Source organism: Marinoscillum pacificum, from assembly GCF_024714495.1.
Lineage (GTDB): Bacteria > Bacteroidota > Bacteroidia > Cytophagales > Cyclobacteriaceae > Marinoscillum > Marinoscillum pacificum.
This window is the reverse complement of sequence record NZ_JAMZMJ010000016.1, coordinates 57,672-115,342: the sequence shown is the minus strand read 5'-3', so window position 1 is coordinate 115,342 and position 57,671 is coordinate 57,672. Positions and strand designations below refer to the sequence as shown.

Here is a 57,671-nt window from a genome sequence, read left to right as displayed (position 1 = left end):
AGAGAAATAAACGGCTAAGCCTAATAAATCGTTCGCTGTTGTAATAAACGGACCTGACGCTAAAGCTGGATTTATCCCAAATTTATCCAGCACTAAAGGCGTGATGGTTCCCATAAAAGAAGCAAGCAACACAACGCTAAAAAGTGCTATGGAAACAGTTGCTGCTAAAGATTGATTCTGATTAATAAGCATGATGACTCCAAAGACCATCAAAGCAAGGATTACACCGTTTACTACCGCTACAAAGAGTACTTTGAGCAATCGTTGAAACAGTGATCCTGCAAATACATTTGGATTGGCTAAACTCTGCACGACCAAGGAAGAGGATTGTATCCCAACATTTCCTCCTGTTGCAGTAATTAATGGAATAAACAGCGCTAGCGCTGGCACGATGGCTATATCCCCTTCAAACAAGCCCATAAACTGAGCACCAAGAAGACCTCCTACCATACCAATAACTAGCCAAGGCAAACGTGCTTTAGATAAAGCCCACACTGTATCTGCTTCTTCCACATCTGCAGAGATACCCGCCATCATTTGACGTTCTTCTTCTGCCATCTCAGTGATCACATCTACGATATCATCAATGGTAATACGCCCAACTAGTTTTCCTCTGGCGTTGACAACAGGCACAGCCTCCAGGTCATACTTCTGCATGATTTGGGCTACTTCCTCTTCGTCCATATAGGTTTCTACCGATACGACTGTATCGTCATAGATATCCGCAATTTTTGCCTTATCACCAGCAAGGATTAGACGCTTCAAGGATACTTTTCCAACAAGCTTTCCCAGGTCATCCACCACATATACAGAGTACATCTTCTGCACATTTTCAGCCTGCTTTCTTATCTCTTCTATACACTGAATAATCGACCAATTGATATTGGCCTTGATCAATTCTTTTGCCATGAGTCCACCTGCCACATCTTCATCATACCGAAGAAGATCCATGATGTGGGCCGCCTTTTCTTCATTATCAATGAACTTGATAACTTCTTCACGCTTCTTGATAGACATCTGATACAGAATATCCGCACAGTCATCAGAATCAAGAAACTCTAAAAACTCAGCTAATTCTTCAGGAGAAAATTCAGATATAAAATCTGCACGAACATCATCCTCCAGGTCATTAAGAATGGCCGCATCAATGTCTTTGGGTAGTACAGTGAATACATATCGGCACTCTTCCGAGTCAAACTCATACAGTAATGCAGTGATATCAGCAGGATTGATTCCTTCCAGGGAAGATGTGATAAACGCATCATCCTGTTCATCAAGCGCTTGTTGAAACCGCTCGAGATATTCCTTACTTAATTCAAACTCCATTACCGCCTCACTCATGAAGAAATATGATTGGTCAATTCGACAAAATCTGCCACTGTTAGCTGTTCAGCACGCTGATTGAATACATCTGATTCTGTAGCAAATTCCAAATTTAGATCTTTTAGTGCGTTGCGCAATGTCTTTCTACGTTTTCCAAATCCTGCTTTTACCACTCGCTTAAACAACTGCTCATCGCATCCTAATGTTTGCACATCATTGCGCGTAAGACGAATCACGGCAGACTGCACTTTAGGCGGAGGATTGAAAACTTGTGGAGGGACTGTAAACAAATACTCTATCTTATAGAATGCCTGAAGCAATACACTTAATATGCCATAAGTTTTGTTTCCTTCTTTAGCCGCAATTCGATCTGCCACTTCTTTTTGAATCATGCAAACGACTTCCGTCACATCATTTCTATGATCCCAAATTCTAAAAAACAATTGGCTAGATATGTTATATGGAAAATTCCCAATAACAGAAATTGGCTTTGCCAATGAGTCCAGATCATACTTCAGAAAATCCTGTAATCGAAATTGCTCCGCGTGATCCGGATATACTTCTTTAAGATAGTCTACAGACTCACCATCTACATCAAAGGCCACAAAACCTTCTCGTTCAAGTAAATATTTGGTCAATACACCTGTACCTGGCCCTATCTCGAGCATGGTGGCTACATCTTTTTGTTGCAAACCTTCCACAATCTTTCTGGCAATGTTCTCATCTTTGAGAAAGTGCTGACCTAAATGCTTTTTCGGGGAAACCTGTTTCAAACTATCCGGTTACGTTAAAATGAATTAAATTTCGGCGCTGTAAAGTAGATAAATATGGAGGATTCTTCTCAAAAGAAAGAACACAAACCTGTAATTGGCATCTCTATTGGAGATATTAATGGTATTGGACCTGAAGTGGTCATCAAGGCGCTGAATGATAACCGCGTTCTCAGACACCTCACACCAGTAATTTATGCTGATGGTCGCGTCATTTCTTTTTATAGAAAACATCTGAATCTCCAAAACTTCAACTACAACCAAATCAAATCAGTTGATAAGATTCAAGACCGCAAAGTAAACGTGGTTAATCTTAACGAGCAGAATGTAGAGGTAACTCCAGGAAAAGGCACCAAAGAAGGAGGCGATTATGCACTTCTTTCATTGCGTAAGTGCATGGAAGACCTAAAAGCTGGAAAAATTCAGGCGATGGTTACCGCACCTTTGAGTAAAGAACTGGTACAATCAGAGGATTTTAAATTTCCTGGACACACAGAGTATCTTACTCAGGAAGATGGAGCCAAAGACAGTTTAATGTTTTTAGTGGCAGAAGAACTTCGAGTGGGAGTAGTAACTGGACATATTCCATTAAAGGAAGTTTCTAATAAAGTAACAGATAAGTTATTGACTGAAAAACTTCAGTTGATGATCAAGTCTCTGAAAAAAGATTTCGGCATCAAAAAACCAAGAGTGGCGGTGATGGGACTTAACCCGCACGCCGGAGAAAATGGTTTATTGGGTGATGAAGAGGAAAAGGTCATCAATCCTGTATTGAATGAATTCAGAAATAAAGGCAATTTGGTTTTTGGACCTTTCCCATCAGACGGGTTCTTTGGAAGCAACCAATACCGAAGTTATGACGGCATTCTAGCCATGTATCACGATCAGGGACTTATCCCGTTCAAAAACATTGCTTTCTCTAATGGCGTAAACTTCACCGCAGGGCTGTCATTTATCAGAACTTCTCCGGATCACGGAACGGCATTTAGTATTGCTGGAAAAAACGAAGCAGATGAGACTTCTATGCGGAGTGCAATCTACTGTGCAGCCGATATAATTAGTCATCGAGAAGAATTTCAGTAAATCAAGCAGTTAAATATGTTTTTTTATATCTGGTTTATTCCTAAATTTGCGGTTCTTTAAGCGGGTAGAAGAAATTAACGCATGAAAGGATTGAGGGAATTTCAGATAGATATCTTCAGTTTAAACCACAAACAACACGAGTTTGAGTTTGAAATAGGAGATCGACTGTTCTCTCAGTTTGAGTACAGTATTATAGAGCATGGCCGAGGCAAATGCCATTTAATACTAGAAAAATCGGAAACGATGATGACTCTGAACTTTCAAATTGACGCCTCTGTAGAGCTCATTTGCGACAGAAGTTTAGACAATTTCGATTACCCGGTAAAGGTTGATGAAAAAGTCATCATCAAATTTGGTGAAGATAACTACTCTCTAAGCGAAGATGTCATTGTGATCAAGCAAGACACATCAAGCATCAACGTTGCAGAGTTTGTTTATGAATTCATTACTCTGGCAGTACCTTTGAAAAAATTACACCCTCGTTATGAGGACGAATTTGAAGAAGATGACGAGCCGGAGATGATTTATACTTCTCAAGAAGACGAGGAAGAAGACAATAGTCAGGAGCCAGATCCGAGATGGGAAGCATTAAAAAAGTTGAAAGGAAAATAATAGATTAGAATAAAATGGCGCATCCTAAGAGAAAAATTTCGAGGACTAGAAGGGACAAGAGAAGAACTCACGTAAAGGCAAACCCTAAAAATTACGTGATTTGCCAAACAACAGGTGAAGCTCACCTTCCACACAGAGCCTTCTGGCACGAAGGAAAACTTTACTATAAAGGTAAAGTTGTGATGGAAAAAGAAGTTTTGGCTTAAGTTAGCCGAACAAAACAAACATTATGGCAAAAATCCGAGCGGCAATCACAGGAGTTCAAGGTTACGTTCCCGATTATGTATTAACCAATCAGGAACTTGAAACCATGGTCGACACAAACGACGAATGGATTCAATCAAGAACCGGAATCGTAGAGAGAAGAATTCTAAAAGGAGAAAACCAGGGCACTTCAGTAATAGGTGCCGAGGCAGTAAAAGGTCTTCTAGAAAAGACAGGTACTGATCCACTAGAAATTGACATGATCATCTGCGCTACTGTGACGCCAGACATGCCATTCCCTGCAACAGCTAACATTGTTGCGGATATGGTAGGTGCAAAAAACTCATTCGGTTACGATTTGAGTGCGGCTTGCTCAGGATTCCTATATGGTCTTGCTACCGGAGCTTCATTTATTGAGTCTGGTGCAGCGAAGAAAGTAATTGTAATCGGTGCGGACAAGATGTCCTCAATTATCGATTATACGGACAGAACCACCTGTATCATCTTTGGTGATGGAGGTGGTGCTGTTTTATTGGAGCCTACCGAAGAAGAAGTAGGTATCATGGACTCTATCCTCAAGTCTGATGGATCTGGAGCTCCATACCTTCATATGAAAGCTGGTGGTAGCCGCAAGCCTGCTACTCCAGAAACTGTAGCCGCTCGTGAGCACTATGCTTATCAGGAAGGTTCTACAGTATTCAAGTTTGCTGTTACGAATATGGCAGATGTAGCTGCCGAAGTAATGGACAGAAACAATCTCACTGGAGATGATATCGCCTGGTTAGTACCACATCAAGCGAACAAAAGAATTATCGACGCGACGGCTCGTCGCATGGATGTAGGAGATGACAAAGTCATGTTAAACATCCAACGATATGGCAACACTACCGCAGGAACACTTCCTTTATGTCTTTGGGACTATGAGTCACAACTTAAAAAAGGAGACAATATCATTCTTGCAGCATTTGGTGGTGGCTTCACCTGGGGAGCAACCTGGCTGAAGTGGGCATACGATCCTAAATAAACCTCTTTATAAATCATGGCAACAACTGCAGATTTTAGAAACGGTCTTGTGATTGAGTTCAACCATGACCTTTTCACAATTGTGGAGTTTCAACATGTGAAACCAGGAAAAGGTCCTGCTTTCGTAAGAACCAAACTCAAAAGTCTTACTACAGGTAGAGTAATCGACAATACTTTCTCAGCTGGTCACAAAGTGAACACTGCAAGAGTAGAAAGAAGAGCTTACCAATTCCTCTATAAAGACGATTTGGGCTATCACTTTATGGATAGCAACACATTCGAACAATTCCCTGTACAAGAGCACTTAATCAATGCACCTGAATTCTTAAAAGATGGACAGGATGTAGAAGTAATTGTTCACGCAGAAGAAGAAAAAATCTTAGGAGTTGAACTTCCTCAGCATGTAGTAATGCAAGTGGTGTACACTGAGCCTGGGCTTAAAGGAGATACTGCTACAAACGCTACTAAACCGGCTGAATTAGAAACTGGCGCTACCATTCAGGTTCCTTTGTTTATCGATCAGGACGAGATCATCAAGGTAAATACTGAGACCAAATCTTACGTAGAGCGAGTAAAATAAAAATAATTACCTTTATTTTGAATATGTAAGGCCGCTCACTGCCTTATAATAGACAACAAAAAAGCTAAAGCATGAAAGCAAAAGAAATTCGTGATTTAATAGATTTCATTTCAGGTTCTGGACTTGATGAAGTTAACATTGAAACTGAAGAGTTTAAAATCAGTGTAAAAAGAGCATCTCAGCAGGTAACTGTTAGTGCTCCGGCACCTGTAGCAGCGGCTCCGGCTCCAGCTCCTACCCCAGCTGCGGCAGCTCCGGTTCCAGCAGCAGAAGCTCCGGCGGCTCCAGCTCCAGCAGCATCAAACGATGCTAATTTGATCACTATTAAATCTCCAATGATTGGTACGTTCTATAGATCATCCAATCCTGAGTCAGCTCCATTCGCTAGCGTAGGTGATTCTATCAGCAAAGGAGATGCGGTATGTATTATTGAGGCAATGAAACTTTTCAACGAAATCGAATCTGAAGTTTCAGGAAAAATCGTAAAAGTATTGGTAGAAAATGCTCAGCCTGTTGAGTACGACCAACCTCTATTTTTAGTTGATCCATCTTAAATAACCATACATCGTGTTCAAAAAAATACTCATAGCAAACAGAGGTGAGATTGCTTTACGAGTAATTCGTACGTGTAAAGAAATGGGCATCAAAACTGTAGCGGTTTACTCTACAGCAGATGCGGATAGTCTTCACGTGAGATTTGCCGATGAAGCAGTTTGTATAGGACCTCCAGCAAGTAAAGATTCTTATTTAAAGATCCCTCAGATCATTTCTGCAGCAGAAATCACCAATGCAGATGCTATTCACCCAGGATATGGTTTCCTGGCTGAGAACGCTGAGTTCTCAAAAGTGTGTGAGGAGTATGGCATCAAGTTCATTGGAGCAAGTGCAGACATGATTAACTCTATGGGAGACAAGGCAACAGCTAAAGCAACTATGCAAGCGGCTGGCGTACCAACCATCCCTGGTTCTGATGGACTTTTAGAATCTGTAGAGCAAGGAATGAAGATAGCTAAAGAAGCTGGCTATCCAATCATGCTTAAAGCTACTGCCGGTGGTGGTGGTAAAGGTATGCGCCTTGTAAATGATGAAAGTGGTTTCAAGAAAGCTTGGGATGATGCTCGTCAGGAATCAGCAGCTTCATTCGGTAACGATGGTCTATACCTAGAGAAATTTGTTGAGGAGCCTCGTCACATTGAAATCCAGGTAGTAGGCGATAGCCGTGGACGTGCATGTCACCTTTCTGAAAGAGATTGTTCTATCCAGAGAAGACACCAGAAATTAGTGGAGGAAACTCCTTCACCAATTGTTTCTCAGGAACTTCGTGAGAAAATGGGTCAAGCAGCTATTAAAGGAGCTGAGGCTATCAATTATGAAGGTGCTGGAACAGTAGAATTCCTTGTAGACAAGCACGGTGACTTCTTCTTCATGGAGATGAACACACGTATCCAGGTAGAGCACCCTATCACCGAAGAAGTAACTGATTTTGACTTGATCAAAGAACAAATCAAAGTTGCTGCAGGTGTAGAGGTATCTGGAAGAAACTACTATCCACAACTGCACTCTATTGAGTGTAGAATCAATGCAGAAGATCCGGCTAATGGTTTCAGACCAAGCCCTGGTAAAATAACTAACCTTCATTTCCCTGGTGGTCATGGAGTGAGAGTAGATAGCCACGTTTACGCTGGTTATGTTATTCCTCCATTCTATGATTCTATGATCGCTAAACTTATCGTAAGCGGTCAGTCTAGAGAAGAAGCTATCGTTCGTATGAAACGTGCTCTTCAGGAAATGGTCATCGAAGGAATTAAAACAACAATTCCATTCCATATCAAATTAATGGATGATCCAACATTTAAGTCTGGTCAGTTCACGACTAAATTCCTGGATACATTCGATTTTTCTGATCTGTAAATCGATAGAATAAGCATTTAATCGAAAAGGTCTTTGTGTTGAACAAAGACCTTTTTTATTTCGTTTTTAATTAAGCGCAAAGAACATTAAGAGTGTAGTATCTTTGCCTGATTTAAAAAGCAAGCGAGATCAATTGTCAACGACATTTAACAACAGACTTACAGAAGAACAATATGAACTAGTTTCAGAGCTGGTGAATAATGCTTTGGTTAAAGCTGTAGACTCTATGGCTAAGATGCTAAAGATTCGCGTAGATGCATCTCATGTTGACTTCAACACTGGTGACGTTGATACTTTTCCTGACCTGGATCTGCTTGGAAGATTTAAAGCACACCTCGTGAAGCTGGTATTTAGTGGTGACATTAGAGGTGCTTTCTACTTCATCATTCTCGATCACGAAGTAGATCTTATTAATTCTGTCTGTTTACCAGAAGAGTTCAAGTCAGACAAGCGTACAGAAAATAAGTTGATGAAGCACGGCTTTATGTCGGAGATAGAGAATGTAATCGCGGCACTCTCAATGAAAGAGATTTCTGAGTACTTAGGTGTACAACTGGAGTTAAAAGTTCCTCAAATCCAGATTATACCGTGTAATCAAATAAACGAGTACTTCGAAAAAGAAAATAAAATCTACAAAACGGCATTCCACGTATCCTCTGTACTGAAAGGTGTTGCTGTCAATGTATCTCCATATTTCATATGGATACTGGATCAAAACTTTTTGGATATTCTCCGTCTGAATACAACGGAATAAGAATTAGCCCCTTAAAGAGCACATCCTACAATCAGCACATCGTCAACTAACATATGTGAGCCACTCCATTCTTGCATAAACTTAAGAATGTCTTCTTTTTGCTCCATCATGCTTTTGCCGTACTGACCTTCTATGATGTCGTTCATTTGTTTCTTGCCCAGCTTCTTGCCATCAGTACCACCCATCAAGTCTTTGAATCCGTCACTAGATAAATAGAAGTTGGACTTTACACCATCTGTCAATGGCACATTACGTGTATTGTAGTGGTGAGGGTATTCCCACATCTCGCCTATTTGCATGCGATCTGCTTTAATAACTTCCAACTTACCACCTTGCACATGAAACAAGTCTGTTTTTGCTCCAGCGTACTCAATTTTACGTATTTCAAGGTTGATCTTTAGTACACCTACATCTGCACCTGTTCCAACCTGAAGGTTCTCACGCTTTTTAAACTTAGTCCCAATCTTATGATGGAGGTATCTAAGAATAGTACCTGGATCTTTAATATCTTCTTCCTGAACGATTTTTTGTAATGATTGTGTGTAAACACGAGTCATCATACTCGCCAAGTGTCCATGCCCCATGCAATCAAAAAGAACAATATATAAGTGCTCTCCATCCTGGTGTACCCAGAAACCATCACCACCCGCTTTGCCGATCATTGGTTTATTGATCACGAATGATTCTATAACACTGGCCATTAGCTCTTCAGGAAACAACGAAAAATAATTTCGTTGAGTCTCGTCTTCGCCTATGCCCAGGTTGAAATATGTAGGTTCCTGTGGTTTCATATACTATTGTAATCCAATAACTACGTATGCTTCATGATTATTCCAAACGATTGGAATAACATAAATGGATACGTCACTAGGTATCTTTAATTGAGAAGGCATGCCCTGAAATACTACTGGAACAGAAATCATAAAATTTGCTCCCAGGTTTGCTCTCACATTTCCTGCAACTACGTTGGAGATTTCTCCAGCCATATCCAGGATATCTTCATCTGAAGGATCATCTATTCCTATGAAGATCTTAATTAAATCTTCATACATGTGACGATCCGCAGAAATGTAAACAAAGCCTTTTCTATTACCTGATATACCGATCATACCAGTGTAATCCTTCAGCACCAAGCCTTCAGACTGCTTAATATACGGCACATTTAGTTCAGAATCAATTTCAGTAAGGTGTCTAAAGTAATTATTTACTGAATTGATGAATAAACTACAGGTCGCATCAAATTCCGCTTTACTTGTTTTCATTTCGCTTCAATAATCGGTCAAATGCGTTTGCTAAATCATCCGCATTAACTGGTTTATACAAGAATCCCCTAGCACCTTTATCCAGTGCTCTTAGACCTGTAAGCTTATCAGATAATGCAGTTATTATCATCACCTTTGCAGCGGGATGCACTACCATAATCTCATCAAGACATGCTAAGCCATCCATTCCAGGCATGGTAATGTCCAAAGTGATCACATCTGGCTTCTTTTCTTTTACGATTTCGAGAGCCTTATGACCATCCGGAGCCGTACCAATAATCTCAATATCGTAATCTTTGAGATTCTTTTCAATAATTCGCCTCATTATGGACGAGTCATCAACTATTAGCAGTCTCATCTAGTTCTGGTTCTTCTTTCATGCTACCACTCACAGGTAGCTTAATAATCAACTGAAAATACTTACCAGTTTCAAAACTGGTCTCGAACGTTCCTGACATTCCCTCAATGAGATTCTTCACGAGATTCATGCCTTGTCCTCTACCTGCATGTTCGTCTATTTCCTCCGCAGTTGAGAAGCCTTCTTTGTAGATAAGATCAATGATTCCTTGCTCATCCAATTTTTCAGCTTCAAAGTCGCTTACGACACCTACTTCAATAGCATGCTTTTTAATGTTTTCTATATCAAGACCTTTACCGTCATCTTTGTAAGTAACCTCCAACAAAGTATCTTCCGGCTGATTTAGATCAATCGTAATACTTCCTCTTGACATCTTACCTTCTTCTGAACGGATAGCCTTATCCTCAATACCATGTCTCATCGAGTTTCTTATCAATTGAACCATGATATCTCGGAAAGTGTCAATTTTCTCATTTGGCAGCACCAAATTACCCTCATTCTTAAAGAAGAAATCAACTTGTTTCTCCATTTTTTCAGAAAGTACTTTCACTGCTCGCTCCAAAGAATCGATTAGCATGATATTAGAAACCACATGACCTCCTGATGGGTATTTGCGATAAATGTCAGCGACTTTTCTAAGCATTGAGCTCATGTCGTCAATCATCTTATCCGCATCATCAATCTCATAAAGAATAGTCAGGAAGTCTTTTCCTTTCACCTCTTTGTCTTTCAACTCAGCGATAGATTCTTCCACCTCATGAAACTTCTGACTCATGATATCCAATCCAATCACCACAGCATTCCCTTTTAGATTATGAATAGTCTCAAAAGTGAATTGTAATAGCTCTTTGAAGTTACCATCACGATCAGTTTCATATCTCTCAGAAATACTACGAAGTGTGCGTTTAGCATTGTGAAGGAATCCACGAATAAGAGAAGGATCGATTTTAAGAATACTAAGAACTTGTTCTGTCTCCTGCTTCTTCTTCTTCTCTGCTTCTTCCAGGTGTTTTTGTAACAATACTGCTTCTGTTTCATCAGAAACCGTCACCATAATATTGGCAATCTTGTCTTTTCTCCAAATACGAGTAAAGTTCACTCGAATGTATTTGGTGGTAACAAGACCTTCTTTTTCACTATAAATTTTTACTTGCTCAATTGGATTCAACTGGTTAACCACGTCTTCATCCATGTCTTCATTGAACAAGTGTCTCATAAACATCTCCAAAGCTTCCAAATCTCTTGGAATGATCAATGGACGCATAAAATTGGAGAAGTTTTCTCCAGCAATCTTATTAACGCCAAAAATCTTCTCCATTGATTTGGAGTAGAGCTTACTCATCTTTTGGTTTTTATCCAATAGGAAAATTCCCTGATGAATATTTTGGAAGACCATCATCGCCACGCGATAGATGTTGTTGTAAAGGAACTTGGCCTTATCCCGCTCCTTCCTGAGAATATTGTGAGATTTGACAATTTCACCCGCCATTACGTTGAACGTATGTGCATAGTGTCCAATCTCATCTTTGGTAGGAATTACTACGCGCCTTGTAAAGTCTCCTTTTGAGAAACGAACCGCATATTCTTCCAATAACTTCACGTTACTTAACAGGTTAGTCACAATGATCGACATCAACCACAGGGCTAAAACTCCTATAATAACATCCACGACGATGAATGTCCAGAACTTTCTGAAGGCATTGCTCGCCAAGCCTGCAGTGGTCACAAGTAACCTACTGGAGATACTATCCTCAACCTTTTTCAGCGCATTGATTTTATTGGTAGTCATTTCATACCAATAATTCGAATCCACTTCAAAATTGGTTCTGGTATGTAGCACATTTCTAAGGCGATCAACCTCATCTACATCATGACCTGCAACTAAGCGTTCGTAGGTATCACGTGAATCATCATCCGCAATAACAATAAATGCGTCTATATAGGAATTTTGTTCCGCTACCAATGATGTAAATGACGAATACAATTCGTCATCCATCGCCTTCAGCGTAAATGCCTGAGTTCCAATAGCGCGTTCAATACTCGCTCTTTCCTTTGCTTTCAAAAAGTAAATCAAAGCATGTACTTGCTGCGCTACATCCTTGTCTCTGGTTTCATTAATCAATTGATCAACTGTATTCAGAGCTACATTATTGATATCCGAAAAATACTTAAGAATCTGATATGGATCTAACGAAAGCTTATCTACTCTCCTCCTGATTTCGTCTATCTCATCAAAGCTAGTTTTAAGTAACTCAATGTCATTGGTATGCTTCACCAGCACATCTTCAAGGTCTGGGTTTTGAAGCTCTACATAAAATCTATTAAGTGTACTATCTGTAACGTCTCTCTGTCTTGTAATCTGCTCATCAAATTCGTGCCCATTACTGGTAACGTAACCAATAGCAATACTACGCTCCTTCTGAAGCTCATGCACCACGTGGTTAATCTCAATTCCCAGATTAATGGTTTTGTTCAGACGATTGGAGTCACCATAATCAAGATAGTTGTGCTGGATTTGAAAATAATCAAAACACAATATGATTAGGATCAGTGGTATTAATACTACTGCAAACTTTATACGAATCGGCAGATCGTAAAGTATTTTCATACTTTATTGGAGTTAGTTAGTGCTTTTAAGGTAATTACATTACTCTGTTTACCACCTCAATTAATGCTTCTGAGGTAAACGGTTTCACAATGTACTCAGATGCTCCGAGTTCTTTTCCTTTATTCACAACAGTTTGCTGACCTACAGCACTAATCATGATAACTTTTGATTCTAATCCTTGATCTCTTAACACTTTAAGAATTTCAAATCCCATCATGTCTGGAAGAATGTTATCCAAAGTAATAAGGTCTGGCTGAGTATCTAGAGCAAGGTCAATGGCTGTTTCACCATCTTTAGCCTCTCCTACTACTTCTAAACCAGCTTCTTCCAAAGCACTTCTGATAAGAGATCTCATGTAGATCGAATCATCAACTATTAGAACTTTCTTACTCATTTTCTTCTTTAATTATTCTTAAGTTAACCTCTAAACCAAATCTTTAATTTTATCAACGAACTCTTCCTGGAAAATCCATATGAAGTCCGGAGAAATATCTAATTCCTTTCCATGAAAATTGGCCTTGAAATGCACAACTGCATCAAACTCTCCAACTTCTTTATCAATAAAAGAGTTTAGATCAGAACCTTTTACTACTTCTAGTGAAGGCACGTGCCCATATATCTCCAATCCAAGGAAATTCGAAAACTCTGTAATTACAGCAGCAGCCATCATATTATCCATTTCCGTAAGGAAGCCCATTTTCATCATCTTACTTTCTGGGGTATCGGAATTAACAATATTCCCAGGAAGACAAGCATTGAGAACTTTGGACACTTCATCCTCACTAAAGATCAAGTGACTGGTACCTTTTAGTTCACCTATCAGGTTAGTACGTATAACGTGTACACTTTGATCACCTGAATCTTTATATTTTGGCAATGGAACGTCATCGTTACTCCAATCAATCTTCTCCATGGTGATAGGACTCTGAAGAATCATCTCCATGGATTTCTTCGCCATGGACATACCATCAAAGACCAACTTTGACGCTACTTCCAACTCGTTTTCATTTAACTTATCAAGCATAGGTTATTCTGGTTACTACAATGCAATCTCTTAAAAATGTTATTTATATCAATATTTAGTCGATCAAAGCAATGTATAATCTGTTGGATGGAGTAAAAACATGGGTCAACCTGCATAATACCCCTATACCCAACTTATCATATTCTACACACCTAGAGACGCCTGGACTTCTTCCAGCACCTTTTCCCTGGTAAATGGTTTTATAATATAAGCATTTGCTCCCAAACCAAGGCCCTCTTCAATGGCAGATTGCTGACCAACGGCACTAATCATAATCACCTTTACTTTAATATTTTGCTCCTTGAGAACTCTCAATATCTCAATACCAGACATATCGGGCAATATATTATCCAGGGTGATCAAGTCTGGCTTAAGCTCTACAATAAGATCGAGAGCTTCAGCTCCATTCTTTGCCTCTCCTATCACATTGTATCCAGACTCTGTAAGTATGGCTTTGATGGTTGCCCTGGAATACCCAGAGTCATCTACAACTAAAATATTTCGGCTCATAATCTTTATTTCGCTAATGAAGCACTAGGCTCCTTTTTTCTGTATATTCTCGTTTTAATATCTTCTACCTGAAACAAACTCTTCCCTGAATCTGGCATAATGTCATAATACCCAATGATTAAATAACCATTTGGCTTCAAACACTGGTGCAACAAGGTAAGCACCTTCAATTTAAGCTGATCATCAAAATAGATCATAACGTTCCTGCAAAAAACGATATCATATTTTCCATTCACGGAATCATGAACCAGGTTGTGCCTGCTAAAATTGATATTTTGCTTGTATCGAGGCTTAATCTCTGCATACTTTTCAGTAAACAAGAAATAATCCTCGATTTTCTTATTCGGAAAAAACTTCAAAAATGGATTGAGGTATTGCTTGATAATATCGAGTGAATACTGTCCTGACTTAGCTTTTGCCAAAGCCTTGGAACTCAAATCACTTGCCTCAAGCCTTGCTCTACTCAACAGGTTTCTCTCATCCAGCACGATGCTCATGGTATATACTTCTTCACCGGTAGAGCATCCTGCATGCCAAATCCGCATGGATTGACCTTTATATTGATCCAGGATTTCATCTCTTAACTTGATCCAAACATCTGGATTTCTGAAAAGCTCTGTTAGATTCACTAAAAGATCATCAATAGAGCTCATAAAGAAATCATAGTCTTTGAGAACTCTACTCCATAGATCTAGTGAAGAATCCATGTTGTGCTTCATCATGAGGCGAGTTACTCCTCTTTTCAGCGATGTTTTTTCATAATTAGTGAAGTCCAGACCATATCGATTGCGAATTGCGGTCATAAGGGCATTCATTTCCTCATCCGTAATAAGCTCCGCTGGTGATTTGAAATCATTTAAAAATATGGTCCCCGTACTCTTCATACTAATTTTCCATTTGTGTTTGTAGGGAATGTCTGTGAATAAGGTCTGTAATCACAGCCACATCTACTACCGGACACACATTGCCATTTCCTAATATAGTTGTTCCACTCAATAGTTTTGTCTTATCTATTGGTTTAGTTAGTGGTTTTTCGATAATCTCCTTCTGCTGGATGACTTTGTCTACCACCATACCGGTGGTCTTGCCATCATAAGAAACGATGATAACATCAAATACAGCATCATCATCCGTTTCATCGAAAGTCTTATGAAGTATTCCTTTCGTAGATATATCGTTGAGAGATCTAAGTGATAAAATATCCTTGAGAAAAATCAAGGATATGGCATCGCCCTGGAAAGTACTCATAAGGCCACCACTCAGCTTCTTTACATCTTTTTTCTCGATTGACACTACAGCTTCGGTATAAGAAAGCGCCAAAGCATACTCCTGACCGCCTACATCAAACAGTAAAGAGCCCTTTAATGCAAGTGATGCAGGAACCTGTAAGTTCATTGTTGTTCCTTTGCCTACTTCGGTTTCAATCTTCACCTGGCCAGCAATACTTTCTACGGCTTTCTTAACCACGTCCATTCCAACACCTCTACCAGAAAGTTCATTGACCTGAGCTGCGTTGGAGAACCCGGACTCAAAGATATAAGTCAAGACTTCTTCCTTACCCATCGATTTGGCCATCTCAGGAGTTGCAAGTCCTTTTTCAACGATCTTTCTCCTGATGACCTCATGGTCTATACCTGCACCATCATCTTTTACCTGAATAACCACTCTATCTCTTTCATAGTGTGCATCCAATGTAATTTGCCCTTCTACAGGTTTGTTATTTTTTCTTCTGACTTCTTCTGACTCTATACCATGACTCACCGCGTTTCTAACCAGGTGCACCATAGCATCACTCATCAGCTTCAGAATGTTTCTATCAATCTCTGTGTCAGTTCCTTTAAGAACCAAATTCGCCTTCTTGCCCTCTATAGATGCAGCATCTCTGAGTACCCTATGAAACTTATTGAATAAAAATCCCACCTGCACCATACGAGCATTCATGATGCTGTACTGCAAATTGGAACTGATTCGCTGTAGTCTATCGAACTCTCCGGTTTTGATACCAAGCTCCTGACTATAGGCGATCAAGCGATCTCTTTCAATGATTAACTGACCTACTTCACTTAGCAGGTCGTCCATTTTCTTAACTGGAATCTGAATAACGTCAGAAAAGGATATCTGAGTAGTGTTCGCCTCTTCCTGCACCTCTTCTTCCACTACCTCCTCTTCAACCACTGAAGAAGATTCTTCCTCATCCGAACTTTCTTCTGATTTGGAGTCTTCACCTTCATCTTCCTTAGCCAACTCATTTTTCAAAAAGATAGCCAAGCTGGTCTTAATTCCAAGGAAACTAACCTTTTCACCAGAATCCATGGCATTTACCAAAGCTCCCAGCTTATCGTTAGCACGGAAAAGAAGTTTGAACAATTCGTCATTTAGTTGAACCTGATTACTCTTTATGGCAATCATCACATCCTCCATCACGTGTGACAAATCCGCAATTGAATCAATACCTAAGCCCATCGCATTACCTTTTAGGGTATGCGTAATCCTAAATATGGCATTAATTGCATTTTGGTTGTTATGATCCTTCTCAAGATCCACAAACAATTTATCCAATTGCTCAAGGTTGTCTTTGGCTTCAACCAGGAAGAGTTCTTTGTATTCGGATTCTTTCAATGCTATAAACAGTTTACCAAATAAACACCGATTTCTTTTATGTGCAGGACGGTATCCGCCGCTCCCGTTTCATATGCCAGTTTAGGCATTCCGTAAATCACACTGGAGGCTTCATCTTGCGCGATTGTTCGTCCTCCTGCATCTTTAATGGCTTGCATACCTCGCACTCCATCTTTACCCATTCCAGTCAATAGTACACCTATCGTTTTATCTCCATAGGCTGAAGCCGCTGAAGTCATCAGGGCATTGATGGATGGATTGTTATATTCTTTATACACCTCATCAGAAAACCCGATTTTCGGTGTGTTATTTTTATCTCTAGCCACAACCATATTGGTATCACCCGGAGAGATGATCACCATTCCTGCCTTGGGAATCATTCCTTTTTTACCAACCACTACCTTCAGAGGACTTAAAAAATCAAGCCTGGCAGCAAATGATTTGATGAAATTAGGTGGCATATGTTGCCCCAACAACACCGGCACATTCAAGTTGGCAGGTAAAGACATGATCACTTTCTCTACAGCAGTTGGACCACCAGTGGATGCACCAATGACAATTGCATGATAATTGGCAGTGGTATCAAATGTGTGAGATAGCTTATTCAGCCCATCTCGCTCTATTTTATTGGCTTTAGGCTTAGCTCTAGCTACACGTTTTACTGTAGACACGAGCTGTGCTCCTATTTCTCTTACTTTAGATCCGCCTCGCTGAGGTTTGTTGATATAATCAACGGCTCCTAATTCCAGCGCATCGAATATGGTATCCAGATTGGAATTTCCTACTGAGCTTAAAATAAGAATGGGAATGGGGTTGGATGCCATAATACGCTCCACAGCGTAAATGCCGTCATACTCACCCATGTTCATATCTAACAGAACAATATCCGGACGCAGACTCTTGACCATGCTAACAGCCTCTTTACCATCTACAGCGCTACCAATCACATTCAGTTCACTGTCTTTAGATAGAAGATCTGTTAAAAGGAGCCTCATGAAGGCTGAATCGTCAACAATCAGTATGTTTATTTGACCTGCCACCGTATTATTCCGATAATCTAGATTTCAGACGATCACCTTCAATCATTTCATCAATATCAATGAAGAACACCATGCCTTCTTCTGTTCTAAAGAGCCCCTTGACATATGTTTCATCAAGAGAGGTTTCAGAAATATTATCATAAGCAGGCTGGATGTTACTCCCAGAAATGATATGACTGACGGGCACTTCAGGAACAAGTACGCCTACAGTAAATTTTTGAGTTTTAACTACGATGGTATACTCAGACCTTGATTTCAAGCCTTCCAAACCATCTACATAAGCTAATTTATAAGCCAAATCCAAAGTGACGATACCGCGCCCTCTTATGGTAGCCATACCGGGAATGTATCTTGGCGCTTGAGGCATTCGGGTAATTTCTGGTGTTACCACCACTTCATTTACCTTTCCAATTTCTATGGCAAAAGACTCATTTTCAATTCGAAAAACGATTAAATGAACTTGCTTACCGTCTAAAGATTTTATCTCTTCAGAAAATTTCTCATGGAGCTTTTGACGTCTTTCATATTCGAGTTTCGTAACAAGGCCTTCTCTTACAACAGGCTTTTCTACTACGTATGACTCGAACGTATGTTTAGTTTCTCTTACAACAGGAGCAGGCACCACTTCTTGTGCAGGCTGTTCTACTACTTCTATAGGTGCAGGAGTAACAGCAACTGGTGCAGGTGGAACAACTTCTTTAGTTACCACTTTTTCTTCTACAACTGATTGTTCAGGTGCCTTTACCTCCTCAATCTTTTTAGAAGATGTTTTTTTTGAGGTTGACTTTTTAGCTACTTCTTTCTTAGGAGTTGCTTTTTTTGTAGGCGCTTTCTTAGCTACAGCTTTCTTAGTTGCTGGCTTTTTACTTTCAGCTTGTGCTTTAGGTTTATCACTAGACTTAGGCTTCACCTTTTCTGTTGAAGTTTCCTTATTCTTAGCCGGCCCCTCATCATTAGGCAGCAGGCTCTTCTTTTTCAAATTACCTCCTAACGCCATCTCACAACAGTTTTAATATTTCTTCACTTAAATCCAGGTAATCACTAGCACTATTTGAAGTAGGAGCATAGCTGATAACACTCTGCCCAAAAGAAGGAGCTTCAGACGCTCTAACATTTGGTCGTATCTGACTTTCAAACATTCTAAAATCGTAATTCGCATTGATATGCTCATACACCTCCGATGAAAGCTTCCTTCTCTTGTCTACCATTACAGGCAATATACCGAGAACACTCAAGTCATCATTTAAGGTTTGCTTTATTTTTTGCAAAGTTTCAGAAATCAAATCCAGACCTTGCAAACTGAGCACCTCCATCAACATAGGTATCAGCACATACCTACTCGCTGTTAACGCATTGACTGTCAATAACGACAATGACGGAGGACAATCAATGAAAATAAAATCATAGTCCTTTACCTGATCTAAAAGATATTTCAATCGATGTTCCCTATTTTCTGCATCTACCAATGACAACTCTACATCTGCTAAGGAAATGGAAGAAGGGATCACATCCATTCCTTCCCTCTCAACTATGGTTTCTAACAAATCAACTTCTCCATAAAGAGCATCTGCTATACTCTTTTCAAAATCAACTATACCCAGAGAGTAGCTCAAACTACCTTGTGGATCCATATCAATAAGTAGGATCTTCTTGCCTTTTTGCTCTAAGGCTTTCGCAAGATTAATAGTACTTGTAGTTTTCCCGGTTCCTCCTTTCTGATTCACTACGGAAATAGTCATAACTGGCAAATTAGGTCTAGGTTTTGGGTCTTAGATTCTAGTTCTATCAGCGCTTTGCTAATTCAAATAGAAGTTATTGAATTTCTTCTAATGATTACAAGGATGCTTTGATAAACATACCACCAAAAACAATGTAACCCCTAATAGATTCGTCCAATCATGAAAAAATCTGGATGGATGGGTATGATTTCCGTCAGAATTAGACACTGACAATCCAGCTCTCTAACATTAGAAAAGATTAAATTGAGAGACACCGCTTTTGAGATTCTCAGAAATACTCTCAGCCAGGCCACTTTCTCTATTGACAACATGGTGACTTGACTAAATCAGACCAACATATGATACTCCACAAGAAATCCAGATATAAAAAAAGCCCTCATAAAGAGGGCTCAAATTCCTGTGTTATTCAACAATATTTTAGTTGAAAGTCTGCGTAGATTTTCTTGATGCTACATGCACTTTGAAAAACTTTTCGCACTCTTCTTGCGATCCTACAAAGACCACTGTATTTCCTTTCTTCACCAGGTATTGCTCCAATGACTCATCGTAAGCCAATCTCACTGCAAACCTATTTTTCAACGACTTTAACATTTCTTATTTAAAAACTAATTTTTATAGCTTATGAATCAAATCAGTAAAACGCCTATGACGCCTTTGCCACGTTGTTATTGTATGAATTAAACCCCGGGATAAAATTAAAGTTAGCATCCAAAAGGTCTTGAAAATCTTCACCACACTCTAACATATCATCATCGTCTTCCTCATAATGCCAGTTGATCACAATCCTCAGACCTTGCTCTTCCATAGCTTTCAATCTCTTTAAGATATCAAAGATGCATTTAGCTGAACTTGTATTGAACATTGTCATTTTGAAATCAGCCTTGATTCCTCCTCGTGTTGCCTTGATAGAATTCAATATCTTTAACAACGGTTGGTAAAATGCTACACTGTTGTCTGGGCTAGACATTCCTGCAATGCTCAATCGACCTTTTCTTGGGTCGAATACAATCTCTGGTGTTAGGTGAGTTTTTCTGATAAATAACATAAACGATGATTCTTTGGCTATTTTTACTATGCAAGAATACGAATCTTATTTATGCTAGTTGTATTAGTTTCGTTGAATGGGCACAAATAGTTGATGAGTGAGTCTTTTGAGCAGTAAATGACATCAGAGTTCAACGGAAATCTCTGGATATTTCACTTTCAAATCTTCCGCAAGTCCCTTTTCTTCAATCTGATAGCTTTCTACCTCTCTCTGAATACCCAACAGTCCCAAGCCATCAAATTCAGGTATATAGATTGGTTGCTTTCTAATAAACCAATAGGTTGGTTTTCCTTTCAGAATTACTTTTTCAAGACTAACGGCTGATTGATTGTTCAGAATTAACTGTTTTTCAGTGTTCCAGTATTTTGAAGCTGTCTCATGATCAAAGAAGTCAAAATTATCTTTACCAATGACTTGAGACACATCAGTCCCGTAACTAGATGCTGCTACATCATTAATAAGGTATAGCTTTCCTTCCGGACTTTTAACTTCTATTTTTTCCTCCAGCTGATTGATTATGTCAACAAAAAGTTCATTCTGACGCTTTACCACATTCGCATTGTTCTTGATAATTTCTTCTTGTCTTTGAAGTTGGTCAGCCCTCTGAGAAGATTTAAGCTCAGCTTCTTTCAGCTCGGTAATATCCCGAGTGATACCGAACGTACCGATGATCTGTCCATTGACATCTTTTAGCGGAAGTTTGGTAGTAGACACATAAGCCACTGTACCATCTATTCTATCTTCCTTTTCAATCAGGTTAAGCAATGGCTTACCAGTCTTGATAATTTCTTGTTCATCTTTGAGTGCTTTTTTCGCATGCTCTCCAAACAAATCAAAATCTGACTTACCAAGTATGGCATCAGCTGATTGCTTATTATGCAATTTGATCAGCGAATCACTAATTCTAGTAAATCGACTTTCTAAATCTTTAAAGTAAATCAGATCCGGCAAATTGCTTAAAATAGCGTCCAGCAACGCTTTCTCTTGCTCGAATTTTTCACGCATGTTATAAAGAGCGCTGTTTTCGCTAGTATTTCCAGACAGCTTCACCATAGAAATGCCTTCTCGGAATTCCTCTGCAACTTGAGCTAAATAAGTACTTCGATCTCCAAAGTTGACCATCCCTGAAGAAAGCTCAGTAGCCGAACTAGCTACCTGCTCCGTACCAGCGGCAGTTTCTTCTGCAATGACTACAATAGACTCAGTGATTGTTACTACGTTATTGATGCTTTCAATTTGGGAATTTGCAGCTTGCAAAATTTCCTCAGAGCTATGAAGCGTTTTGTTAGAAGAATCGAAAATCTCTCTAAAAGAGCTTGATGCCTGAACAGAAGTGTTTTCACCTTCTTTGACCATCTCGCTCATTTGTGTAATGACTTCAGCAGTTTCTCTGGTATCTACCTGAACCCCTTTTACCAACTCTTCGATTTCTTTTGCTGATTTCTTGGAGTCTTCAGCCAATTTCCTGATCTCTTCAGCCACCACTGCAAACCCTCTTCCAGCGTCACCCGCCTGAGCAGCTTCAATGGCAGCATTTAATGCCAACAAATTGGTTTGAGAGGCTATTTCAGAGATCACACCCAATACACGAGTAATTTCCTTAGATCTCTCCGTTAAGACCCCCATGGAATCTTTCGTCTTATTAGAAAATGTGGAGATCTCTCTCATGCTATTCACCATCTCTTCCACGATGGTGATACCACTCTTACTTAAGTCAGCCCCTCTTTTAGCTGTTGAGTTAATATCTTCGGCTTTGCTCACCATTCCTTTGGAAGCAGTAAGAATACCCTCTACCAGAGCAGAAGACTCATCAACCTTTGCCAACTGACTCTGGGCTCCATGACTCATTTGTCCGATGGCTGATGCGATTTCATTGGTATTATTACTCATTTCCTCACCTGTGATTTGCATCTCAGAAGCCGAGTCATCAATGATGTTTACATTTCTGGCTATAGTATTTAACAGTGAATCCAGGTTGTCAAGAGCCAGATTAAGATTGTCGGTCATTTTTTTGATATCACCTTCCTCTTGCTCCTCATACCGAAGTGTAAGATCACCATTGGCCATCGCACTCACTATTTTATTGATGGAGAAGAACGGACGTGATACGCTTTCAAGCAATTCATTTAGTGATTGGGATAGTGTAAGCCAAACACCTGATTTGTCTTCAATTTCTACTCTTGCGCTAAAATCACCTTGCTCACCCGCAGATTGCACTACCTGATTGGTTTCGGTAATTATCTGTTTAAGGTTGGCTCGCATTTCTACGAGTGTACGTCCTAAAATATCATTCTCATTTTGGATTGTAAAATCTGTGTCCAGATTTCCATTCTTAATGTCTTCAGCAAGATGTGTTGTGCTTTTCAAGAAATTGACATGAGAAGTTAATGCATTGGTAATACTCCCAATTTCATCTGTTCGATGACTTGTATTGATCTCTTCAAAGTTCACATCAACCTCACCCTTAGACATGAGCTTGATTCTTTTAATTACTCTAAACAAAGGATGATGCACCTTATGAAAAGTCCATCTCATCCCCAAAAAGAACTGGAGAACGATGAATGGTGATGCATAGACAAAATAAATAAACCCAAATTTTCCTGCGGCATAACTTACCACAGCCAACTCTGCAGATATAACTGTCAGAATCAAGCATATAATAAACAGGAAAGAACCTTTAAAATTTCTGTAGATTATTAAAAGTGATACTACAGTAATCAGTGTAACATATCCAGTGATTTGGAGTATATCAATCACATCCGCGGTAAAAACACCATCATTCATAAAGTTGCATAAGGTTTAGTAGGACTTAATACAACAAGGGGGCAACGTATTATCCTACTTGGTTTGAGATTAATTCTCTATCATTTCTAATATATCTATTAAAATGATCATCTCTCCATCCACTTTCACTATCCCTTTTATAAACTGATCAGATGCCGACAAATTCTTGATTACAGCAGCTGACGTATTTATCTGAGATTTATTAACCACTATTGTATCTGGCACTTCTGCTACGATCATTCCTGCATGTACATTAGGATCTTTCAAAACAATGACAAATGCAGTTGCCAGATCAATATCTGTATTATAATCCAAATTTAGCCTGCGGGCTAAATCAGTAATAGCAATCACATTACCACGAATATTGCCGACACCTAGAATATAGTCTGCCGATTGTGGTATTGGAGCAATAGGAGGCAACTTCACTACCTCTTTTACCTTCTCTATAGAAATAGCGTATTTTTCTTTTCCCAATGGGAAGACCACCAATACTTCTCGTTCCTCAATTTGCCTTTTTTCAGCAATATCCTGATTAAATGCCGCAAGCTCGGCTTTCTCGACCCAGCTTGCAGTTTGAGTACTTTTTTGCTCTATTTCCATGTGCTGTTAAAGCTATTACTTTAGTCTAAATTTACTTAATCTTTCATTGAGCTCATTCACAATGTCTGATAGACTTTGTGATCTTTCTACATAATTATCCATTCCAGCAGAAAGCTCCGTTGCAGAGCTCGCAATTTGCTCTGTACCTGCAGCAGTTTCCTCTGCAATAACCACTACAGACTCTGTTATGGTCACTACATTTTTAATAGACTCTATCTGCTGCTGTACACGTTTTCTAATTTCTTCTGTCAGAACCAATGTCTTGGATGAAGATTCTGTAATCTCGGTAAAGGCCTCAGATGCAAAATTGGTAGCATCTTCACCAGATTTCACACTGCTCTTCATCATATCTATGGCAGACGCTGCTGTACTAACATCACTCTGCACATCTCCTACCAGTTTCTCAATATCTTTAGCAGATCGTTTGCTGTCTTCAGCCAGTTTTCTAATCTCCTCAGCGACTACCGCAAACCCACGCCCAGCATCTCCTGCCTGAGCAGCCTCAATTGCCGCATTTAAAGCAAGTAAGTTGGTCTGAGAGGCAATTTCTGTAATCACGCTAAGTGCTTTAGAAATTTCATTGGACCTTTTGGTCAAAACCTGGATCGAATCAAAAGTATCAGAAGAAAATGCCGCAATATCACGCATACTAAAGCCAACCTTCTTTACAAGATCAAGACCTTTTTCACTGCTATCTGCTCCAGCTTGAGCAGCATCATTAATATTGGCTGATTGCTCGCCCATTTCATTGGAAGATCTCAAAATACCTTCAACAAGAGATGAGGATTCGTCTACCTTCACCACCTGATTCTGAGCTCCGTTGGACATTTCCGAAATAGACGAAGCAATTTCTCTGGTATTAATAGTCATCTCCTCACTCACTGCAAGCATTTCCTGTGATGACTCAGCTACTACCAATGCCACGCCAGATATATTCTCAATCAATTCATTGATATTATCCAGGGCTTTATTGAAACTTAGGGCCATGATCTCCACATCACCCCTGGCACTTTCGTCATATCTAACCGTAAGGTCTCCTTCAGACATGGCATTGACCATATCATTGATTTTCGTAAATGGTGTAGACACAGTGTCCAGCAGATTGTTAATCGATTCACTCAAATCTTTCCAAGCTCCCTCTTCCCAGTTGCTATCCATTCGAGCAGTCATAATTTCACCATTTTCCCCTGCTTTGGTAATGACTGCTTTGGTCTCCTTACTTAGTAACTGCAGGTTTTCACGCATGGTAATCAATGAGTAACCTAGCATGTCATTATCACCAGAAATATTGAATTCGGAATTGAGATTGCCTCTTCCAATTTCATAAGAGAAATTAGCTTTTTTAATGAGATCATCCATTAGCTTATTGGCGGCCGTAGCTAAAGTACCCAGTTCATCTTCAGACTTAATTTTCAAACGGTTGTTGCCTGAAAGGTCGCCCTCAGCTAGTTTGGTCAATAGAAAACTAGCCTGCTCAAGTGACTTTGCCATATTAGAAGAAATCCAATAAGTGATTCCTATCAATATAGCCAAACCCAGTAAAGCAAAAATCAATGTTTTTAAGAAAGTGTCATTAAACGCTGAAGTGATCTCTGAAACAGGAACCACTATTCCCACAGACCAGGGACTATCACTCTTACCTACTATAATTGGAGCTAAGGCCACAAATACATCTTCATCAGAATCCTCATCAAATACTGTATAAGAATAAGGTTCAGCCTGTTTGATTTTTTCTAAAATATCCTCATCGCTGTTTTTGACAATACTCAAGGTATCCATTAAGCGACTATACAGGTTATTATTCTTATGAGATATTATTACTCCACTGTTGGAAACTAAAAAAGCAAATCCATTCTCATAAAAATCAATATTGGATATCTCCTTGAAATCACCCACAGTCATGTCTGCTCCAATTACTCCGGCAAACTGTCCATCAATATCAATTCTCACAACAGATGAAACTCCAAGGATTGTATCGGCATTAATGTCTTCTTCAGAACCATATTCCTTATACCAATATGGTTCAGTCATTAACTCATCTGGACCATTTACACTTCGAAACGACTCCCAGGTACCACTTCCTAAACTGCCATCTAATTCGGCAAGGACAGTTGTGGTCTTCACAGTACCTTTATCAGAAAAAACGGTAAATCGTTCTCTACCATAGTCTTGCTTCCATTTCGAGTCTATCCATTTATATTGCCAACTCATCCAGGTTGCATCATACTTAGGATTATCTTCCAACACATTCTTAAGAAGTGATTCTCTCAGAAAATCACGCGTTGGTTTTTCTAGTTGAATATAAGACTCAATAGCATCTGCCATGCTTCTAGCAATGGCCATATCCTCATCTAATACCGCTTTTATTTCGTTTGCTTTCTGATTGGCATATGTAACGGCAAGCTGTTTTGCCTCTACAATTGCGTTGGCGCGCAATTGAATGCTGATATATCCTAATGAGATGACGTAAACAACTACCGTCAGTCCCACAATTAGATACATCATTTTTTGCCTAATTGTCAGGTTGTACTTCATATTGGTTGTGATTAAGAGTTAGCTCTAAATCATTCTTGGGGCATATAATGTTAACCCTAAATAAAATGATTTCAGGCACATACCCAGTTTAATTCGACCTAAAGGGCATAATAATCTACTGAGTGCGTTTCTTACATGTTAAATGGTAATATGAAGGCGGTGTCTTTTAAAGTTATAAAAGTCTAAATCATACTTCTTCGGTATCTTCTCCTTTTTCGATCATTAAACACAGCTTATCATACCAGCTCTGACCGAATCGCCTGACTAAAGCTCCTTCCAAAAACTTGTAGACCGGAACAGCTAACTCTGCCCCAAGATCACATGCTGGAGAGCAAATATCCCATCGATCATAATTTAAGGCCAGGAATTCATGCAGCTTGGCAACTCTTATGGGATACAAGTGACATGATATTGGCTTTTGAAATTCCGTTTTACCATCTTTCCAGGCCTGCTCTATCCCACACTTCAGAATTTTCTGATCATCGTAATAAGCAAAAGCGCATTCTTTATTGTCAATAGTAGTCGTACTGAAATCACCTTCTTCATCCAATAAATAAGGACCGTGTTTCTCAAGAGCCTCAACAGCTTCCTTTGATAAATAAGGCTTCACAACGTCTACCACTTCTTCTAGCATTGGAAGCTCATCTTTCTCTAATGGCGCTCCCAGATCTCCCTCCACACAACAAGCACCTTTACATTTGTCAAGATTGCAAACGAAAAAACGCTCCTTGATTTCACTAGATACCAATGTATTCTCCAACTGTATCATAATATGTCTACCTCTGATTATGGTGCAAAGTTATTTGAAAGCCAATTAGGAGAAGAAAGAATAATTTTTTTCAAAAAAAGAAACCCTTTTGTAAGAATTACGTTAACCTTGTCACAACATATATGTAGATACATATAATAAACTTTGAAATAACAAATTAAGACTATGTTACAATCAATTATTATCTCATTATTATCGTTGATTTCTTCGGGCGAAGGAGTTAATGAGGTTTACAAAGTAAACGCCGCGGAAAGCACCGTAGAATGGTATGCTGAAAAAGTTACTGGAAAACATAATGGAACAGTTGCTCTAAAAAGTGGAGAATTCAACTTAACCGGTGAAAAATTGACCAGCGGTTCATTTGTTGTAGACATGACAACTATTGATTGTTCTGATCTAGAAGGTGAGTGGAAAGATAAGTTAGTAGGTCACTTAAAGTCTGATGACTTCTTTGGCGTGGAAACTTACCCAACGGCAACATTCAACCTTAAGAGCGCTAAGAAACAAGGTGGCAACAAATACCTGGTAAATGGTGACTTGACTATCAAAGGAATTACTAAACCAATCGAATTCCCAGCTGAGGTTGTAGTTGCTGGCGATAAAGTCATCTCTACTGCTACTTTGACAATCGACAGATCAAAATACAACGTAAAATATGGTTCTGGTAGTTTCTTCGATGACTTAGGAGACAAAACTATCTATGACAACTTCGATCTTAAAATTAAGATTGTAAGTGCAAAATAATTGATTTAAGATCAAGTATAGGTTAGAGGAAAAAGCCGTTCGCTGATTAGCGAACGGCTTTATTTTTTAGAAGTGTTTCCAGCCCTGTGCTTGCAATGAAATAGTATTACCACCGCGGGTTACCATCACCTTCCCTTTATCAGCACTTTGCATATATCCGATAGTATGAATATCAGAGTGGTTCTTGATTTTATCAAAATCTTCCTGCTTCAGAGTAAATAGCAATTCATAATCTTCCCCACCATTCAGAGCACAGGTATTTGGATCAATAGAAAACTCTGCTGCAGTCTCATAAGTCTCCTTATCAATTGGAAGTTTGTCCTCATAGATCGCAGCACCTAATCCTGAATGCTTACATAAATGAAAAACCTCTGATGCTAAACCATCTGACACATCCATCATAGAAGTAGGAACAACTCCCAACTCCGCCAACTCATGCACTATATTCATTCTAGCCATAGGCTTCAACTGACGCCCCACTACATATGGATAATTATCCAGTTTTGGCTGCATATCCGGATTGCCTAAAAACTCTTGCTTCTCCCTTTCCAGAACCTGTAATCCTATATAAGCTCCACCAAGATCACCTGTCACACAAAGGATATCTCCTTCACCAGCACCAGACCTATAAGTTATTTTGTCTTTGGCCACAGTACCTAAAGCAGTAACAGAAATCACAATTCCACTACGTGATGCAGTCGTATCACCACCTACAAAGTCAACCCGGTAATCTTCACAAGCCAATCGAATACCTTCGTAAAGAACTTCCAAGGCTTCCACCGAAAATCGATTACTCAGTGCAAGACTGACTGTAACCTGTTGAGGAGTGGCGTTCATTGCAGCGATATCTGAAACATTTACCGCAATAGCCTTATAACCTAAATGCTTCAAAGGAATATAGCTCAGGTCAAAATGAATACCCTCAACCAACATATCGGTTGTAGTAACTAAATATTCATCACCCAAGTCCATCACAGCGGCATCGTCACCAATCCCTTTGACTGTCTTTTCGTTATAAAACTTAATCTCTTTACTTAAATGGTCGATCAAACCAAACTCTCCTAACTCTCCTACTTCTGTTCTTTTTTCGTCGCTCATTATTTATGATTTGATTTCCTGACACAACTCTACTAGCACCCCATTAGTTGTTTTTGGATGCAGAAAGCACACTAATTTATTATCGGCACCCTTTTTAGGCTTTTCATTTAACAGTTGAAAACCTTCCCTTGCCAATCGCTTCATTTCCGCTTCTATATCATCCACTTCAAAAGCAATGTGATGAATGCCTTCTCCACGTTTGCCAATGTATTTAGAAATAGCACTATCAGCCGCATTAGCTTCTAACAGCTCAATTTTATTTGGACCAACCTTGAAAAACGAAGTTGTGACATGCTCGCTTTCTACGGTTTCTTCTTTGTACTGTTGTTCACCAAATAATCTGGTAAATAGTTCATTGGCTTTATCCAATTCTTTAACTGCTATGCCGATGTGCTCAATTCTGACCATGATCTGTGGATTATGTATTAATTTCGCAAAAATGAGGAAACTTTTACAGGATTTGAAAGGTTTCCAGAGTTGTTGTATTTTTAAGTAAACTCAACATTTTATGGAGTATAGGACAGATGTCCATGTGGAGGCGGCCAGGATTCAGAATGAAATAATCAATTTCCTGGGATTGAAAAGCAGTGAATTGGTGTTTGAATTTACAAGCACGGAAGGAAAAGTGAAGCTTGACCTGATCACTGTCAATCCAAGGCACAACCAATCTTTCTTGTTTAAATCCATCACAGGATTTGATAAGACAGATGTGCTCAATAAAATGTTGGACTATGTGAAAACACATAAGGAGAAAGAAAGCTCGTATACGATCCAATGGACAACCAAAGGAATGGGTGAGCTTCAGACATCCTATTTTAGAGCCAAAAACATCTATGATGCTTTGGACAAACTCTATTATGGAAGAGATATGAACAACCTGACTGTGTTTAGTGTAGTGTTAAACCCAATTGCATAAGATCATGATCAACGTTACAGATAAAGCAAAAGAGCGAATAGCAGAATTAAGAACCGAAGAGGGTCATTCACCTAGCCATAACATTCGTGTGGCTGTAAAAGGTGGAGGATGTTCTGGATTAATGTATGACTTGTTGTTTGATGACAAGCTCACTGACACTGACGAAGTATTTGAAGACAAAGGAGTAAAGGTGATTGTGGACAAGAAGAGTATTCTTTACTTGTTGGGTACCACACTTGACTTTTCTGATGGATTAAATGGAAAAGGATTTCAGTTCATCAATCCTAATGCTACAAGAACTTGTGGGTGTGGAGAAAGCTTCTCCATCTAACTGAAAGTAAAAAACCTTAAAATGAAGCCCGTTGCTCTTGCGACGGGCTTTTTTATTTTCCAGCAATTCTTTCGTAGATTCAATGAATACAAACCTAGTTAACCAAATGAAAATTCAAACTTACTTCGTTGCCCTGGCAACTATTATGATCATGTCTTGTGGAGGCAGTGGTACCACCACTGAGCAAACATCTGAAGCAACAATCGATGAAACTGCTGTTATCGATTCTATAAGCATAGCTGTAGATGAGATGAAAACCGATCTCCACTCAGAAACTGAAGCAACTGTAGAAGAAATTGACTCACTATTAAGCGACATCTAATCATGAAAAAACTATCCCTAACATTAGTATTTGCCATGCTAATGCTCATGGCATCACCATCCTTAATTGCTCAAGGACAAGGAAAGGGCAAGGATAAAAGCGAACAATCCAAAGAAAAAAAAGGCAACAAACCTGGCAAGGAAAAGTCTGCAGAGGAAGAAGATGATGAAGATGCCGAAGACAAAATGAAAGAAAAAGGCACTAAGGCAGACTCCATGAAAAAAGAGAAGAAGCAGAAAGAAGTGAAAGCAATGCCTGATTCTGCTCAGGGTAATGCATATGGCAAAACGAAAGGCGAACTGAGCGGCAAGGAATTTGGCCAGTTGAGATCAGAGGAAGCCAAACAAAAAGCAGCAACAAAACACGCTGAGCTTGAAAACGAAATTGAGAAGAGTGAAAAAGCTGTTAAAGCGTCTGAAGAAAAAATTGCACAAGCAGAAGCAAGACTAGAAGAAGTCAAATCAAAGGGTGAAGTCTCTGAAGAGGAGATCAGCAAGAAGGAAGAAGCCATTGCCAAGGCCAAACAGAAAATCCAAGAGTTAAAAGAAAAAATAAAGACTCAAAAGACCGCTATTGGCAAGGAATAAGCACTTTTTAATGATAAAAATAATTAGTGGATGACTAGCTTAGAATTGTCTAACTAAATATTACATTCGCACAAAATTAGGAATCATCTAATATTCACATTAAATTGATGAGACATTCCTAACAATTTATCTATTTTATCATGAAAACCAAAATCTACTTAGTAGTACTAGCTCTTGCCATGATGGCATGTGGCGGTGAAAAAAAATCAGAAACTGAAACTCCTGATGTTGACGAATTAGTGGAAATGGCCGTAGACTCGACAGAAGCCGAAATTGACACTATGATGGTTGAAGTTGACACAGTGACAGATAGTCTAGAAGCTGAAATTGACAGTGTAACGTCAGAAGCTCCTTGATAACAAGGTTATGATCCATAAAAAAGGCTCCAATTGGAGTCTTTTTTTATGCCCATACATTAATCATACGCTCCGAAACTCACATTGCAACTACCCATAATTATCTCCCTATTTATCATACCTATTCGAAATGACTCTCCCATTTCGGCATTCAGATTGATATTCCAACTCGTAAAAAAAGCCCTCAAGTTACCCTTCATTAATATACAATCCACTTAGGATCAACCACTTGAATAACAAGCAATCCATTACACTTTACCTTGAAGTTAGTACAGTATTAAGTTCTTAAAGCCGGTGTAAACAAATCCACTGAATAAGTCCATTTTCTTAACCAAACCAAAAGAACAGAGTAATTCATGAGACATAGTAAAAGTGCTATTTAGCGATAGTAAAACTAGACTACTGTAACTATGAAACTAACAAGAAAATTATTACTAACCTGCCTGATAATGGTGTTTACCGGAGCCATTTTCAGTTGCGAAGGACCTGCTGGAGAAGATGGCATTGATGGCCAGGACGGTATCGATGGTGTAGATGGAGAAAACGGTGAGAACGGAGAAGATGGCGCAGACCTCACATTACCTCCTTATACGCCTTTGGAGACTTCAAACACTCCAATCAATGTACTAGCCATTTCAAGTGATTTCTCAAACATTGAAATTGATGTAATTATGAGTTCAGAAGATGTACTACCTAGTACCCCTGACTTCATTTATGGTAGTATGGCAGATGGTGCTGGCCTTTTAAAGGATACGGACACAAGCTTTATACTGATCAACAATATTGAGGCGGATTATTCGATCGCAAGAATCTATCTAGATCAAAATTTAAACCCATTTTATGGTGAGTATATCTTGAACGCAAATGCTACAGCTTTCACAGCTCAATGTTCCGGATCACTGATTACACCAGAAGAGCATGGATTTGGGCCATTATACCTTTCAGGAGGTGAGTGGGGTGGAGCATCAAAAGGTGTTTTTGTGACAAGTCCATACAAAAGATCAGAAGACGCCAGTTTCGCTGAAATGCTCCCAACACTAGGCCAATGGTCAACTGAAAATGCCGTAGTAATTGGCAAAAATGCATTCCCCGGAACAACTGTTGCCTTCATTGGAGATGATCACAGCGATAATACAGAACCTTCAGGTCAACTGGGCATGTATGTAGGCCCTAGAGGCGACCTTAACTCCGGAAAACTATATGGCCTTAAAGTAAGTACAGCAGGAGTAACCTTCGAAATGGACATGGAAGAAGGCACCGAATACGATGCTGAATGGGTTGAACTGGAAGAAACTCAAATCGATCTTCTTGATGCAGAAGCTAAAGCAAAAGGAGTAATTGGATTCTCCAGACTCGAAGACATTGACTGGAGAAGAGGAAGTGCTTCAAATGAAAGAGAAATCTACTTTTGTGTAACAGGTAGAAACCGAGAAAGTCTTCAAGACAAAGGTTCACAAACAGGTAGAGTATATAAGGTAGTACTCAATGACTCAGACCCAACTAGAGCTGCTAAGATCACCTGCATCCTTGATGGAGACAAAGTAGGCGGTGTAGCTGAGGCATTCCACAGTCCTGACAATATTGTTGCAACAGAAAACTATTTATACATTCAGGAAGATCCAAATGGAGTGGTTGCTAGCTACCCAAACAAAACAGCTGCAGACCACTTCGCCAGACTATATCAATACAACATTGCAACTGGTGAACTAAAAGTTGTTCTAGAATGTGATCAAACGACCGCAGAAACGTTAGGGTATGGCACTGCTGGTAGTATGTGGGAGATCACTGGAATGATTGATGTAACTGATGTAGTAGGTGGAGACGAAAGCACCTTCTTAATGATTACTCAAAATCATGGCTGGGAACCTGCCGAAGGGCAGTTTACTGATCCTAAGGCCTTCCCAGATGCTGACAATTCAGATTCAAGCGAAGGAAGCATTCTTTTCTCCATTAAAGGTTTAGCACGATAATTTTCATCATTATGAAAGATACGTTCACGCGATGTATCAAAAAGGGGGCCTATCTAACAATAGGCCTCTTTTTTGTGATTTCTTGTGACACAAGAAAGCCCACTACCCCTACTTTGGAACAATACTATTCTGAAAACGTTGACAGCCTTGTTTATCAGCTACAATTGTTGGAAAAGTCTAATGATTTAGCCTCAATACAAGCGAGATACCGAAAGTCACGGATGTATTTCAAGCGATTGGAACCAATAATGCAATTCACTGAGGTTGAAAACTACGAGACACTCAATCAACCAAATCTACTCCAGGTAGAAGAAGAAGATCAAACAAACATTAGAATACAGCAACCTGAGGGCTTTCAGGTAATAGAAGAAGAAATATTCTCTAATGAAATTGATTTAGAATTTTTGAAATCAAAAATCAACTTCATCATTTCCAGGATTCAATTAATGAAAAAGAATAATTCCGTAGAGAAAATGAAGCCACATCACATTCTACTTGCTGTTAGAACAAGTATCATAAGTGTTGCTACTACAGGAGTTACTGGTTTTGACTCACCTGCCGCTCTCCATTCGCTTACGGATGCGAAGAATGTATATCAAAGTCTATCAACGATCCTAAGCATCAACGAATCTGCTTTTACGGACAGTTCACTTTTTGAAGAATGGAAAAATGAAATTGATGCCACCTTAAGTGATTTAGATAGTGATTTCGAATCATTTGACCGATTCCACTTCATAAAAAACCACACCAACAAGCAATTTGACTTATGGAATCAAACAGTCAAAGACTGGGGAGTAACTATTCCTATTGAACTCGCTTTGAAAAATGATGCTACCACTCTTTTCTCCAGGAATAGCTTCAACATCAATTATTTTTCAGGTCAAGATGCACTGGAAAGCACAAAAGATCTAATCGAACTTGGCAAGGAACTATTCTATGACAAAAACTTATCTGGAACCAATCAGATGTCGTGTGGGTCATGCCATCAACCAGAATTAGCATTTACTGATGGTCAAGTTAAATCTATCGGATTAAACGAAAAGGCACTACTACGAAATGCACCTACTTTAAAATACGTTGCCTATCAGAGTGATTTTTTTTATGACAAACGAGCTGGCAATCTGGAAGGTCAAATGGTTAATGTTGTCAATGATGAGAATGAGTTTCATTCTGATTTATCTAAGCTCTTCAATTATGTGAATAACAACACAAAATACATGGAACAGTTTCAATTAACCCTGGGATTGGACTCAGTTTCCGACTATCAGATCAGGCAATCTATCGCTGTATACATCAGAAGCTTAGCGCCCTTCTCTTCCAAGTTTGATAGAAACATTCGTGGTGAAGAAGAGACCTTCACCCAAGAGGAACTTAAAGGAGCAAATTTATTCATGGGAACAGCAGGCTGTGCTACCTGTCATTTTCTTCCATTTTTTAATGGAACAGTTCCACCCAGATGGAAGGAAACTGAGCTTGAGAATCTTGGCGTACCTGTAACGGCGGAAAACAATACTCTTGATACTGATCAAGGAAGGTTCAATGTCTACTCCACAGAAGAACGCAAATCATTTTTCAAAACACCAACCATTAGAAATATAAGTCTGACAGCACCTTACATGCACAACGGCGTGTATAATTCATTGGAACAAGTAATTGATTTCTACAACGCAGGGGGTGGTGAAGGAATGGGTATCCATGTCCCCCTACAAACACTCCCTCCTGATTCACTTCACCTTTCTGACGCAGACCTTAATGCGTTGATAGCTTTTATGAAAACACTAAATGATGAAGATGATTATTAAACAAAAATGGGACTCTCGGGTCCCATTTTTTATGTCTTAGTCACACATGCAATCCACATTCCGTTTTTTCCTGACCTTGCCATCTTCCTTCACGGCCCTTACCTTTCTTCGTGCAGTGCACACACCCTATTGAACCATAACCTTCGTATTGCAAAGGGTGAGTTGGCAACTCATAAATTGTTCGATAGAGATTTAGATCTTCCGGCCCCATATCGATAATAGGGTGAAACTTCAATAAACCTTTTGATTGCTCGAATATATGCTTGTCTGCTCTATTAGCATTTTGAAAACGAAGCAATCCTGAGATCCACACGTCTTTGCCTTTCTTCAACTCTGCCATTGGCTCTACCTTATTGATGAAGCAACAGAAATCTGTGTCATTATTCCATACCTGATACTTGGTAGTGAAATCGTGAGAACTCTTTCGAGGCTGTACATCCACAATGTTCAGATCAAACTGATCCATCAAGTGTTCTTTATAGGCGTGAGTTTCCTTAAATAAATATCCTGTATCGATCAGGTGAATAGGATGTCTTGGAGCCACTTTATTGATTAAGTGCAAAAGCACGATAGAACTACCTCCCATAGAAGTAGTCACTAATATTTTCCCTGGATCAAACTCCTCAAACAACGCCTTGAGCCTGTCCAGATACGTAAGATTTTCGTATTTATTATTTAAATCAATCAGGTTTTGATTCATTTTCATTGCCCTTTTCCACGAGTACTGAAGTGATTTCATTTAGTTTTTGAACCTTGTGATTGAAATCTCCCTTCAGCCTATCTCTGATTGTTTTTAATTGATCCAATAAGTCTTGTGTATTGTCTGGAAGAATCTCCTCTAGTGTCTGTCTGAACCTTTTGGCAAAAGTTGGCGACTTACCATTGGTACTAATACCGATTTTCAAATCCCCTTTTTTAACAGTAGAACCTAGATAAAAGTCGCAAAGGTCAGGGGTGTCGGCTACATTAGTAAGCAGCCTCAACTTCTCAGCCTTTTTCTTCATGCGCACATGAAGCCCGTAATTATCAGTAGCGAGTATCAAAATATCCGCTGATTTGAGATCACGCCCCCTGACCTTGCGATTAATGAGTTTAATTCTGTCAGACTCCTTTGCAAGAGCTTTTAGTTCATTTTTAATTATCGGAGCCACGATGGTAATATTGGCCTCTGGATCGTTTTTCAATAGCGCTTCTACTTTTTCCAATCCAACATTTCCCCCACCAACTACAAGCGTCTGTACTTTGTGTAGTTTGATGAAAACAGGAAATAGAACATTACCTTCTGACTTATTCATTTGTTACGCAACTTCAGTTTTAGCAGCTTCCCACCATTGATTGACTTGCTGTTCGTTGGTTGCCAAAGCAGCTCCTTCTCCAAATATCAAAAGAGCTGGCGCCTCTGGCTTCTTCTCTTTAGCAATTGCTACTATATCTGAAACTTTCCCTTTGATCACATCGCCATCTGCGTGCGAGCCCTTACTTATAATCGCAACAGGCAGGTCGTTTCTTCCATTCGCAGCATACGCCTCAGCAATTAGGTCCAATTTACCCAATCCCATAAAGTAAAGTGTCGTTGGAGAAAATGCCGCTGTATTTAACACCTCTTCACTCAACGTACCGTCTTTGGTGGTGGCCGTCACCACACTAAAACTTTGATTTACACCTCTACAAGTCAGTGGAATTCCGAAGTATCCAGGAAGCATCACACTGCTTATCCCTAGTACCACATCCACTTGCAATCCGTGCTTTTCAGCATACGTTTTTTCTTCAAAGCCTCTACCAAAAACGAATGAGTCTCCACCTTTCAATCGGACCACATGCCCCATTTCCTTGGCATACTGCACAATCAAATGATTGATCGTATCCTGTGATACGGAGGACTTTCCAGCTCGCTTTCCAACAGGAATGTGCAGTGCATTTGGAGCATACTGCAAAACCTCCGGATCAACCAAAGCATCATAAAGCACCACATCTGCAGTCTGTAGTGCTTTTACACCTTTGATCGTCATTAGTTCAGGATCCCCAGGACCTGCACCTACCAATGTTACTCTTGAGATCTTAGACATGATTATGCTTTATAAAATTCGTTGATCACTAGTTTGTCTCCTTCGCCGTTTCTCAGCGCATTGATACCCTCAAAGAAAGCGTCTGCCTGAGCGATGTAAGAAGTAGCAAATTCTTCTGTTGGCTCGTATTTATTAATCTGAAGAACTAGTTCAGAGAAATCACTAATAGCTGCCAATTCTCCTTTCTCAATTACATGAGATTGGAAATCTTCGATTATTCCTTGATGTGTGTTACACTGGATGTCCTTATGTAGCAAAATTGCCTTAGCACCAATTACCAACGTATTGTAAGCGTAATAGATAGCATTCGCCCATTTTTCTTCAGTCAATGCTTTTTTTCCACTTTCTAAACGATCTTTTGCATCGTTGATAATCGTACCAACAAGATCCAACATTACACCAGCACATTCTCCCACTCCAATCTCAGGAACGAAATCAGCAACTTTACCCCAATCCTGATAATCTACATCAGCCAACGTTTTTACATCACCAAGATGCTTCAGCAAATCATAGAAATAGATTTTACCCTGTCTACGGAAGTATGCATTGAAATATTCTCCTTCTACACTGTTTTCCTCGTAGTTATTTAGAATCAGTCTTACGGTCTCAGGAATCCTCTTTGTTGGAATTTTAATCACCTTCTCAGCGATATTTCCTTTTCCATCCGGATCAACTCCTCCGCCCAGCACTACTTGCATTGCTGGAGCTACCTTATTCCCATTCTTAATACTAGAACCATGGAATCCGATGTTTGCTACCATGTGCTGACCACATGAATTCATACATCCACTGATCTTAATTTTGATCAATTCTTCATCCACCAAATGAGGGAATTCATCACGCACCAGATTTTCCAACTCCAAAGCAAGCGCTGTACTATTGGTCACACCAAGATTACAAGTATCCGTACCAGGACAAGCCGTAACATCAGCGAGGGTATCAAAACCTGGAGCCGCAAAACCAAGCTCCTTTAGTTCAGTATACACTGCAGGTATGTTTTCAAGTCTTACAAACTTGTAAATCAACCCTTGATTCAAGGTAAAGCGAATATCATCAGCTGCATAATTTCTAGCAATCTCAGCCAAAACTCTTGCTTTCGGCGCTTTGATGTCACCCAAAGGAATTCTAACCTTCACAGCATAGAATCCTTCTTGCTTTTGCTCAAAGACATTGGTTTTGAACCACTCATCGTATGCCTCGTCAGTTTCTACATGATCCACTGTAAGGATTGAGCTATCCTCAGGAATCTTAGTGATTACTTTTTTGGTGTTGATCTTATAGGTTTGATAAGGCAATGACTTACGCTCCTCCTCTATCAACTTCAAGTAGCCATCTAAACCAATTCCTTTTTTCGGGTCGATCAAAAACTTCAATCGTGCTTTATGTCTTCTTTCACGCTCTCCATAGCGATCAAACACTCTCAAACCAGCTTCGATAAATGGAATCAACTCATCCTGAGGCAGGAATTCGTAGGCTAATTGTCCCATGAAGGCTTGAGCACCAAGGCCTCCACCAACAATTACCTCGAATCCATAAGCCCCATCTTTGATTTTAGGAATAAACCCAAAATCATGAATGTATGTAAATGCAGAATCAGATCGAGAAGAAGAAAAAGCAATCTTAATCTTCCTTCCCATCTCCTGACATACCGGATTTCTTAAGAAATATTCGAACACACCTTGAGCATACGGAGCTACATCAAATGGCTCCTCAGGGTCTATCCCTGCAAAAGGTGAAGCGGTTACGTTTCTCACCGTATTCCCACAAGCCTCCTTGGAGGTAACTCCTACTTTTTCTAACTCTTCCCAAATAGCAGGAGAATCGTCCAATTTAACGTAGTGTAACTGAATGTTTTGACGTGTGGTCAAATGCAAATTACTATTGGTATACTGCTCAGAAAGATTCGCACATGTTTCTAACTGATCTGCTGTAATTTTACCAAATGGTAATTTCAGACGGAACATCTGCACTCCCTGCTGACGTTGACCATAGACTCCTCTGGCCAAACGGAATGCCTTGAATCGCTCCTCTGGAATTTGTCCAAGCTTAAAGCTTTGGATCTTATCCTTCAGCTCTTGTATGTCTGCTTGCGCTTCTTTTGAAATAGTTTTGGTGCTCATTGTATTATTGGTTTGCATAAAAAAACCCCGAGATCTGTTCGTTCCCGGGGTTTCGTTAAAGTCTTATATTATTTTGCTTATAACTGAATCCGGGATAATATTGTACAACAACATGCACAGCACATCATACATGTACAACAGATTGAAATAATAAGATTTTGATTTTTTAGCCTTAAAGACATGATTCTATGATTGTTGAGTTAAAGTATTCTCTGTTTAATTCCGATGAATTAACAGCAGCAACAGCTACAACAACAACATAGTTCACCTGTTTGGTGAGTTTGTCTGGTAAGTCTAATGTTAAGTTCTAAAGTTTTCATTTCAATTAATTCATATTCTCCAAACCCCAATGTCTGGATCAGGACTTAGCACCTTAAATTTTGCTTTTAGGTTGCTAGCGTTTCTCAGAGCCTGTCTCTCCACGCTTCTTTATAAATCAATTACATAAGAATTGATATGACAAAGGTGTAACAGATTTTTGAACTTTCAAAATCCACCACACCTCTTCAGAAGAAATAATTTCGATTTTTACACTTTTCCCAAATAAAAGGAAGTCAAATCAAATATTTTCAAAATATTTAAAGCTGAATCCAAGATTCGTAATCAGAGTGCTGCTAGATATTGATCTAACCCTCCAGCCACAACCATCACGGATACGCTTCGGTTTTTCTTTCGGTTCTCAATGCTCGTATTTGGAACGATAGGATCTTCTTCTCCTACCCCATCTACCTCCACATAGTTGATATTGAGACCTTTCATCATGAGCATATCCATTACAGAATAAGCTCTTTGTTTAGAAAGGATTTCATTGTACGACTCATCTCCAAGATCACAGGTTCTTCCAGTAATCTTGATATTGAGTTCTTGATCTCCATACGTCTCTTTGAGCTCGGCCACCATTGCCCTTACTTGCGCTGGTGCATCTGGCGCTTGTTCGTCTAGATCAAAATAAATGTGTGTAATTGTCGAGTTGATTTCCTTCTTTTTGTTTTTCGAAGGATCTGTGTTAGCGTTTGCACGGTTCAAAGATGCAAACGTAACAACAAGACTTAAACACCCTAAAATTAGGAGTTTAGTCGACGGTTTTGAGTAGTTCATAGTAGTTGTTGTGGGTTTCGTCTAATATAAAACTAACAACAATTCCGCGAATATGTTCAAGGTTAATCTAAAAATAATGCTATTAATAATTGGTTTTATCTAAATTAAAAACTCAGAGAGCACTGATTAACAAGCACTTACAAATACCCCTTTAAACTAGCACTACAATTCATTAAATAACCTGAGTTTTACGAAAAATAGTCCATACTGTAAATGCAACTAAGATGCCGGCCACACCAAAAGCAGTTATACCTACCACTTCAGAAACAGAAATTTGCTTATAACCAACTGCTATTAACCCCCAAATACCCACAAGTGCTGAGATTACTTGTTCAAGTTTGAAGGTTTCATAGATGTAAATCACGCCTGCAGCTATTAACAAAACAACAGCCCAGACGCTTTCAGAAAAAGCCATTTCAAACCCAACGCTGGTTAGAAAGACTGAAGTATTAGCAACCAATGCAACAATGATCCAACCCTGATATAAATAGATAGGAAACTTCACTAACCAGAAATTACTTGTGGTGGTAGACCATTTAGAAAGTTGAATTGATAAGACGGTGAGAGTTATCAGAATAGAGATCATTATCCCTACAGAAAAAAGCAAGTATTCTGAAAGCCAGATTAATACCCAGATGGCGTTCAAAATGTTAGCAAGCGCCAAGTAATAACCGATCTGTTTAAGAGGTTCGGTTTTCTTTTTAACAGTAAGAATCCATTGATAAACAACTAAGGCAATTAAAGAAAGGTATATGATCCCCCAGATTGCGAAAGCATAACCTGCAGGGGTGAATAAATTCTCATTTTTCTGACTAATGAGAGCTATGGTTTGTCCATTAATGGCTCCAGTATTGGACCAATAATTAACGAACAAGGTTACGATCAGAACAATCGAATTGATGATAGGATATTGAAATCTCTTCATACCCTATCAACAAGCTTTAAATAGGATTTGTTAGTAGGCCCTTACAGTTACACCTTTCATGAAGTTTACAAAAGCCTTATTCACCACACGATTACCACCAGGCGTTGGATAATCTCCAGTGAAATACCAATCACCTGGGTGATTAGGGCAAGCTTTATGAAGGTCTGGAACTGTCTGATAGACCACCTCCAATTCAGCTTTCATGTTTTTAGGTCGCACGATATCGGTGATTTTCTCTGAGACTTGCTCATAGGTGAACGGCTCATAAAGCTCCTTCACGTAATTGGGCTGATTTCTGTCTGAACCAGCAGCAAGGCATTTCTCATACACTTCATCCAACAAATACTCTTTGTTGTGATCCTTAAGTAAAGCTAATACCGCCCGGAAAGCAACGAATTCTTTCATCTTACTCATATCAATGCCATAACAGTCAGGGAATCGAATTTGCGGAGCAGATGAAACGATCACGACTTTCTTAGGCTCTAGGCGATCCAAAAGAGTCAAAATACTCTTCTCCAGAGTCGTTCCTCTTACAATAGAATCATCTATTACAACAAGGGTATCCGTCTTTTTCTTGATCACCTCAAACGTGGTGTCATAAACGTGTGCTACCAGATCATCACGATGTTGGTCATCCGTAATGAAGGTTCTTAGCTTAGCATCTTTCAGAACCAACTTCTCCACTCTAGGTCTGAATGAAAGTAATTCTTCCAAAGATTCAACGCTAGGCTTATTCTGTAGGATAATATCTTTTCGTTTCTCAATAAGGTAATTATCAATACCTCTAAGAAGTCCAAGGAATGATGTTTCTGCTGTATTTGGAATGTAGCTAAAAACAGTGTTTTTCAAATCGAAATTAACCGCCTTCAACACACTAGGGATTAGCAACTCACCTAGTTTACGTCTTTCATTGTAAATATCTGGATCTGTTCCTCTTGAAAAATAGATTCTCTCGAAGGAACATGATTTTCTTTCTTTCGGCTGAATAAACTGCTCTTCTCTGTAGCTACCATCTTTTTCGATGATCAACGCATGACCAGGCTTTATTTCCTGAATATCATCGTAATGACAATCAAAAGCAGTTTTAATAGCTGGCTTTTCTGAAGCAACAACCACCACATCATCATCTGCATAGTAATAAGCAGGACGAATACCATTAGGATCACGAGCAACAAACGAAGCACCATATCCAACCATTCCAGTCATGGTATAGCCACCATCAAAGTCTCTACAAGACTTTTCTAAAACTCTTCTTAGATCTATTTCATCTTCGATTACGTCCGTAATCTCCTGATTGGTTTTTTTACCGCGATACTGATCGAAAATGGCTTGATTGGCTTCATCTAAGAAGTGACCAATTTTTTCCATTACAGTAACCGTATCTACTTTTTCCTTCGGGTGCTGACCTAGTGTAACAAGTTTATCAAATAGCTCATCTACGTTGGTCATGTTGAAGTTGCCGGCCATTACCAGGTTACGGCTTCTCCAGTTATTTTGTCTCAGAAATGGGTGACAGCTTTCAATATTGTTCTTTCCGTGTGTACCATATCTCAGGTGTCCCAACCAAACCTCTCCGGTGAAAGCATAATTCTCTTTCATCCACTGAGCATTGTAGAACTGTTCTTTTCCTTCCTTCTGAGCCTTATTGTATTTCTTGCTGATTTTGCCAAAGATCTCGTCTATTGGTTGTTGATTGGTCGTTCGGTATCTACTGATGTAACGCGTTCCCGCAGGCATGTTCAGTTTGATATTGGCGACACCCACACCATCCTGTCCTCGATTGTGCTGTTTCTGCATTAAGATGTACATCTTTTTTGCAGCGTAAGCAGGCGTACCATATTTATCAATGTAGTATTGAGGAGATTTTCTTAAGCGAAGAAGTGCTACTCCGCATTCGTGTTTGATAGGGTCGCTCATGAATTAATTACCAATCAAGGAATTTAATATTATTTGCAATGTTATTCAATATTTCCGGCCTAAAGAACAACCATAACACCAAGAGTGTGAAAATAGTTGCTATGACCCGCTGACTTAGCGATGACTGGGAATAATTTGTGTTTTGTCCGTCCCTTAAAAACATCTGATAAGGAATCTTTAAATAGAAAAACAAAGAGAAAACCACACTAATTACTGCAATAACCAAATAAGCTACGGTCAGAGGGTCTCCTACAGATTGGTACCACTCCCACATGACCGTGAACAAAAATAATTTGATAGTGAAGCCTGACGTAGGTGGCAACCCAATTAAGGATATCATAACCAACACCACCAAACCTCCCAAATAAACTTCTTTCTTATAAAGTCCAGCAAACTGATCTACTTCAGTCATCCCTTTAGACTCAAATAATGAAACCAGATAGAAAACGGCCACATTCATCAATGCATACACCACAGCATACCACACAAATGCACTCACTCCATTCTCAAAAGGAATCAAAACAGCTGCCAAAAGAAACCCTGAATGAGCCACTGCTCCATAAGCGATCAGTCGCTTGACATTGGTCTGACGAAGTGCACCAAGTGTTCCCATTCCAATTGTAGCTATACCTAGAATAGTTACCGTGTTGAGCAGCCAACTGATTTCATAAACATTCAATGCATCTAATATTCGATTGAGCAAGACAAATCCTGCAATTTTGGGAATCACAGAAAGTACAGCTACCGCATCAGTAGGAGTAGCTTCATAAGTACTTGGCACCCAAATATGGAATGGAACCACACTAACTTTGAACAGTACTCCTCCAATAAATAAAGCCATTCCTAAATTCAAGAAGGCTGAATTTTCTACAACTCCAAAATCCATGCCTGACAGAGATAGAGTTCCTGAATAGCCATACAATATAGAAGCACCATAAAGAGCCAGCGCAGAGCTAACACCTCCAAATAACAGGTATTTCATTCCTGCCTCAAAAGATTTCTTCTTAAAGTCAAAATTGGTTAGTGAGTAAGAGGCAAATGAGGTGAGCTCTATTACCAAATAAATGACCAGCAAATTGTTAGCGCTAAGCATCAGAGCACTTCCAAGAATCATGGAGATCATCAAAAAATAATACTCACTTCCATGATTTTCAGCTGTTGGGTAAAACACAATCCAGATTGCGGTAAAGACAAATAGTGCTTTGAGAAGTGCCCCAAGATCATTGAATTGCAAGTTGTCACCCAATAGTAACACCTCCTCCTGACCAAAAGAAAGCAGTAACAATGCGAGTAACAAAACCGCAATAAATCCAACCTTATAGGCTAGTTTATGCTTAACAACCAAGCCTAAAATTAAAATAACAATGGCTCCGGCGGCCAGACTGATTTCAAAAGACAGAAATCCCAGATCGCCGATAATGTCTTTGAGTTGAGTCAGCATATTAGAGATTCAAATAAGTCTGACCCTGATTCATTATATGCTCCACGAAGAAGTTCATGGTATTCTCGATTGGCCCTAGTAACAACGATGGAAATACACCAAATAGCAAAGTAAGCAACGCCAATGGAACCAACATTAACCATTCTCGGGCCGAAAGATCAACCATCTTCACATCCCAGGCTGCCTCTCTCGTCCAGTACTTACCGAAGAACATTCGTTGCAATGTCCATAAATAATAGCCTGCTGATATGATCAATCCCAGCACAGATACCATTCCAATCCAGCTTGGAATCACACCATTGATACTTTCAGCACCAATTGCCCCCATAAACACTAAAATCTCTCCAACGAATCCAGAGAGTCCTGGTAAACCTAGAGAAGCAAAGAAGAACAACACCACAAAAAAGGTGTATTGTCGCATCTTAGATGCTAATCCACTTAAGCTTTCTATTTGGCGATCATGCGTTCTGTCGTAAATCACTCCCACGATCAAGAACAGCGCTCCAGAAATAAATCCATGTGAGACCATCTGGAACAATGATCCTGAAACTCCTTCTGCAGTAAGTGCTGCTAACCCTAACAACACAAATCCCATATGAGAGACCGAAGAATAGGCAATTAATTTCTTCACATCATTCTGCGCCATAGCGACCATCCCTCCATACACAATGGAGATCATCCCAATAATGGCGACAGGTTGAGCTAATTCAATAGCAATATCTGGGAAAATGGCATAACAGATACGGAATAATCCATATCCTCCTACCTTCAACAATACTCCCGCCAACAAAACAGAAATCGCAGTTGGAGCTTCTACGTGCGCATCCGGCAACCATGTGTGAAATGGAACTGCTGGCAATTTGATAATGAATCCAATTAACAACAGAATAAATGCCCAATATCTTAAACTAGATCCCCAAAGAACAAATGAGCTTCCGGGAGCTAACAATGTATTTTCTAAAAAGCTACCGTCCATCATTTGGACTAAGCTGAAAGTATTGATTTGATTTCCTGCATCATCAATTGAACCTGTTGACAAGTACAGGCCAATCATCACAATCAAAATCAACAATGAACCGAAAAGTGTGTAAAGGAAAAATTTGATAGATGCATATGATCTTCTTGGCCCTCCCCAGATTCCGATAAGGAAAAACATCGGGAGAAGCATGAACTCAAAAAAGACATAGAACAAGAAGAAATCGAGTGCCACAAAACAGCCGATCAAGCTACCACTCAGAATCAAATAAAGGATAAAGTAGCCCTTAACCTTTTGTTCCAGCTTCCAGGATGAAATGACACCAATCACCAAAAGCAGAGCACTCAGTGTCACTAATGGCATGCTGATACCATCCACTCCGACGAAATAGTCTACTTGAAGCGATCCGATTGATCCTAACTTGAAATGAATCCATGGCTCCAATTCGGTGAACTGAAAAGCTTCGCTCCAAAGTGATGGTTTAGTATCACCATCAAACTGAAAAAATAACAGCAATCCCAGCACCAACTGAATACTGGTTGCCGCTAATGCAATTATCTTGATCAACTGACTCTTATCCTTAGGAATGAACCCAACGACCAGCGCAGCGATAAACGGAATAAATATGAGCCAACTAAGCAGGTTTTCCATTCTTTACTTTCTACTTAAAATTGAAACCAGAGAATAATGGCAATTAGCAACACTAACAACCACACCAACTGATTTTGAATCTTTCCTGACTGTATACCGGTGAGCATCGCTCCCACGGTTTTAGAAATCCACCCAGCAAAATTAACCAGGCCGTCAATTACTTCACGATCGAATATGGCCAGCACCTTACTAAAAACTACTGTACACACTCCGACACTATCTACTATTCGATCGATAATTCGTCGATCGATTCGATTAAAAACTTGAGTCAACTTTAAATAACCTACCGACATCCAATCATAGCTTTTCTCCACATACCAGCTATTAAAAGATAATTTACCTATGAATGAAACTGGTCCTTGCGCTTGGCTAAATGACTCTGTTTTTTTTGATTTTGGACCGAAAAACACCAAACTTATTGCGATACCTCCTATTGCCAGTGCAATGGATAGGATCATCGTATAAAGAGGAATGTTGGATTCGATATGCTCGGCTTGTCCAAATAAGATCTCCCCAAAGTGCCAACCATGAGCATCAAATGGATTGATGGCATGCATGAACCATAAAGCGCCAATTCCCAAGACGATCAGAGGCAACTTAAAGTTAATGACCGGCTCTGCCTTATCATATTGCTCCATATGTGACCTTGACTCTCCAAAAAACACCAGCCAAATCTGACGACCAACATAAATTGGTGTCAACAAGGCAGTAACAAAACCAAGATCAGAAATCAGATATACCCACCAGCCTTGGCTGGCAGCATTTTGAGAAGCCCAAAGCCATGCTCCAGTTAATATCCCTTCTTTCGAAAGAAAACCTGAGAACAATGGAAGCCCGGACAAAGCCAATCCACAAATAACAAAGGAGATGAAGGTAACTGGCAAATATTTTCTAAGCCCTCCCATCCAGCGCATGTCTTGCGCATCAAAATCATGGTTGTGATGATTGACATGATGCAAATAATTGATCACTGCGCCAGCTCCTAAAAACAAACCTGCTTTGAAAAATGCGTGTGTCCACAGATGGAAGAATGAAGCATCTTCAGCTCCAACTCCAATGCCCATCACCATGTATCCCAATTGAGAAATGGTAGAATAGGCCAATACTTTTTTGATATCAAACTGAGTGATGGCAGCCACTGCCGCCATGAACGCTGTAAGTGCTCCCAAAATAGCTGTTGCGCTCTGAACAGCTGGAATTAAGATCGGTTGAACTCTGAAAAGCAAATAAACTCCTGCCGCAACCATGGTAGCCGCATGGATCAATGCCGATACTGGTGTTGGGCCAGCCATCGCTTTTGGTAGCCATCCAAAGAAAGGAAACTGGGCCGACTTGCCTAATGCTCCGATGAGCAACCCAAATCCCGCTAGCGTCAATAAGAAAGAACTATTTTGGCTTGACAACTCAGACAAGAACTGAAGATCCAATACAGTGATCATCAATACTACTCCTATTAATAGTCCCGCATCTGCTACTCGGTTGACCATGAAGGCTTCGCGAGCTGCTTTGGCTTTAGCTGGATCCTGAAACCAAAATCCGATCAGTAAGTAGGATGAAAATCCTACCAATTCCCAAAAGACAAACAATAACAACAAATGATCTGCTGCCAACAAGCACAGCATGGAAGTCGTGAAAAATCCCAGTTTGGCATAGAATCGGTTCAGTCCTGCATCACCTTTGAGATAGGTGGCAGAAAACAAATGAACCATTAAGGAAATAAAGTTTACCAGAGCAATCAACAATGCTGAAGCTTCATCGATTCGCCAACCTAATTCATAACCTGGTACCCACTCCCAGCGATATACAATCACATCAGCAAAAGCTGAGTTAAGCATCAACAAACTCAACAGGAATCCAGGAATCATTCCTAGCAAAGCCACTACAGGAGCTTTGGTTTTACCAGATGCAAAAGCTACCAATCCACCAATCAATGGAAGTAACAAAAGGAAAGCCATATGAATCATATCTCCTTTCATCAATATTCCATGGTGTTTAGATCATCCAGATCAGATGAATCAAATTTCTTATAAATATTGAGCAGAATAGATAGTGCAATTGCCGCTTCCGCTGCTGCAACCACAACAGAGAAAACCGCAAAGATTTGCCCGTCCAGATTTGGATTGAATTTGGAGAAAGCTACCAGATTCAGGTTAGCCGCATTCAGCATCAATTCAATTCCCAAAAGAACGAACACTGCATTTTTCTTAATCAAAACCATCAGTAATCCTGAACACAAGAGAAATGCTGAAAGTACGAGGTAATATGTCAATGGAATCGCACTCATATATTTCCTGATCGTTTAGCCAAATATGATGCTCCAACCAGTGCGACTAACAGCAGGAATGCAATCACTTCAAAACTAAGTAAGTAGTCTGTCATGAAGCTGATACCAATAGTTCTCACTTGATCAACTGTATTCGGTTCTCCTTCCCAAACCAAACCTGATTGAAAAATTCCCCAGGTTAATAATCCGAGTAATATAGTAGCAAGCGCACTTCCGATGATGACATTTCGATGCTCTGAAACCACTCCTTCATCAGAAACACGTTTGGTCAGCATGATTCCAAAGATCAATAGCACGATAATACCACCAGCGTAGATCAGAATCTGAACCACAGCCATCAACTCGGCATTGAGCAGCACATAGATTGCTGCGATTCCCAATAAAGAAATCACCAAAGCGAAAGCTGCACGAATGATATTCCTGGTGATCAACATGTAAATCACCGGCAACACCACCATGGCTCCAAAGAAGGCAAACAATATGTCAACTATCTCCATCTTCATCCTTTGGCTTCTTACGAATTACTGGTCTTGGTCTATATTTTGGTTTTGGTTTTTCCTCATTAACCTGTTCAGTGCTATCAGCTTTCTGCTCAGCATCAGGCTTAACCTTCGGCTTCATCACTGGACGAGGCTTTGCGGATTTCACCTCCTCAGAAGACTCCTCTGATTTTGGTTTAATCTTTGGCTTCATCACGGGCTTCGGCCTTGAAGGCTTGTTTTCATCAGATGCCGCAGGTTTGACCTTCGGTTTCATAACCGGTTTTGGTCTAGCGGATTTTTCAGAAGCATCTGCAGAATCCTCTGTCTTCGGTTTCATCACTGGCTTACCACCAACTTTTGGCTTCATTGCCGGCTTAGCAGCAACAGGTTTTGGCCTAACAGCTGGTTTTGGCTTAGATGCCACTTCATCTTCCGGAGCAGTTTTCGCCGCTTTCTCAGCTGCCTTTTTCGCTTCAAACTCCTCCAGTTCTTTGCGCTTTTCAGCGATCTCCACCAATGACATGTCTGAGAAAGAATACACATGATCCTTCACATCAAACTCGCTAAAGTCATACACTTTGGTCATGGTGAGACATTCCGTAGGGCAAACCGTAGTACACAGCCCACAGAAGCAGCATTTTGACATGTCGATATCAAACTTAGCTGCGTGAATTCTTTTAGGCGTACCATCAGAAGTCACTCCATACGTTTCCGGTGACTTGATGGCATCAATATCTATACAATCTACAGGACAAACCTTGGCACACTTGTCACAGACGATGCAGTCATCAATTTCATTGTGCAATCTGTAACGACCATTGTCAGGAACGGGTAACGACTCGAAAGGATATTCCAACGTAACAATACCCTTGTCTACCTCGAAATAGTTCTCATCCTCAATACCTATGGGCTCTCTGGAATGTCGAGCCTCTCCTAAATATCTAAAAGTCAACTTCAGTCCTGATGTGACCGAGCTGATAGCCTCTTTTATGTTTTTAAAATAGTTGCTCATGCCATCCACAATTTCCAAATCCCAACAATAAACAACAACAAAATAGCCGCTGGAGTCAAATATTTCCAAGAAAGTGACATCAGCTGATCCACTCTCAATCTTGGATAGGTCCAACGAATTACAATCTGTAAAAAGATGAAGAAAGTAGCCTTACTAAACAACCAAACTACACCCCAAATAGGGCCAGTGGTCCAATCCGCTAATGCGAATTCTCCAATGTTCGGTAATGGTGTATTCCATCCACCAAAGAATAATATCGCACCGAGGAATGAAACTAAAAGCATCATGGCATACTCTGCTAACATGAAGATTCCCCAACGGAAGCCACTATATTCTGTAAAGTATCCACCAATCAACTCTGATTCTGATTCCGGCAAATCAAAAGGCACTCTATTAGATTCTGCTAAACTCGAAATGAAGAAAATGATGAACACGACCCACATAAATGGCATGGTGAATACATTCCAACTTAAGAATCCGCCAACTCCGGTAACTTCAAGTGATTTGATTCCAAATAAATAGGTTGGTTCATTTCCTAAAACACCCTGACTGGCACTGATGGTTTGTAGGTCCAATGTCTGATAGAACATCACCACCGCCAAGACGGACAAACCTAGGGGAATTTCATAGGAAACAATTTGAGCAGCAGATCGCATCGCTCCGTACAGCGAATACTTATTATTAGATCCCCATCCGGCCATTAGAATACCTAAAACATCTATAGAAACGATAGATAAGAGGAAAAACACTCCAACAGAAAAGCCAGCACCTTCTATCTCTGTAGTCAATGGCAAACTGGCGTACCCAGCGAAAATGGAACCAAAAACCACAATTGGAGCTAACAGAAATAAGATTTTATCGATTGCTTTAGGACGGATATCTTCCTTTTGCAGCATTTTGAGCAAATCTGCGATAGTTTGAAATAACCCTACGGGTCCTACCTCCATTGGCCCTAGCCTATTTTGTATGAACCCAGCAATCTTACGCTCACCGTATACACCGATGACCACAAAGCCTAAAAGAAACGGAAGAAAGACCAAAAATGTAATCATTCCAAGGACAACTTGCTGGTACTAAAAAATGTTGGCGCTAAGTTATATGATGCGACTTACTTCATGAAGGATTATTTAGAACTATTCAAAATAATAGTAGGCACAAATTACCTTTAACCAAATTGATCCGTAATTTTCCCTACCTTAACCGAGGTATAGTTTGAAATTCTTTTGTCTATGAGTCAACCAATTATCATCATGGGAGTATCTGGATCTGGTAAATCCACCATTGGTTCTATGCTAGCTAAAGAGCTGAATTACAACTTCTTTGATGCAGATGATTATCATCCAAAAAGCAATAAAGATAAGATGGCGAGCGGCCAACCATTGAATGATGCCGATCGACACCCATGGTTGCTGAAGCTTGCTGAGCTCCTTCAATCCAATAAAACAGCTATATTGGCTTGCTCTGCACTAAAAGAATCTTACCGAGAGCTAATGGATCCAAATGAAACCTATTCATGGATTTATCTGAACGGAAGCAAAGAACTGATATCAGCACGCATGAAAGCTCGTGAGGGACACTTTATGAAAGCAGGTATGTTAGACAGTCAATTCGAAACACTGGAAATCCCAGAACTTGCTTACCATGTCTCCATTGAGCAATCTCCAGAACAAATTATACAGCAAATACTGACATACTTAAAAGAAGACTAGGCTCCCTCCCATATGCTCTTCAATGATTATTTTGCATCAAAAGGAAATCATATGAAGAGGATATTCGCATTATGCACACTATTACTGCTTGTCCAAACAACATTCGGCCAAGCAGACATTGAAAATATTGACCAATATTTTGCCAAAGCTCAGAAGGACTGGAAGATTCCAGGTATGGCAGTAGCTGTAGTTAAGGATGGAGAAATCGTCTTATCAAAAGGCTATGGAACCTTATCTCTTGACTCAAAAGAGCCAGTTACCAATGAGACACTCTTTGCCATTGCTTCGAATACCAAGGCATTTGTAGCGTCCTCTTTAGCCAAATTAGTTGCTGAAGGTAAAATCAACTGGACTGATAAAGTAGTAGATTATCTACCCTACTTTGAGCTATATGATTCCTATACTACAGCTCACACCACTATCGAAGATTTGCTTTGTCACCGCGTTGGCTTAGGAACATTTAGTGGAGATCTCATGTGGTACAAAAGTGAACTGACAGCCGAAGAAGTAATCAAAAAAGTGAAGTTTGTTCCTCAGGCATATGAATTCAGAGCTGGCTATGGCTATTCTAACCTTATGTTCATCACCGCTGGAGAAGTCATCAAAAAAGTAACTGGAAAAGAATGGAGCGACTATGTAAAAGAGTCCTTTTTCAACCCACTGGGAATGACTAGATCCATCACCTCAACAGATGACTTATCCGACAAAGGAAACTTTGCAATGCCTCACAAACCACTGGAAAACAAACAAGAAGTAATCGACTGGGTAAACTGGGACAACATGGGAGCTGCTGGTGGAATCATTAGTAGCGCAGATGATATGGCCAAATGGATGATGATGAATATTGAGCATGGTATCTGGAATGGAGACACGATCATTAATTACAATCAACACAATTCCATTTGGACTCCACACAATAACAACAAAGTTGCTACCAACAGTTATGGAAGACATTTCTCCGGATATGGCCTTGGTTGGGGACTAAGCGATTATCATGGCAATATGGTGGCTACTCATGGCGGTGGATATGATGGAATGTATTCATACCAAATGCTCATTCCAGATCAGAAATTAGGCATTATGGTATTAACCAACACAATGAAAGGAATCGGCTGGCCGATAGCCCAATACGTGGCGGATCGATATTTGAATCTGGAAGAAAAAGACTATTCCAAAGAGCGATTAGAAGCTTCTGAGAAAAACAAAGAGCAGGGAAGTGAAATTGATAATCGTGTAGATAAACGAAAAAAGAAAGCAGCTCCTACTTTAGAGAAATCGGATTACACAGGCTCTTTCTTCTCCGGAATGCATGGAAAAGTAACCATTTCTTTAAATACTGATGGCACATTTAAAATGGAGTTCGAAGATGCTCCGAAACTCAATGCCACTCTAACACATTGGCATTATAATATCTGGCAAATCAATTGGAATGAAACACATGCCTGGTTCGATTTTGGAACTGTCCAATTCCTACTTGATAACAACCTAAAAGTGAATGGCCTGCAATTTGATGTACCGAACGGAGACATCTTCTTTGATGAAGTAAACCTTAAAAAGATTAAATAATTAGGCAGTGACTTGTTCAGTCACTTCATCAAACAATGGCAAATAGACAGTAAATGTGGTTCCAATTTTCTCTACACTATCCACTTCTATTTTGCCATTGTTCATTTCCACAAATTCGTAGACCAACTGTAGCCCAAGTCCCAAACCTCTTTCTCCTCCAGTACCATACGTACTAGATAGGTCTTGTAGCTTACCCAATAGCACCAATTTATCCGCAGGCATACCAAGTCCGGTATCATAAATCTTGATAATCGCATTCTTTTTATCTCGTGTAGCAGCTATACCGACCTTTCCGCCAGGCATCGTAAACTTCAATGCATTATTGACTAAGTTCCTTAGAATGGTCATGGTTGTATTTTTATCTGCCCAAAGAAAGATCTGCTCATCAATTCTGGCACTGAGTTCAATGTTTTTACCTTGAGCCATATTATCAAGAGTCTCTACCAACTCTTGTGCGAGTTCATTGAGATTAACTTTTTCAGGAACATTAGGAAACTGACCTTGTTGTTTCATTGCCCAGCTCAATAAGTTATTCAATAGATTATTCAATCGATCTACTGACTGATCAATATCATCTGCTACTTCCAACAGTTGATCCATATCCTTTGCTTCCACAAAGAATTTGATCAAACTACTGATACCATGAAAGGAATTAATAGGACCTCTCAAATCATGTGAAATAATAGAGAAAAACTTGTCTTTGGTCTGATTAAGCTCTTCCAGCTTTTGCTTCTGAAGTTCTAAAACAGCATTTGTTCTGGCTTTATTACGGTAATACATGAGAATAACAATCGCAAGAATTACCAAAATAATTGAAATGATAATGGTCGCGTTGATAACCGTGCTTTGATACTCTTGTTCTGCAGTTAGAAGATCAACCTCGGATTGTTTTTTTGCCAATTCAAAAGCACTTTCCAGGTTCTCCATTTGACTTAATATCTCGTCATTAGAAATACTGTCTTTTAACTGAACATACTGTTGATGGTATCGGTAAGCCGTTTCATAATCTGAACTCATCGCATAGATATCCGCAAGCCGTCTTGAATTATCTCGTATTTCCGCCTTCAATCCATATCTCTGTGAAATTGACATACTAGAATCCGCCAGAACTTTCGCTTGCTTTAAATATCCCTTCTTACCGTAAATTTCAGCCAGATAGCTCAAAAAAATGGCACTTCCATAATGATCACCAAGAGTCTCCAATGATCCGATGGCGGCTTTGATATTAAACTCTGCCTCTTCCAGATTTCCTAGTTCTGCTTGTACCAATCCAATATTGCCAAGGTTATAAGCTAAGCCCGAAGCGTCATTCCCAAGATTTTCATAGATGGCTAAAGATGACTGAAAGCTCACCAAAGCAGAATCATACATGGAAGACAAATAATACTCATCTCCCATATTGAGCAAAATGATTGCAAGAAGCGTGCTATCTGATTTAGTCAACCATTTCATCGCCTCTTTGTAATAGAGTATGGAATTGGTATGATTTCCTACAATTGAGTGCACATCAGCCAATGCAGTGTTAGCGGCAGCTATACCTTTGTCATATTGATCTTCTTCAGCAATTGCCAATGCTTTGAACAAGCTATAAATAGCAACGTTAAAATCGCCCATTAATCGATAGGCTTGTCCTTCATTTACATATCCATGATGTAAATAGCGAAGACTTTTAACTTTCTTAGCTTCCTCAATAAGCTTGCTAGCGAATTTTAACTTTTGTCTTGGATCATTTTGATTATTAGCAATCTCTTTCAACAAGTTAAATCTAGCTGTATCTCCTTCCGGCAACTTATTATAAACTTCTATTAGACTATCTGCCTGGAATTGATTCTGAGCATTGGACTCAATACCGAATAAAATCAGTAAAAAAGCAAAGTATTTTAGGTAGCTGGAGGTCATGTGATTAGGTTTATCACTCATACCTGATTATCAGATATATACCCCAAAGTTAATAAAGACCCAGAAATGAGTATCACCGAAGAATAAATACTAATGAATTTCAGCTAACTCTTTTCCCAATTCATATTTTGGAACAGTGAACTTAAAGCTCGTGCCAGTATTAATTTGGCTCTCAACGGATATTTTCCCCCCAATCATTCCTACAAATTCATGCACAAGTTGCAATCCTAGCCCAAGTCCCTTTTCACCTGCAGTTCCATAAGTAGATTCCTCTGATTGACCATTGAAAAGTGTTTTCAATTTGTATTCAGGAATACCCACTCCCGAATCTCGAATCACAACGCTAGCAGTGCGATTTTTCTCCTCAACCAAAATACTTACCTGCCCGCCTTCCGGTGTAAACTTCAACGAATTACTGATCAGGTTTCGAATAATGGTGGAGGTAATATTCTTATCCGCCCAAATAACCATTTGATCATCAATATCACACGTCAAACTAATATTTTTACTTTCTGCAAGCGTCTTTAAGGAACCTACAATTTCTAAAACCAAGGTTTTCAAAATGATCTTTTCTGGAATATTAGGAATATCCCCGCGTTGCTGCATGGCCCAGTTTAACAAATTATCTAACAATGATGAGAGTCGATCAACTGATTTACTGATATCATCTGCCATTTCTATCAATTCATCTGTTCGATTGGAAATAGCCAAAAACTTAATCATCCGACTCACTCCGTAAAAAGCACTAACTGGCCCTCTCAAGTCATGAGAAATAATGCTGAAAAACTTATCCTTGGTTTGATTAAGTACTTCCAGTTCACCCTTCTGTCGGGTAAGCTGAACATTCATTCGCGACTTTGATCGATTTTGTCTCATCAACACTATCACAAAACCACCCAACAAAACAAAAAATGCTAATACAACGATTAACACTACATCTCGGCTCTTCTTTTCCGCGGCATATACCTGTATTTCTGCATCCTTTTGTGCTAGGTCAAATTCTGACTGCAGATTGCTTATTCTTGCATACGCCTCAACGTTTTCTAGTTCATCTTTTAACTCAACATAGGTCTCGTAATTGGTAAAAGCTCCTTCTAAATCTCCAATACTTTTTTGAATCTGACTTAAAAGCAACAGACCATCCCTTACCTGCTCTTTAATTTCCAGCAATTCTGAATTTCTGATAACTTCTTTGGTGGCAATAAGAGCAGAGTCCAATCTATCTGTTTCAAAGTACAACCGCCCTATTAATATTTTGAATGTCAAATAAGCTTTACTGGATGGGTCCAAATGACTCAGCACTCGTTTTAATTGGATTTCTGCCGAATCTAATTTTCCAAACTTCAGGTTCATCATGCCTATATTTCCACTAATTAAGTGTCTGGCACCATAATTTTTAGAATAAGCAATATCGTAAGCCTTACGAAAGTAGACATTTGCCGAGTCAAAGACGCCATTTTGATAATATGCTTCAGCGAGGTTATTGTAGGAAATACATTTTAAATACAAAGCATATTCATGCTTTTCAGCCCATTCTATGCTTTTTTCAAAGTACATGAACGATCTCTGCATATCACCTAACCTCCCATAAACGGCACCAAGAAGCCCATAATGATTCTGAAGGTTTAAACCATCTGATTTGGCGGCATCCAACGCTTGCAACAAATATTTAGCTGCTATTTCATATGCACCTTTATCCTTAAAGGATTGACCAAGATTAACACAAGCAGAGGATACGTAATAATTATTTTGGAGCTCGATGGATTCATGTAGCAAGATGTGCCCATATTTAATTGAAGAATCCTCCTGAAAACGGTAATCGCGAGTCAGAAACGCTAAAGTTTGAAGACGATCCTCAACACTTAATTCCTTAGAGAGTACATGCTTAAGACTATCAATTGACTCATTACTTGATAATGCAATATGCTGCATCCCAAGGAGCAACAAGAAAGTAAAAACATGTTTGCAGCAACTCATCATTATAACTAAATCAAAGTTAGCGAATTATTGCCTGAACCAATCAACACCTCAAAACCAAACACAAATCAACTCTCGACTAATTGTTCTGAGTAAGAAAATAGAGGCAAACTGATTTCGAAGGTAGTTCCCTTTCCTTCTTCACTACTCACATCAATTCTTCCTTGATTCATTTCTATAAACTCATAGACCAGCTGAAGGCCAAGACCAAGCCCTTTTTCCCCGGCAGTGCCATAAGTGCTTTTCTTATCCTGTAGTTTAAAAAGGTT

The 57,671-nt window shown here is 39.6% G+C and carries 57 protein-coding genes and 1 riboswitch (2 of these 58 cut by a window edge); of the genes, 18 read left to right on the top strand and 39 right to left on the bottom strand.

Annotated features, from left to right (window positions below):
- Window positions 1-1,341 carry the 5' portion of a magnesium transporter gene (mgtE, locus tag NXS00_RS24020; protein ID WP_258101836.1) on the bottom strand. Its footprint begins 27 nt before the window's first position, so the window shows 1,341 of its 1,368 coding nt (coding positions 1-1,341); its start codon is at window positions 1,339-1,341; its stop codon lies beyond the left edge, outside the window.
- Window positions 1,338-2,096, bottom strand: coding sequence for a 16S rRNA (adenine(1518)-N(6)/adenine(1519)-N(6))-dimethyltransferase RsmA (rsmA, locus tag NXS00_RS24015; RefSeq protein WP_258101835.1), 759 nt, complete (start codon window positions 2,094-2,096; stop codon window positions 1,338-1,340). Before rsmA ends, mgtE begins: the two co-directional genes overlap by 4 nt.
- Before the next feature lie 54 nt (window positions 2,097-2,150).
- Here rsmA and pdxA point away from each other — a divergent pair, with 54 nt between their 5' ends.
- The 8 genes from pdxA (at window position 2,151) to NXS00_RS23975 (ending at window position 8,260) form a co-directional block, all read left to right on the top strand.
- Window positions 2,151-3,176 (top strand): 4-hydroxythreonine-4-phosphate dehydrogenase PdxA, encoded by a 1,026-nt coding sequence (gene pdxA / locus NXS00_RS24010; RefSeq protein ID WP_258101834.1) that lies wholly within the window; start codon window positions 2,151-2,153, stop codon window positions 3,174-3,176.
- Window positions 3,177-3,257: 81 nt separating this feature from the next.
- A complete protein-coding gene (locus tag NXS00_RS24005) occupies window positions 3,258-3,788 on the top strand; it encodes a YceD family protein (RefSeq protein ID WP_258101833.1) in 531 nt (176 codons plus the stop codon).
- Between the two features lie 14 nt (window positions 3,789-3,802).
- A complete protein-coding gene (gene rpmF, locus NXS00_RS24000) occupies window positions 3,803-3,994 on the top strand; it encodes a 50S ribosomal protein L32 (RefSeq protein WP_258101832.1) in 192 nt (63 codons plus the stop codon).
- A 23-nt stretch (window positions 3,995-4,017) separates the two neighbouring features.
- Window positions 4,018-5,016, top strand: coding sequence for a beta-ketoacyl-ACP synthase III (locus tag NXS00_RS23995; RefSeq protein ID WP_258101831.1), 999 nt, complete (start codon window positions 4,018-4,020; stop codon window positions 5,014-5,016).
- A 15-nt stretch (window positions 5,017-5,031) separates the two neighbouring features.
- Entirely contained in the window at window positions 5,032-5,595 is a 564-nt protein-coding gene (efp, locus tag NXS00_RS23990) for an elongation factor P (RefSeq protein ID WP_258101830.1), read from the top strand.
- 71 nt (window positions 5,596-5,666) lie between these two features.
- On the top strand, window positions 5,667-6,149 hold the full coding sequence (gene accB, locus NXS00_RS23985) for an acetyl-CoA carboxylase biotin carboxyl carrier protein (RefSeq protein WP_258101829.1): 483 nt from the start codon (window positions 5,667-5,669) through the stop codon (window positions 6,147-6,149).
- A gap of 13 nt (window positions 6,150-6,162) precedes the next feature.
- The gene (accC, locus tag NXS00_RS23980; RefSeq protein WP_258101828.1) at window positions 6,163-7,506 is read left to right on the top strand and encodes an acetyl-CoA carboxylase biotin carboxylase subunit; all 1,344 of its coding nucleotides are present in this window, start codon (window positions 6,163-6,165) and stop codon (window positions 7,504-7,506) included.
- A gap of 133 nt (window positions 7,507-7,639) precedes the next feature.
- The gene (locus NXS00_RS23975) at window positions 7,640-8,260 is read left to right on the top strand and encodes a hypothetical protein (protein WP_258101827.1); all 621 of its coding nucleotides are present in this window, start codon (window positions 7,640-7,642) and stop codon (window positions 8,258-8,260) included.
- Between the two features lie 11 nt (window positions 8,261-8,271).
- Here the strand turns inward: NXS00_RS23975 and NXS00_RS23970 are convergent, their stop codons facing one another.
- From NXS00_RS23970 to NXS00_RS23885, 18 genes are all read right to left on the bottom strand, one after another.
- Window positions 8,272-9,051: a PP2C family protein-serine/threonine phosphatase gene (locus NXS00_RS23970; protein WP_258101826.1), complete on the bottom strand. Its 780-nt coding sequence runs from the start codon at window positions 9,049-9,051 to the stop codon at window positions 8,272-8,274.
- Window positions 9,052-9,054: 3 nt separating this feature from the next.
- Window positions 9,055-9,522 (bottom strand): chemotaxis protein CheX, encoded by a 468-nt coding sequence (locus NXS00_RS23965; RefSeq protein ID WP_258101825.1) that lies wholly within the window; start codon window positions 9,520-9,522, stop codon window positions 9,055-9,057.
- Window positions 9,509-9,847, bottom strand: coding sequence for a response regulator (locus NXS00_RS23960; protein ID WP_258101824.1), 339 nt, complete (start codon window positions 9,845-9,847; stop codon window positions 9,509-9,511). The genes NXS00_RS23965 and NXS00_RS23960 overlap by 14 nt, the downstream gene beginning before the upstream one ends.
- Window positions 9,848-9,860: 13 nt before the next feature.
- A complete protein-coding gene (locus NXS00_RS23955) occupies window positions 9,861-12,488 on the bottom strand; it encodes a nitrate- and nitrite sensing domain-containing protein (protein ID WP_258101823.1) in 2,628 nt (875 codons plus the stop codon).
- A gap of 34 nt (window positions 12,489-12,522) precedes the next feature.
- On the bottom strand, window positions 12,523-12,882 hold the full coding sequence (locus NXS00_RS23950; protein ID WP_258101822.1) for a response regulator: 360 nt from the start codon (window positions 12,880-12,882) through the stop codon (window positions 12,523-12,525).
- A 30-nt stretch (window positions 12,883-12,912) separates the two neighbouring features.
- Window positions 12,913-13,512 (bottom strand): chemotaxis protein CheC, encoded by a 600-nt coding sequence (locus tag NXS00_RS23945; protein ID WP_258101821.1) that lies wholly within the window; start codon window positions 13,510-13,512, stop codon window positions 12,913-12,915.
- Between the two features lie 144 nt (window positions 13,513-13,656).
- On the bottom strand, window positions 13,657-14,022 hold the full coding sequence (locus NXS00_RS23940; protein WP_258101820.1) for a response regulator: 366 nt from the start codon (window positions 14,020-14,022) through the stop codon (window positions 13,657-13,659).
- Window positions 14,023-14,027: 5 nt separating this feature from the next.
- Complete coding sequence (locus tag NXS00_RS23935) at window positions 14,028-14,906, bottom strand: CheR family methyltransferase (protein ID WP_258101819.1); 879 nt, start codon at window positions 14,904-14,906, stop codon at window positions 14,028-14,030.
- A 1-nt stretch (window position 14,907) separates the two neighbouring features.
- The gene (locus NXS00_RS23930) at window positions 14,908-16,641 is read right to left on the bottom strand and encodes a chemotaxis protein CheA (protein ID WP_258101818.1); all 1,734 of its coding nucleotides are present in this window, start codon (window positions 16,639-16,641) and stop codon (window positions 14,908-14,910) included.
- Window positions 16,642-16,643: 2 nt separating this feature from the next.
- Entirely contained in the window at window positions 16,644-17,681 is a 1,038-nt protein-coding gene (gene cheB, locus NXS00_RS23925; RefSeq protein WP_258101817.1) for a chemotaxis-specific protein-glutamate methyltransferase CheB, read from the bottom strand.
- A 4-nt stretch (window positions 17,682-17,685) separates the two neighbouring features.
- On the bottom strand, window positions 17,686-18,678 hold the full coding sequence (locus tag NXS00_RS23920) for a chemotaxis protein CheW (protein ID WP_258101816.1): 993 nt from the start codon (window positions 18,676-18,678) through the stop codon (window positions 17,686-17,688).
- Window position 18,679: 1 nt separating this feature from the next.
- Window positions 18,680-19,420: a ParA family protein gene (locus NXS00_RS23915; RefSeq protein WP_258101815.1), complete on the bottom strand. Its 741-nt coding sequence runs from the start codon at window positions 19,418-19,420 to the stop codon at window positions 18,680-18,682.
- A 417-nt stretch (window positions 19,421-19,837) separates the two neighbouring features.
- Window positions 19,838-20,011: a hypothetical protein gene (locus NXS00_RS23910; protein WP_258101814.1), complete on the bottom strand. Its 174-nt coding sequence runs from the start codon at window positions 20,009-20,011 to the stop codon at window positions 19,838-19,840.
- Between the two features lie 52 nt (window positions 20,012-20,063).
- Window positions 20,064-20,465 carry a DUF1987 domain-containing protein gene (locus NXS00_RS23905; RefSeq protein WP_258101813.1) on the bottom strand — a complete coding sequence of 134 codons (402 nt, stop codon included), beginning with the start codon at window positions 20,463-20,465 and terminating at the stop codon, window positions 20,064-20,066.
- A gap of 123 nt (window positions 20,466-20,588) precedes the next feature.
- Entirely contained in the window at window positions 20,589-23,249 is a 2,661-nt protein-coding gene (locus tag NXS00_RS23900; protein WP_258101812.1) for a methyl-accepting chemotaxis protein, read from the bottom strand.
- Between the two features lie 69 nt (window positions 23,250-23,318).
- On the bottom strand, window positions 23,319-23,849 hold the full coding sequence (locus NXS00_RS23895) for a chemotaxis protein CheW (protein ID WP_258101811.1): 531 nt from the start codon (window positions 23,847-23,849) through the stop codon (window positions 23,319-23,321).
- A 15-nt stretch (window positions 23,850-23,864) separates the two neighbouring features.
- The gene (locus NXS00_RS23890) at window positions 23,865-26,384 is read right to left on the bottom strand and encodes a methyl-accepting chemotaxis protein (RefSeq protein WP_258101810.1); all 2,520 of its coding nucleotides are present in this window, start codon (window positions 26,382-26,384) and stop codon (window positions 23,865-23,867) included.
- Between the two features lie 187 nt (window positions 26,385-26,571).
- Window positions 26,572-27,153: a DUF3109 family protein gene (locus tag NXS00_RS23885; protein WP_258101809.1), complete on the bottom strand. Its 582-nt coding sequence runs from the start codon at window positions 27,151-27,153 to the stop codon at window positions 26,572-26,574.
- Between the two features lie 165 nt (window positions 27,154-27,318).
- On the opposite strand from NXS00_RS23885, the gene NXS00_RS23880 reads away from it, so the two are divergent.
- Window positions 27,319-27,897: a YceI family protein gene (locus NXS00_RS23880; RefSeq protein WP_258101808.1), complete on the top strand. Its 579-nt coding sequence runs from the start codon at window positions 27,319-27,321 to the stop codon at window positions 27,895-27,897.
- 66 nt (window positions 27,898-27,963) lie between these two features.
- Here the strand turns inward: NXS00_RS23880 and thiL are convergent, their stop codons facing one another.
- Entirely contained in the window at window positions 27,964-28,995 is a 1,032-nt protein-coding gene (gene thiL / locus NXS00_RS23875; protein WP_258101807.1) for a thiamine-phosphate kinase, read from the bottom strand.
- Window positions 28,996-28,998: 3 nt separating this feature from the next.
- A complete protein-coding gene (gene mce / locus NXS00_RS23870) occupies window positions 28,999-29,403 on the bottom strand; it encodes a methylmalonyl-CoA epimerase (RefSeq protein ID WP_258101806.1) in 405 nt (134 codons plus the stop codon).
- Window positions 29,404-29,503: 100 nt separating this feature from the next.
- Between mce and NXS00_RS23865 the strand changes: the two genes are divergently transcribed.
- The 7 genes from NXS00_RS23865 (at window position 29,504) to NXS00_RS23835 (ending at window position 35,279) form a co-directional block, all read left to right on the top strand.
- A complete protein-coding gene (locus NXS00_RS23865; protein WP_258101805.1) occupies window positions 29,504-29,911 on the top strand; it encodes a hypothetical protein in 408 nt (135 codons plus the stop codon).
- A gap of 4 nt (window positions 29,912-29,915) precedes the next feature.
- Window positions 29,916-30,242 (top strand): HesB/IscA family protein, encoded by a 327-nt coding sequence (locus NXS00_RS23860; protein WP_258101804.1) that lies wholly within the window; start codon window positions 29,916-29,918, stop codon window positions 30,240-30,242.
- 106 nt (window positions 30,243-30,348) lie between these two features.
- The gene (locus NXS00_RS23855; RefSeq protein WP_258101803.1) at window positions 30,349-30,564 is read left to right on the top strand and encodes a hypothetical protein; all 216 of its coding nucleotides are present in this window, start codon (window positions 30,349-30,351) and stop codon (window positions 30,562-30,564) included.
- A 2-nt stretch (window positions 30,565-30,566) separates the two neighbouring features.
- Entirely contained in the window at window positions 30,567-31,151 is a 585-nt protein-coding gene (locus NXS00_RS23850) for a hypothetical protein (RefSeq protein WP_258101802.1), read from the top strand.
- A 140-nt stretch (window positions 31,152-31,291) separates the two neighbouring features.
- Complete coding sequence (locus NXS00_RS23845) at window positions 31,292-31,507, top strand: hypothetical protein (protein ID WP_258101801.1); 216 nt, start codon at window positions 31,292-31,294, stop codon at window positions 31,505-31,507.
- 410 nt (window positions 31,508-31,917) lie between these two features.
- A complete protein-coding gene (locus tag NXS00_RS23840) occupies window positions 31,918-33,477 on the top strand; it encodes an alkaline phosphatase PhoX (protein WP_258101800.1) in 1,560 nt (519 codons plus the stop codon).
- 11 nt (window positions 33,478-33,488) lie between these two features.
- A complete protein-coding gene (locus NXS00_RS23835) occupies window positions 33,489-35,279 on the top strand; it encodes a cytochrome-c peroxidase (protein WP_258101799.1) in 1,791 nt (596 codons plus the stop codon).
- A gap of 40 nt (window positions 35,280-35,319) precedes the next feature.
- Here the strand turns inward: NXS00_RS23835 and NXS00_RS23830 are convergent, their stop codons facing one another.
- The 14 genes from NXS00_RS23830 to NXS00_RS23765 all read right to left on the bottom strand — a co-directional run bounded on the left by NXS00_RS23830 (window position 35,320) and on the right by NXS00_RS23765 (window position 51,303).
- Window positions 35,320-36,018 carry a phosphoadenylyl-sulfate reductase gene (locus tag NXS00_RS23830; RefSeq protein ID WP_258101798.1) on the bottom strand — a complete coding sequence of 233 codons (699 nt, stop codon included), beginning with the start codon at window positions 36,016-36,018 and terminating at the stop codon, window positions 35,320-35,322.
- Window positions 35,960-36,574 (bottom strand): precorrin-2 dehydrogenase/sirohydrochlorin ferrochelatase family protein, encoded by a 615-nt coding sequence (locus tag NXS00_RS23825; protein WP_258101797.1) that lies wholly within the window; start codon window positions 36,572-36,574, stop codon window positions 35,960-35,962. Before NXS00_RS23825 ends, NXS00_RS23830 begins: the two co-directional genes overlap by 59 nt.
- A gap of 3 nt (window positions 36,575-36,577) precedes the next feature.
- Window positions 36,578-37,345, bottom strand: a complete 768-nt coding sequence (gene cobA, locus NXS00_RS23820; RefSeq protein WP_258101796.1) for a uroporphyrinogen-III C-methyltransferase — start codon at window positions 37,343-37,345, stop codon at window positions 36,578-36,580.
- Between the two features lie 2 nt (window positions 37,346-37,347).
- Window positions 37,348-39,465 carry a ferredoxin-like domain-containing protein gene (locus NXS00_RS23815; protein WP_258101795.1) on the bottom strand — a complete coding sequence of 706 codons (2,118 nt, stop codon included), beginning with the start codon at window positions 39,463-39,465 and terminating at the stop codon, window positions 37,348-37,350.
- A gap of 327 nt (window positions 39,466-39,792) precedes the next feature.
- A riboswitch (SAM riboswitch) is annotated at window positions 39,793-39,903 on the bottom strand.
- A gap of 165 nt (window positions 39,904-40,068) precedes the next feature.
- Complete coding sequence (locus NXS00_RS23810) at window positions 40,069-40,563, bottom strand: OmpA family protein (protein WP_258101794.1); 495 nt, start codon at window positions 40,561-40,563, stop codon at window positions 40,069-40,071.
- Window positions 40,564-40,735: 172 nt separating this feature from the next.
- Window positions 40,736-41,488 (bottom strand): TspO-related membrane protein, encoded by a 753-nt coding sequence (locus NXS00_RS23805; RefSeq protein WP_258101793.1) that lies wholly within the window; start codon window positions 41,486-41,488, stop codon window positions 40,736-40,738.
- A gap of 30 nt (window positions 41,489-41,518) precedes the next feature.
- Entirely contained in the window at window positions 41,519-43,405 is a 1,887-nt protein-coding gene (locus NXS00_RS23800; RefSeq protein WP_258101792.1) for an amidophosphoribosyltransferase, read from the bottom strand.
- A 7-nt stretch (window positions 43,406-43,412) separates the two neighbouring features.
- Window positions 43,413-44,846: an NADH-quinone oxidoreductase subunit N gene (locus NXS00_RS23795; protein ID WP_258101791.1), complete on the bottom strand. Its 1,434-nt coding sequence runs from the start codon at window positions 44,844-44,846 to the stop codon at window positions 43,413-43,415.
- 1 nt (window position 44,847) lies between these two features.
- Window positions 44,848-46,473, bottom strand: coding sequence for a complex I subunit 4 family protein (locus NXS00_RS23790; RefSeq protein ID WP_258101790.1), 1,626 nt, complete (start codon window positions 46,471-46,473; stop codon window positions 44,848-44,850).
- A 14-nt stretch (window positions 46,474-46,487) separates the two neighbouring features.
- Window positions 46,488-48,449 (bottom strand): NADH-quinone oxidoreductase subunit 5 family protein, encoded by a 1,962-nt coding sequence (locus NXS00_RS23785; RefSeq protein ID WP_258101842.1) that lies wholly within the window; start codon window positions 48,447-48,449, stop codon window positions 46,488-46,490.
- Window positions 48,449-48,757 (bottom strand): NADH-quinone oxidoreductase subunit NuoK, encoded by a 309-nt coding sequence (nuoK, locus tag NXS00_RS23780; protein ID WP_258101789.1) that lies wholly within the window; start codon window positions 48,755-48,757, stop codon window positions 48,449-48,451. The genes NXS00_RS23785 and nuoK overlap by 1 nt, the downstream gene beginning before the upstream one ends.
- On the bottom strand, window positions 48,754-49,254 hold the full coding sequence (locus tag NXS00_RS23775; protein ID WP_258101788.1) for an NADH-quinone oxidoreductase subunit J family protein: 501 nt from the start codon (window positions 49,252-49,254) through the stop codon (window positions 48,754-48,756). The genes nuoK and NXS00_RS23775 overlap by 4 nt, the downstream gene beginning before the upstream one ends.
- Entirely contained in the window at window positions 49,241-50,251 is a 1,011-nt protein-coding gene (locus NXS00_RS23770) for a 4Fe-4S binding protein (RefSeq protein WP_258101787.1), read from the bottom strand. The genes NXS00_RS23775 and NXS00_RS23770 overlap by 14 nt, the downstream gene beginning before the upstream one ends.
- On the bottom strand, window positions 50,248-51,303 hold the full coding sequence (locus NXS00_RS23765; protein WP_258101786.1) for a complex I subunit 1/NuoH family protein: 1,056 nt from the start codon (window positions 51,301-51,303) through the stop codon (window positions 50,248-50,250). Before NXS00_RS23765 ends, NXS00_RS23770 begins: the two co-directional genes overlap by 4 nt.
- Before the next feature lie 177 nt (window positions 51,304-51,480).
- Here NXS00_RS23765 and NXS00_RS23760 point away from each other — a divergent pair, with 177 nt between their 5' ends.
- Window positions 51,481-51,960, top strand: a complete 480-nt coding sequence (locus NXS00_RS23760; protein WP_258101785.1) for a gluconokinase — start codon at window positions 51,481-51,483, stop codon at window positions 51,958-51,960.
- Between the two features lie 51 nt (window positions 51,961-52,011).
- A complete protein-coding gene (locus NXS00_RS23755; protein ID WP_258101784.1) occupies window positions 52,012-53,526 on the top strand; it encodes a serine hydrolase in 1,515 nt (504 codons plus the stop codon).
- On the opposite strand, the gene NXS00_RS23750 is transcribed toward NXS00_RS23755, so the two are convergent.
- The 3 genes from NXS00_RS23750 to NXS00_RS23740 form a co-directional block, all read right to left on the bottom strand.
- Window positions 53,527-55,425 carry a tetratricopeptide repeat-containing sensor histidine kinase gene (locus tag NXS00_RS23750; RefSeq protein ID WP_258101783.1) on the bottom strand — a complete coding sequence of 633 codons (1,899 nt, stop codon included), beginning with the start codon at window positions 55,423-55,425 and terminating at the stop codon, window positions 53,527-53,529.
- A gap of 90 nt (window positions 55,426-55,515) precedes the next feature.
- On the bottom strand, window positions 55,516-57,405 hold the full coding sequence (locus tag NXS00_RS23745) for a tetratricopeptide repeat-containing sensor histidine kinase (RefSeq protein WP_258101782.1): 1,890 nt from the start codon (window positions 57,403-57,405) through the stop codon (window positions 55,516-55,518).
- Window positions 57,406-57,470: 65 nt separating this feature from the next.
- Window positions 57,471-57,671, bottom strand: partial view of a tetratricopeptide repeat-containing sensor histidine kinase gene (locus NXS00_RS23740; protein WP_258101781.1) — the final stretch only. 1,680 nt of this gene lie beyond the right edge of the window; the window shows 201 of its 1,881 coding nt (coding positions 1,681-1,881); its start codon lies off the right edge, out of view; its stop codon occupies window positions 57,471-57,473.

Bases quoted from the DNA above. Each gene is read 5' to 3' on its own strand.
- pdxA (WP_258101834.1), top strand. From the start codon at position 2,151: ATGGAGGATTCTTCTCAAAAGAAAGAACACAAACCTGTAATTGGCATC.
- NXS00_RS24005 (WP_258101833.1), top strand. From the start codon at position 3,258: ATGAAAGGATTGAGGGAATTTCAGATAGATATCTTCAGTTTAAACCAC.
- rpmF (WP_258101832.1), top strand. From the start codon at position 3,803: ATGGCGCATCCTAAGAGAAAAATTTCGAGGACTAGAAGGGACAAGAGA.
- NXS00_RS23995 (WP_258101831.1), top strand. From the start codon at position 4,018: ATGGCAAAAATCCGAGCGGCAATCACAGGAGTTCAAGGTTACGTTCCC.
- efp (WP_258101830.1), top strand. From the start codon at position 5,032: ATGGCAACAACTGCAGATTTTAGAAACGGTCTTGTGATTGAGTTCAAC.
- accB (WP_258101829.1), top strand. From the start codon at position 5,667: ATGAAAGCAAAAGAAATTCGTGATTTAATAGATTTCATTTCAGGTTCT.
- NXS00_RS23970 (WP_258101826.1), bottom strand. From the start codon at position 9,051: ATGAAACCACAGGAACCTACATATTTCAACCTGGGCATAGGCGAAGAC.
- NXS00_RS23965 (WP_258101825.1), bottom strand. From the start codon at position 9,522: ATGAAAACAAGTAAAGCGGAATTTGATGCGACCTGTAGTTTATTCATC.
- NXS00_RS23960 (WP_258101824.1), bottom strand. From the start codon at position 9,847: ATGAGGCGAATTATTGAAAAGAATCTCAAAGATTACGATATTGAGATT.
- NXS00_RS23955 (WP_258101823.1), bottom strand. From the start codon at position 12,488: ATGAAAATACTTTACGATCTGCCGATTCGTATAAAGTTTGCAGTAGTA.
- NXS00_RS23950 (WP_258101822.1), bottom strand. From the start codon at position 12,882: ATGAGTAAGAAAGTTCTAATAGTTGATGATTCGATCTACATGAGATCT.
- NXS00_RS23945 (WP_258101821.1), bottom strand. From the start codon at position 13,512: ATGCTTGATAAGTTAAATGAAAACGAGTTGGAAGTAGCGTCAAAGTTG.
- NXS00_RS23940 (WP_258101820.1), bottom strand. From the start codon at position 14,022: ATGAGCCGAAATATTTTAGTTGTAGATGACTCTGGGTATTCCAGGGCA.
- NXS00_RS23935 (WP_258101819.1), bottom strand. From the start codon at position 14,906: ATGAAGAGTACGGGGACCATATTTTTAAATGATTTCAAATCACCAGCG.
- NXS00_RS23920 (WP_258101816.1), bottom strand. From the start codon at position 18,678: ATGGCGTTAGGAGGTAATTTGAAAAAGAAGAGCCTGCTGCCTAATGAT.
- NXS00_RS23915 (WP_258101815.1), bottom strand. From the start codon at position 19,420: ATGACTATTTCCGTAGTGAATCAGAAAGGAGGAACCGGGAAAACTACA.
- NXS00_RS23910 (WP_258101814.1), bottom strand. From the start codon at position 20,011: ATGTTAAAGTCGTTGAAAAATAGGTTTGCAGTGAGATTGGCTTACGAT.
- NXS00_RS23905 (WP_258101813.1), bottom strand. From the start codon at position 20,465: ATGTTATTTATCAGAAAAACTCACCTAACACCAGAGATTGTATTCGAC.
- NXS00_RS23900 (WP_258101812.1), bottom strand. From the start codon at position 23,249: ATGAATGATGGTGTTTTTACCGCGGATGTGATTGATATACTCCAAATC.
- NXS00_RS23895 (WP_258101811.1), bottom strand. From the start codon at position 23,849: ATGGAAATAGAGCAAAAAAGTACTCAAACTGCAAGCTGGGTCGAGAAA.
- NXS00_RS23890 (WP_258101810.1), bottom strand. From the start codon at position 26,384: ATGAAGTACAACCTGACAATTAGGCAAAAAATGATGTATCTAATTGTG.
- NXS00_RS23885 (WP_258101809.1), bottom strand. From the start codon at position 27,153: ATGATACAGTTGGAGAATACATTGGTATCTAGTGAAATCAAGGAGCGT.
- NXS00_RS23880 (WP_258101808.1), top strand. From the start codon at position 27,319: ATGTTACAATCAATTATTATCTCATTATTATCGTTGATTTCTTCGGGC.
- thiL (WP_258101807.1), bottom strand. From the start codon at position 28,995: ATGAGCGACGAAAAAAGAACAGAAGTAGGAGAGTTAGGAGAGTTTGGT.
- mce (WP_258101806.1), bottom strand. From the start codon at position 29,403: ATGGTCAGAATTGAGCACATCGGCATAGCAGTTAAAGAATTGGATAAA.
- NXS00_RS23865 (WP_258101805.1), top strand. From the start codon at position 29,504: ATGGAGTATAGGACAGATGTCCATGTGGAGGCGGCCAGGATTCAGAAT.
- NXS00_RS23860 (WP_258101804.1), top strand. From the start codon at position 29,916: ATGATCAACGTTACAGATAAAGCAAAAGAGCGAATAGCAGAATTAAGA.
- NXS00_RS23855 (WP_258101803.1), top strand. From the start codon at position 30,349: ATGAAAATTCAAACTTACTTCGTTGCCCTGGCAACTATTATGATCATG.
- NXS00_RS23850 (WP_258101802.1), top strand. From the start codon at position 30,567: ATGAAAAAACTATCCCTAACATTAGTATTTGCCATGCTAATGCTCATG.
- NXS00_RS23845 (WP_258101801.1), top strand. From the start codon at position 31,292: ATGAAAACCAAAATCTACTTAGTAGTACTAGCTCTTGCCATGATGGCA.
- NXS00_RS23840 (WP_258101800.1), top strand. From the start codon at position 31,918: ATGAAACTAACAAGAAAATTATTACTAACCTGCCTGATAATGGTGTTT.
- NXS00_RS23835 (WP_258101799.1), top strand. From the start codon at position 33,489: ATGAAAGATACGTTCACGCGATGTATCAAAAAGGGGGCCTATCTAACA.
- NXS00_RS23830 (WP_258101798.1), bottom strand. From the start codon at position 36,018: ATGAAATCACTTCAGTACTCGTGGAAAAGGGCAATGAAAATGAATCAA.
- NXS00_RS23825 (WP_258101797.1), bottom strand. From the start codon at position 36,574: ATGAATAAGTCAGAAGGTAATGTTCTATTTCCTGTTTTCATCAAACTA.
- cobA (WP_258101796.1), bottom strand. From the start codon at position 37,345: ATGTCTAAGATCTCAAGAGTAACATTGGTAGGTGCAGGTCCTGGGGAT.
- NXS00_RS23815 (WP_258101795.1), bottom strand. From the start codon at position 39,465: ATGAGCACCAAAACTATTTCAAAAGAAGCGCAAGCAGACATACAAGAG.
- NXS00_RS23810 (WP_258101794.1), bottom strand. From the start codon at position 40,563: ATGAACTACTCAAAACCGTCGACTAAACTCCTAATTTTAGGGTGTTTA.
- NXS00_RS23805 (WP_258101793.1), bottom strand. From the start codon at position 41,488: ATGAAGAGATTTCAATATCCTATCATCAATTCGATTGTTCTGATCGTA.
- NXS00_RS23800 (WP_258101792.1), bottom strand. From the start codon at position 43,405: ATGAGCGACCCTATCAAACACGAATGCGGAGTAGCACTTCTTCGCTTA.
- NXS00_RS23795 (WP_258101791.1), bottom strand. From the start codon at position 44,846: ATGCTGACTCAACTCAAAGACATTATCGGCGATCTGGGATTTCTGTCT.
- NXS00_RS23790 (WP_258101790.1), bottom strand. From the start codon at position 46,473: ATGGAAAACCTGCTTAGTTGGCTCATATTTATTCCGTTTATCGCTGCG.
- NXS00_RS23785 (WP_258101842.1), bottom strand. From the start codon at position 48,449: ATGAAAGGAGATATGATTCATATGGCTTTCCTTTTGTTACTTCCATTG.
- nuoK (WP_258101789.1), bottom strand. From the start codon at position 48,757: ATGAGTGCGATTCCATTGACATATTACCTCGTACTTTCAGCATTTCTC.
- NXS00_RS23775 (WP_258101788.1), bottom strand. From the start codon at position 49,254: ATGGAGATAGTTGACATATTGTTTGCCTTCTTTGGAGCCATGGTGGTG.
- NXS00_RS23770 (WP_258101787.1), bottom strand. From the start codon at position 50,251: ATGAGCAACTATTTTAAAAACATAAAAGAGGCTATCAGCTCGGTCACA.
- NXS00_RS23765 (WP_258101786.1), bottom strand. From the start codon at position 51,303: ATGATTACATTTTTGGTCTTTCTTCCGTTTCTTTTAGGCTTTGTGGTC.
- NXS00_RS23760 (WP_258101785.1), top strand. From the start codon at position 51,481: ATGAGTCAACCAATTATCATCATGGGAGTATCTGGATCTGGTAAATCC.
- NXS00_RS23755 (WP_258101784.1), top strand. From the start codon at position 52,012: ATGAAGAGGATATTCGCATTATGCACACTATTACTGCTTGTCCAAACA.
- NXS00_RS23750 (WP_258101783.1), bottom strand. From the start codon at position 55,425: ATGACCTCCAGCTACCTAAAATACTTTGCTTTTTTACTGATTTTATTC.
- NXS00_RS23745 (WP_258101782.1), bottom strand. From the start codon at position 57,405: ATGATGAGTTGCTGCAAACATGTTTTTACTTTCTTGTTGCTCCTTGGG.